Raw genomic sequence first — 57,671 nt, 5'->3', positions numbered from 1 at the left:
TGCTCATTTAGATTGTTTACTACTATTTAGAATGGGTGATTTTTATGAAATGTTCTATGAAGATGCAATTCTAGCAAGCAATGTACTTGGCATTGCTTTAACAAAGCGGGGCAAAAACGGCGAAGAAGAAATTGCGATGTGCGGGGTACCTTATCATGCCCTTGAGAATTATTTAACTAAGTTAATTGAAGCAAATTATAAGGTTGCTATTTGTGATCAACTAGAAACACCTGAAGAAGCAAAGAATAGAGGCGGTTATAAAGCGGTCGTTACTAGGGATGTTACACGTATTATAACTCCGGGAACTATAATTGAAGAAAATTTAATTGCTTCAGCCGAACCTAATTATTTAGCAAGTCTCGTAATACCGAAAAATAAAGAAACAGCTAGCCTTTGTTATGTTGATCTTTCTACTTCCGAAATTGTTGTAGTTAATGTACCGGAAACGGAAATTCTTAATGAGCTGGCTCGTTTAAAACCTCGTGAAATTCTGCTTAGCGAAAATCTGAGATCTTCTAATCTTGCGGATAGTATTTTCAAACAATTAAATTTGCGTATTACCTATCAAGTTGATAGTTTTTTTGCGATTAATAAATGCGAAAAAATCATTTTAGATTTTTATAAAATGAAAGATATTAAAGGAATCGGCGAGATATCTAGTAGTCAAATTTGTGCCATAGGTAGCGTTTTAGAATATTTATCGTTAACGCAAAAACAAAATATTCCTCATTTGCCAATCCCTAGAATTATCAAATTTCATAGCTATATGACTATTGATTTCTCTACTAGACGCAACCTTGAAATTGTCACAAACTCACAAGGCGGCTCGCAAGGAAGTTTATTAAGCACCCTTAATCATACGGTTACTAAACAAGGTGGACGTTTACTATATAATTTTCTTTCAAGTCCTTTAACCAACATTGCTAAAATAAATCATCGTTTAAATATTACCGAGTTCTTTTATTCCAACTTAGAAATAGTAAAAAAAATTAGAGAACTTCTAAAAAAAACCAGTGATATAGAACGCTGCTTAACACGTATTACGATGAACAGAAGTTCAGGTCGTGATTTACTTAGCATTAAATATACTTTAGAAACGGCAACGATTATTAAAGGAGTATTCTTTGACGCTTACGGTTTTAATTTACCTGATTTTATCGAAAAAATTATTAAACCTCTATCAGGTGATGCAGAATTATATAATTTAATAGACGAAACAATACGAGAAGATGCACCGAATAATTTAAATGACGGAGGTATAATAAAACATGAATATCATCCGAAAGTAGCCCAATTACATGATTTAATTAATAACGGAAAATTATATATTGAAAAGCTAAAAGATCAATATCGCAAAGAAACGGGAATAGACAGTTTAAAAATATCTCATAATAATGTTATAGGGCTTTTTATCGATATCACCGCTAAAAATGTTAATAAAATCCTTGATCCCAAATTTATTCACCGTCAAACAACGGTTAATCATGTTCGTTACACTACTGCTGAACTACAAAAGCTTGAAAGTGAGTTAGTCAATGCTAAAACCTTAGTAATAAGCTTAGAAAAAGAATTATATGCGGATATTTGTAGCCAAGTAATCGAAAAAGCTTCCTATTTACGAATACTTGCAAGCTCCTTAAGCGGGCTTGACGTATTTTGTAATTTTGCTTACATCGCTGATGAATATGATTATGTTAAGCCTGAGTTTACCGATGATTTAAGCTTTGATATCGTTAAAGGACGGCATCCTGTAGTAGAGAAAGCACTACAGCGAGAAAGCAAAAGCTTTGTATATAATGATTGTCATTTATCAGAGCTTGAGCGTATTTGGTTAATTACCGGTCCTAATATGGCAGGTAAAAGTACTTTTTTACGTCAAAACGCCATTATTGCAATCATTGCTCAAATAGGTTCGTTTGTGCCGGCAAAAAGTGCTAAAATAGGGGTAGTCGACAAAATATTTAGCCGAATAGGTGCTGCCGATGACTTAATTAAGGGACAATCGACCTTTATGGCAGAGATGCTTGAAACCTCGGCAATTCTTGCTCAATCTACAAAAAACTCACTAATCATACTTGATGAGGTAGGTAGAGGCACATCCACTTATGACGGGGTATCTATAGCATGGTCGGTGCTTGAATATATTCATGATAAGCTGAAATGTCGCTGTTTATTTGCAACGCACTATCATGAGCTAACCGTTATGAGTAATTTCCTGCCGGCTTTACAAAATTATACTATTGCTATTGAGGAGTCAGGTAAAGATATTCTATTTTTACATAATATTATATCAGGTGCTGCCGATAGGTCCTACGGTCTTCATGTTGCGTCTCTTGCCGGTCTTCCTGCGAGTGTTATAAACAGAGCTGAGCAGATTCTGCTTAAATTTGAAAAAACTTCTACAGGTAAAGGAAAAAATATTTTATCAACGGAATCAAATAATTTGAGTTTGTTTTATCTTGAACCTAATAAAACTACTATAAGCAGCAAATTAGATAAAAAATTCCGCACTATCGATCCTGATAAACTATCCCCTAAAGAAGCACTTGAGTTAATTTATGAGTTAAAGAAGTTGGTTTGATGCGAGTTTGGCAGTGCCTGCGTGGATCAGTTTTTTCATCATTGCGAGGAAAAACTGCAAGTTTTGATAAAGCAATCTCAGGAGTTTGTGATTATTTCATGAGATTGCCACGCAGCCTACTGCTGCTTGCAATGACGATCTAGTATCTATGCAACCTTGCCTCCCGTTCCAACCAATATTTACTACAGGCGAAAAAATTAGGATTAGCAAAACTTTCTTTACCGTAAGTAATTTCTTGTCCATGCGTATCTAAAATATTACCACCACCGGCTTTAATTAAAGCATGACCTGCCGCTATGTCCCATTCCATAGTTTGACCGAATTTTGGATATATATCAGCTGCTCCTTCAGCAATTAAGCATAGTTTCATTGAACTGCCTATTGCATTTATTTGACCGAATGAATACTTACTTAAAAATTCTTTAGTAGCTTTATTTGAATTATAAAAACCTATTACCGCATTAAGCTCTTCATGTTTCAGTTCATGATTAACAAATATTTCTTTAGAATTCTGTTCGATTTTTAACCGACCGTTTACATCAGTATAATATAGCTTTGCTGTTTCAGGGTGATATATCAAGCCGATGGTTGGCAAACCGTTTTCAATAAGCCCTATATTGACCGTATATGTACTTTTACCGTTTACATAGCTCCATGTCCCATCAATAGGATCGATTAACCAAAAAGTATCACTGCTGAATATAGGTAGCGGCTGCTCTTCACATACTATAGCTATTTGAGAGGTTAAGGTTTGTAGAGTTTGATAAATTATTTTACTAATTTCTTTATCGGCATTAGTGACTACTGACCCATCTGATTTAATATCAATCAACATTCCTGCCTTTTTTATATCTAGTGCAATCTTGCCGGTATTAATAATTAAATCTTTTAAAGCATTAATTAAATTGTCATTCATAATTATTTATTTAACATCTTTGCAGCTGTATCATCTTCTAACCACTGACCGGTATTTAAAAACGTAGATTGCTGCAACTCAGCGATTTGATGATCAGGTGACCCCGGTAACATTTGCCACCCCAAATATTCAATTCCATAATATCCTATATCAACCATACTTAAATAAGAGTCCATATTTTCTAAATCTTTTTTATTATTTGCAAAAATTACTATTTTTTTAGGTTGTTTCGGTATAATTTTTAAGAACTCTATAAGAGCTTTTACTCTATTTATATTACCGGTAAATATTATACCTAAATAAAAAATAGGGGCTTCAGCATCGCTTGGATTAAATCTAAATACATCTTTATCATTAACTTTATTAGTAAAATTAATATTGAGTCCGTAAAGTAAGGTATATAACCATCCTTCATAATTTTCAATTAAATTACATGGGGCCGTTATTTCCTGAAGACCTAAAACCGTTGCACCTTGCTGTTTCATCTTATTAATTAAATCTACCCATTTAGATTCAACAAGCATCATCTGACGCTGCACTATCAATTTTGCAATAGTTTTATTAACTGATGCGTTATCCGCTGCAAGACTATATAAATATTTAGTAAAATTTATATAAGAATTATCCTGATATCGAAATAATTTGGATTTCGGTGTTATGATAGTATTATCTATATTTATAAGTACCAGCGTATCTGCATCTATCTTCGGTAATAAGTTTTTCATTGTTACTGAATCTACAGAGTAAGTAGGAATAATTTGACCGTAGCCCGCATACGAAATAACTAAGCAAAGTAAACTCAATAAAACTTTATTTATTCGTGTCATAAGGATTTTTACCTTTTGCATTATTATTCTTTAAAGGTGGATTATTTCTTTTTAGCTTATTTATTTGAGATATTAAATCATTAATCACTTTAGTATAATATGCAACATCTTTATTTTTCGGAGTATTTTTATTATTATAATGATAACCAATAAATAATATATTAGAACTATAACTATTAAGTTGCAATTCCATTGAGTTTAACAATTCTATGCTACTACTAATCATTATAAAGCATTTCGGTATAAAATTCATTTGAATAAGGAAATTGAGCATCATTTCCGCTTCCGATATATTATTACTCGTCAATATACCCTTATAAAATACCGGATAAGTATTAGCAAAACTGTCTAAATTATTAAAAATAATATAATTATTGTTTGGAAAACTATTTGAAAAATCAATATCGAAATTTTTCTTTAAATAATCGGCAAACCATATCTCAAATTTAGGAATATTATTAAAATTACCGGTAAACCCATCATTTACTGCTATTATGGGGATTTTACTATTACTCATTTCATTTACAAAATTCGGAAAATCAGATTCTTGTAATTCTTTCTTATAACTATCATTAGTTAAAATCAATTGCTTTATATAAATAGTTTTTGAATTTTTATTAATATTACGTAAAAGAGGAGCTAGTGTAGTAAGATAAATGTCTTTATCAAGCTGTGCAACGATAGGCACTAAAGACTTAAACAAAAATTCATCTAGAACCGTTACTACTAATAAATCCTGAGGTACATAATTTTTATTATAATTTTCTTTAAAATCTTGTTTTATTTTATTTAAACTATCCACTTCTATAATTTCTGCACGAGCTATAGAAGCAATAAATAATATTAGAATAAATATATATTTTTTAAACATTTATGATTTCCATTTTTTTAAAGGCAGCATATCACCCTGTGATTTTCTATGTCATTCCTACGAAAGCGGGAATCCAGAAAAAATAACCTTAATAATTGGTACATGTTTGACAAAATAAACATATAAAAGCTTGTTTTTTTATATGTTTTCCTAGATTCCCGCTTTCGCAGGAATGACATATATTAGTGTTATCACATCATACTGCTAATATCAATCCATATTAAAGTATAATATGGTAAATATGTTTGGAAGTTTTTTTAGTGCACTTGGCTGTACTGTTGGAAATGCATTTGGCGGCGGCATATTTTCAAGCGTGGGAAGATTTGTCGGCAAAATGCTTGGTGAGTATTTCGATTAACTAAATCACGAACTGATAGAATATGACAATATTAAAAATTTCAAAGAAAGTTTTAAATATGTAACAGCTAATTACGGCGAACCTATACCGCTAATTTTCGGTACTGCAAGAATTAACGGACAAATAATTTCAAATCAAAATAAGCAACTAAATTGTTATGTTCTATAACCAGTTCCGTAACAAGAGCCGGTAGTAAGTAAATCTCTTTAGGGTACGAGTCTAGAGCTGATAAAATATAACTATTACCGAATAATAATTTGCTTGCAATTAGCTCACTAACAAAATCCGCTCCGGCTTTTTTGGGATTCGGTTTTTTTAGTAAATAATGCACCGGATAGTCTAAATATTACTTCTCCGGTTTTACTTTTAAGCACTTTCCACGGAACATGTCCCGCCGATTGTGCAATTAAATTAATACATCTATATACTATAACATTTTCTCGATAAGCTTCTATGTCGACTCTGATTAAATTACCATGTGCAATGTCGTTTAGTTTAATAAAATTTTGTGATTTGGTAGTACTATTCTTCCAAAACTTTTTCCGATAATTTTTTATCATATATCCTAATATATTTATTGTTTTCAGGATTATATAATGATTTGGGAGATAGACTAAGAGAGCTTAATAAGATGTTAATGTTCGTTAATGTAATTAAAATTATTTCTTTACAAATAGAAAGATATACTATTTAAAACATATTACCATGAAATATAGCAACTTGATAGGATATAAAACATTTCTTTACCATCTGAATATTATTCACAATGACCCACAACAGCTTTGAATAAGCTAATAAAAAATTTTATAAAAACTAAAAAATATGACGAAATAAAATCAATTTTAGCATCTAAGAACAGCTATAATTTGTTAGGGTTACATCATGCCATTACGTCATTTGATCTAGAAGCATATACACTTATTATTTCTTATGCTAACCCTAGCCACTTTACTTCTGCTGAATACGATAGATATATACATAACATCGATGATACATCTATGCTTGATGTAGCAGCATTTATAAATTTTGATACTATACAATATAGAGATACAAAAAGCAGCATGTTGCAAGAGTTGATTAAGTTTAAGAAGAGAACGATTGAGGAGCACAATAACAATGCAATTAGTGAATTTAAAATAGAAGGATTTGAATTAAAAAATTAGCTAGTTATTTAAGTTTTCAAGAGTTTAAAAGCTTTATTGAAGATAATAAAATTGAGATAAATATTGAAGAACTTAATATTGCAAAATTTAAAATAGAAAAATTATCACCGATTGCATATAGCGAAAACTCTGATATTACTATTTTAATGACAAGGACTTACAATGTAAGCGATTTAAATGACAATATAATTCTTCATAACTATACAAAGCTTTTGCAATAGGGGCCTACAAATAAGTTATTAGCCTATATAGCAGCGGTTAATATTAAAGTGCAAGATAGCCTAAAAATAACATTTGATAATAAATCATTTTCTCATTACGATTGAGACAATAACCTAATATGTATAGGCGCAGAAAAATTAAATTTAGAATCAATAATAGCACATAAATTTGGACATTATGCAATAGAGAAAATTTTATACAATGCAAGTATCCCACTAAACAATAGTTTTCAAATTTTGAAAACAAATTTCGTAAAAAATGTACCATATCAAAATGATGATAAAATATTTTTGCCTAAAAATTTTGAAAGCTTAAAGCGCTTAATTAATAGTTCATATGAATATAGTAGAGCGGCAAAACCAATACTTGATTTAACGGCAAATTTAATATTAACACCAGAGGAAAAAAATGAAATTAGTAGTAAATATAACGATAGTAAAGAATTGATTAAATATTTAAAAAACGAGACTATATTACCTATATTTTACTTTAATCATTATAGACCGGAACAGATACAAGAGAATTAGAGGAAGTTATAAAAACTAATTCTCATGCCCATATTATGTGACCAATTTAATTATTAATTTACTAAAATTACCTTATGTAAACGAACAGGATTATTATGAATTATTTGCAACTGATCAAAAAGTTCAATTGCAATGTATATTAACCAAGATTCTACCGCAAATAATAAAAGATAAAGATCTTACTAGCGAGCAAGTTTACTACTTAGAAAGGATTGGAAATCTTATACACAGAGAATCAGATGATAGCGCTGCAGAGTTCATAGTTAGGTATCTAGAAATTAATATAGATAATTTATTGCATCCCATCGAAGATTCACTTATTATTAATGCAATGCAACCACTAGTAGATTTTTGGGAGAAACACATAGTTCCTAAAATGGAATCTACTATTATAGGATGTACAAAGGAATATAATTGTGACACATTTGATGGAGCATAATTAATTTAGCTATTGTTGTGTGGCACTTTTTATGTCATACCTACGCAAGCAGGAATCCAGTACTTTAAAGCTTTTTAAAGATTTTACTTTAAAAGTGAAACAATCTAATAAAAAAATCTTTGCAATCAAGATTTTTTTAGCCTGTATCCCTGCTTTCGCAGGTATGACATCACTGGCTTTTTGAAAACTATCCGGCACTATAACAAAAAAACCCTAATCACTAAAATTATACCTAATATTTTTTCTAGCAGAACTTATATCTTTTAAACGTTCACAAACCTTTTCAAAGACTTGTTTAGGCAAGATATTTGAAGCATTAATTTGTAAAAATTTATCGTCTTTTAATTTAATCGAAAAAGAAGGCTCTTGAAATTCTGGCCCATCAATTTCTCTAGCAATTTTTATATAATAACCGATTATATGACTGTTATAATAATCACTTTTACTAATCATTTTCTTAGCTATTTTATTAATCTGCATGTCAGTTTTAGCAGTATAAGTAACTGTAAGGGCAATACCTAGCATAAGACGCTGTCTATGACTAAAAGGAATGTCTGAAGATAATATAAATTCCGAAACAAAATTTGCTCTAAGCGTTTTATCAATATTTTTATTATATTGTGCTAGCATTATAGCGAGTTCAATAACAATAAGAGTCGTGGCATCGGCATTAATTAAAAGATATTGTACTGCTTCAATATATTTTTCAATTTTACATATATTTCTATCAAATTTTACTAATCTCTTCACCCTCTCATAAATAATATCTTTTTCTGTTTCATGAGACGGCAACGAGTCAAATCTTACTCCTTCTTTTAAACCGTAATTTGAGATAATAATTTTTTCCGGTGAAAATACCTTAATCATTGCTTTTATTACTAAAACTGCATTATAATTTATGACTTTCTGCTCATAATAACTCAGCTTTAATTTATCGATTTGCGATAATTTCTCTAAATATAACTCAAACTCTACACGATTTATTTCAAAATTATGTAAATTTTTAAGGGGATAATTTATAGACTCCATGTATATACGGCTCATTAGACGTAATGCACCGCCAATTAAATATAAATTAGGATAATGTGCAGCTCCAAATTCTTCCTCTAGCATTTTAGTAATCAGCCCGACATCACCAAAATTGCTACTAACAATAATTTTTGTACCAAGCGGCAATGATTTTAATTTACCGACTTTTTTATTTCCAATCTGTGCAAGCTCAAGACTTCCACCTCCAAGATCAGCTACAATACCGAAAGCATCACTAATACCGGAAATTAATCCGGCAGCAGTTAAATAAGCTTCACGTTCACCTGAGATAATTTCAATATCAATATTGAATCTCTTTTTAATTATAGCTTTGAATTCATCTGCTTTAGGATGCCCCCTAAGTATAGCTGTTGCAACACATCTAATATTAGTAACAGACAGTTTGGTAAAAATATGAATAAGATATTGTAGAGATAAATATGTTTGATGTTTTACGTCTAAATTATCTAAATTAAGTAAATTTGTAAGATAATTTCTAAATTTATAATTAAAAATTTCCGGCGCTCCAAGCTCATCACTTTCATAAACTACAGCTCTTAAAGCATTTGAACCGATATCAATAATAGCTGAACGCATTTTACTCATTATTTTCCGGAACAGTTATTGTTTCGGTCTCTTCCGAAGCCCCATTATTATTTGCCCTAGGGTCAAAAGGTACTTGAGTAGGTACAAAAGTCGGCGGTAATAATCTACTAGTAAAAAACTTATCTTCATAATACTTAATTTTACGCGATTTTATAGGCGGAAAGGATTCTATTAAAACAATTTGCTCATCTCTCGGTAACTGTATTACTTCTTGAGGTAAAAGTAAAGCTCTTTGAACCTGAGAAACGTTTTGGGTTCTAGTAGCAATATTAAGATCAAAAAATAAAGGTTTACTAAATGATCTTTGTTCTACCGTCTTATTACCGACAAGCTGCGATATTAAATTTGCCGTTTCATAGTTATTAGCGGCAAAAGTAATACGATATGTTGCATTAGATAAGAAAGAATTCATCCCTGCATCTTCGTATGTTCCTTTTAACTGCTGTGTATCTTGGATAATTAAAAATAAACGAACTCTATAACCTCTAAAATAAGCTATACCGGCTTTAAAAGTATCCATCTTCCCGAGCGTCGGGAACTCGTCAAGTAAGAACATTACTCCATACGGCTCTTCCTTTAAATCCGGCATTTTGCGGCTTAAAAATTCTGTCGCCTGCTGATAAAACACCTGCATTAATTTTTGTAAACGCTGTATATTATCGGGTGTTAACCCTACATATACGGTTGTTTTGACTTTTTTAAATTCTTGTATATTGAAATCAGAAGATGCTGTAGCTGAATCAATCAGTGGATTTGCCCATAATTCAAGCGATGAGTTCATTGTAGATATTACGCCGGAACGCTCTTTATCGGCTTTTTGCAAAAATGCAGCAATATTCATATATGCAACAGGATGTATTACACCACCAAGCGTATCGAGTACGACCGCTAGATTATAAACTACGTCGTCACTCCTCATAGTACGCACTACTTCACCGAAAGATTTAGTTTTAGTAGGATCGGCTATTAAATATAGAGTTACACCTAAAAATAAGCTTCGTGCCTCATTATTCCAAAAATCCTTTTCCGGCATTATAAGATTTGAAATTTTTTGAACGTCATCAACCATTTGCCCAGGCTTAGTACTAACCCAATCAATCGGATTATAACAATGAGTAACACCATCAGGATTAGAAGGCTCCCATACAAAAACTTTCTGCCCTTGCTTCTCACGCCAACCACTTGTCAACCCGTGATTTTCAAGCTTTATGTCATGCACTACTACCGAATCACTCCAAAATAACAAATTAGGTATCACAAACCCTACACCTTTACCTGAACCGGTAGGAGCAAATAATAAAGCATGCTGGAACCCGTCTGCAACAAAATATCCACCGGCATCAACACCGATCAGCATACCTTTCTTAGATCTAAGACCTGCAGCCTCTATATCTGACGGATTAGCCCAGCTTGCATCTCCATATACTTTTTCATCTTGTTTGAAAAATTGTAATGATTTTATTCTTTCAAAATTTTTAATGTAAAATATTATAACAATAATAACCGGACTGAGAAGAGAGGCAAGTAGCTTCAATTTTAAATAATTATAGTCGGTAATTTTTAACTGCCCCCAAACGTTAATAAGCCAATAAGCCCACTTATAAGCAATATTTATAGCATTTATATTTACACCTAAAGCTCCAACCTCATTAGTAAAAATTGCAACAAATGCACCGCTTATCCAAATGGTACAAAAAATAACAACCGGATGAATTATAGCATGACCGAATATATTTCTAGTAACTTTAAGTATCTTATGCCATTCCATGAATTGATATTCCTAGTTTATGCTTATATATTAGTTTTTGCGTGGAGTAATTTTTACGTCATTGCGCGCAACTAAAAAGAGCGTGGCAATCTCAGGATTGTGGCCTGAGATTGTGCTTAGTCAATTACTTCGTAATTTCCTCACAATGACGTTTTTAAACCATCCCCTCAGCATTCTTGTTCTTCTTATAATATACTTCCGAAACATATCTTTTCCCGCTGCTACCGCGTTTTAACTGCACAACGATATCTACAACGGTTAAAATATACTTCTTTACTTCTTCAGGCGGCATACCAAGATCTGCTTGCATAACCATAAGCTTTAACTGCTCAATAGCCATAGCGGGACTATCAGCATGCAGTGTTGATATTGAACCGGGATGACCTGTATTAATAGCACGCAAAAAACTAAAAGCTTCCTTACCTCGAAGCTCACCTACTATAATCCTATCTGGTCTTAAACGCAAACAGGCCTCTATTAAATCTTGAGTAGTAACATTTGCACGCCCCTGTCCTCCTTTGGAAGCCAGTAAATGCACTCTGTTAGGATGGCGTGATAGCACAACCTCACGAGCATCTTCTACAGTAATTAATCTTTCTATTGCAGGTATTTCAGTGAGTGCCGCATTAGTAAAAGTAGTTTTACCGGTTGAAGTACCGCCGCTAATTATGATATTTTTCTTTGAAACAACTGCATGTCTAATAAATTCTTTAATCTTTTTTTCAGCTAAGAAATTATTTAAAATTACTGCATCTTCATCTACTAAACTCTCTGTTGCAGTATCATCAAATGCCCCCATTTTAGCATATTCATCTAAAGTTAGATTCATACCGCTAGGCTTTCTTATAGCATAAATGATTTGTCCTATCTCACAAGCAGGAGGAAATACTATTTGAATACGGTAGCCATTCGGCAAAGTTGCCGAAAGAAGCGGTTTTTCTTCTGAAATCATCTGTTCGGTAGATTGAGCGACTAAACTCCCTAATGCAAGTAGATGTTCGCTATCCAGTTCCGGTATTTGCTTAGAATATATATCACCTTTTTTTTCAACCCATACTTCTCCGGGCTTATTAACCATAATTTCGTTAATACCGTCTTCAGCAAATAAATTTTTAAAAGGAAGTAAAAACGTCTCTAAGGCTGCAAATTCTTCACTCATTTCATTACCTTCGATTTTAATAAAACGGCTTTTGGGAATTTATAATCCTTATTAACGTATATTCTAACCGGCGTACCTTGATTAACCGTTGTCGTCGGCTTAAACTGCTGCTGAGTTATCATATTTTTTACAACATTCGTTACATCCGTAAAAGCTTGAGTAGAAGCTTGTTGTGCTTGAGTCGGAGTTGATGCTATAGAGGTAGTAGTAAGCAAACTTGAAGCTGCCGTATTAACTGCCTGTACTAAGGTTTGAAGTCTCTGCTCAGCAGTATTCGCTGAAGAAGCAGTTTGTGCGGTTGTACATGCTTGAGTCATAGTAGTATAAGCAGTCGAAGTTTTATCGGTAATAGCAGCAAGTATATTAGTACAAATTGTAACTATCCTAGTATTTGCATCCATAGCGGTATTAGACGCAATAGTTTGAGCAGTATTTAACAATTGTTTTGCCGTAGCACTATTGGTAGCCGCTGCCTGAGAAGCTATAGGAGGCGGCACTAACTTATCAAGCACTTTAGCAAGCCCTATATTAAAGCCGGATTGTAATACGGCATTTGCAAATTGTTCTTTATATTTATTATCAACTCTTCCTTGTAATCCCGGTCTACCTAAATTATCAACTGCAGGTGAGTCGAATTCTATAGTATAACCGCTCGTTAAATCGATTCTATCCCATATTATAGAAACTCTACCATAACTATCGGACGAAGTTGAGGTTGCATATTTACCGAATATTTTTGACCCTTTCGGTATCAATATCACTTTATCTTTCTCAGAAAATACGTCTCTACTAATAATGGCTCTTATTTCACCGCCGAGATCACTATTTATTGCCGTCTCAAGAACTGCATCAATTAATTTACCGCGTCCGAGAACCAAAGACATATCACCGCGATCTTTAAAGGTCGTTTCTGCCGTAATCTGTTCCGGTGTTTTTTTAGGCTCTACACCACCAATTAACACTATAGCTGATTTTCTTTTTGCTTCACGACGTTGCCCCTCTGCATTGCTCTCAACTAACGTTCCTGAAGTCGAAGGCAATGAAACCGGCGGCAATGGAAGCGTTTTGTCTTTATTCTCTTCTACAGGAGTAGTAGGAGGTAAGACCGGTGGAACTTTTACTACCGAAGGAGGAGGCGGTGGAGGAGCGGTGGGCGTCTCAAGCTTAGGCGGATCAGGTAACTTTGGAATCTCCGGAATATTATCATCAACCTCCGTAACAGGTTTTACAATATTACTCGGTATCTGAGTCTCCGGTATTTCTTCTTTTGCAGTACCGAAAAAAAGAGTATAAAAAATATATATAAAAATACCACAAATTACTACTACTATCACAATACTCTTATTAAAGCTAACCGAAACTTTTGATAATTCTCTTTGTACTTCAGGAGAATCTACTCCTGATAAAGAACCGGTATTATGATTGTTATTTTGCTCTTCAGCCATATCTAAATTATATCAGTTAAAGTGTTTTTATTGTCATTGTTACGTGGATCAATTTTTCCGTCATTGCGAGGAAACCTCAGAACAATTGTACGTCCGCAATCTCAGGAGTTTGTATCATTTCATAAGATTGCCACGCAGCCTACGGCTGCTCGTAATGACATATCTACACAGAAATGACATCGATTAAAATCTTGCTATATAATTACTATTTTTCTTAGGGTAGTAAAATTTAATTACATATACTAAATCCCTTTCGTTACCCATCATAAGTTCCGTAGAAGCGATATCAAATTCATATATTCTTTTATTAGTTATAATAGTCATATTTGTACGAATATCTTTTTCAAGAGGCTTAATAAATAATCTATTTGCCAAAGGAGTTATTTTCCAAGCATAAGCATCCCCAAGAATTATATTTTGGACTTCTTCGTTTTTAGCAAATTCTATATGCGATTGAAAGCCAAAATGCAAAACTAATAAATAAACTTCATTTGGATTATATATATAAGTTTTTATCCTATTATCTTTAGTTATAGATAAATCATCTACATAATTATTACTACTATTACATGGATCATCTACAAGTGAACATTCTCGTTGTACTGTAAAACCGCTTAATAATATAAAAACTAAAAAATAAAATCTAACTATTGTCATCGTCTACCCTATATCCGTTCACTTGAAACCCTACCGGATTTATATCAAGTTCTGAATCTGTTAATTGCATAGGCACATAAGCATAACTTACTACCGCTATTTTATTATAAACTAATTGGTTTCCTGATGTTTCATTTACGGAAAATCTAACTATATATTTATCTGCTGCGATTTTTGACCATGATTTTATTACTAAAAATGTAGTATTCTCTTCTTTATATTTTAAAGTAGGATCAAAATCTTTATTTCTTATATAGCCAAGATAATTGTAATAAACACTGCTTGTTGAAAATAATCTTATTGTCGTACGAGCTATCGTCGCAAAATCAACTGGATTATATGTTTCCCGTGCCGTTATGTATTTCTTTATAAAATACCTTGTAAGAGACTCATCCGCCGTTAACACTGGTGATGAAATAGGTTCTACCACTGAGGCACGTCCGGTATTACTATTAAGCTGAATAACAAAAGGCTCAAACTGTTTAGATTTCACTACAAAGGCTATTACTAAAGTTGCTATAACCATAAAAATGGTTAGTAGTATTATTAATATGATAAGTAAGTTACGTTGAACAAGTAACTTATCAGATCGCTCTTCATACCAATTCTGAGTAATTTTTAAAGGATTAGCCGATGTAATACTTTCTTGCGTTTGTGTATCTCCTGCACCGCTTTGCGAGTTATTACTTGATTTAAAGAAGCCAAATATATTATTCATATCAAAGGTATTTTTATTATTACATTGTTATTGTGTAAAACTATTACTTTTATACTATATTTACTGAATTAACAGGTCTTCTTATACAAGGATTTACGCTTACACTCGAACCATCATCTATATCAGCAGAAACGCACGGGCTTTTAATTTCATAAGGAGCTGAAGGGGTACATGACAACAATTGAGCAAGCATAATTAATACTAATAAAAGCTTTAATGATTTTAACATTCTAATTATACATTATTAAATTATCTTGTTACTATTTTAAAATTACCTTACTATACAATAGTTCACAAGCATTTTTTAAAAAAATCTATTTATAAATATAAAAAAATATTAAAAAGATTGTAAACTATTATACTCTGAAGTAAATAACGAGTAGTTATACAAAGTTCAGCTTAGGAGAAGAGCGTATACTTCATACGTGGCTACCTGCGGACTTATAAAGACATTGTCGCCAATTTTTCAAGTGGGATGAGTATAACATAATAACTACCATCAATAATTGTTATTGTATAATTTTAATTTATAATTTATTTATTTTAAAGTTAAACAATATTTTGGTATTGTAGCAACAATATAAACTTATTTTATAGCTTAAAATAACATTAAATTAAATCATAATCATATTATAATAATTATGATAGAGTGTTAAAACAGAATAAAATTAGATATTAATCTAGTAATTATGGACCCATTAACCAACGCAATACAAGAATATATAAAATCCGGCGAATATTTTATTGATGCAAGAAAATGGTATAATTTTAAGTATATCTTACCGTTAAGTCATAGAAGTCTTCTGCTTTTAATATGCACGATTTTTACCTTATTATTAACCTTAATTTGTATAAGTATCAACATATTGCTACCTATAAACAAAAAAGTAAATTATTTAATAAAAGATGATGCCGAAAAACAAGCTGCCGTTACTAATACTAAACATTCAACATTAGTAAAGCCTTATATCTCTATTGCAAATATTATGCTTCAGAATTATGTAAACCAACGAGAAGAATACAATTACGATATATTAAAAGAACAATTTACCTTTATCAAAAATGCTTCTACGAGTATTGTTTATATGCAATTTGCTAATTTTATGAATATTGATAACCCATTATCACCGGTCATAAGATATCAAAAACTATATAGACGCTCAATTAATATATTATCAATTAACAATATAAACGATAACGAGGCAGTTGTTACTTTTGAATCATTGGCAAAAAATAGTACGGATGCAATTTTAGAAAATATGGTATGGGAAGCAAGAATCGGATTTATAATGGATTCTATCAGTACAAATACATCACCTAATATGCCGTTCAATTTTACCGTTACTAGTTACAAGCTAAAGTTACTAAGAAATAAAAATCAGAAATAATATGAAGCAACTAATAATATTTTGTACTTTTATAATACTTACATTAGATGTATTTGCTCTTACTATATCACGACCTCTAGGTCGAGACCCACGTCTAAGAGTTATGACTTATAACCCTGACGATGTTTTCAAATTCACAGGATATTACGGCTATCAAGCAAGTATAGAACTAGCAAGAGACGAGGAAATAGTAAGTATTTCTATGGGAGATACTACTTCATGGCAAATAGTACCTGCCGGTCATAGGATTTTTATTAAACCGATGGAACCGGATGCTACTACTAATATGACTTTAATTACTAATAAACGGACGTACTTCTTTGAACTATATGCCGCCGAAACTCTTGATATGCGTGATCCTGAAATGGTCTTTAACGTAAAGTTTCTTTATCCGGATGACGAAAATGACAATATGAGCGGTCATATGCAAACTTTTTCTGCTGCCCTAGCAAGTCCCGACCTGACTCATCCTGAAAAATATAACTTTAATTACTATATTAGCGGCAGCGAAGAAATAGCTCCTATTAAAATTTTTGATGACGGCGAGTTTACTTATCTGCAATTTAGAGATAAAAACGCTGAAATTTCCGGTATTTTTGCTGTAGATGATTCACTTCGAGAATCTTTAGTAAATTATCGCCTTGCTCAAGATAATCCTAATATGGTGATCCTTGAACAGGTTTTTCCTAAGCTCGCTATACGTAAGGGCAAAAAAGTCACATGCGTATTTAATCAGTCTTTCAAAGCGTATTAATGTCTACCAACGTCATGGCGGCAATGACGATGAAACTGATTCACGTCACAATACTTTTCTTACAATAACAATATAATTATGCATAATTTAATATATTTCTTTGCCTTGATCTTACTAACTAGCGGCTTATTTATAATGCTTACAAGTCGTAATTATATTCATAAAATTATCGGGCTTGGAATCTTTCAAAGTTCGGTGTTAGTATTTTATTTAAGTATCGGAAAAATTAAAACAGGCGGTGTACCTATTTTCCAAGAGGGCATCACTACTTACACTAGCCCTTTGCCTCATGTATTAATGCTAACTGCTATAGTAGTTGGGTTTGCTACTCTTAGCGTAGCTTTAAGTTTAATATATCAAATTTATAAACATTTTGGTACAATATCAGAAAATGAAATTAGTTTTGATAAATGATTCTAGCTAACCATGTCCCTATCATACAAATATTATTCCCTTTATTTGGGGCTTTACTCTCAATAATATCTTTTCGCTTTATTACCTTTGCACGAATAATTACTACGATTTGTATTTTATCTAGCCTTTTGGTCAGTGTTTATGGATATAGCATTATACAAAATACGGAGCTATCTTACACCATGGGAGGATGGACTTCAAAAATAGGAATAGAATATCGGCTAAATGCACTAAACCAAGCTATTATTATTTATCTTAACTTGGTTTTATTATTCTTTTTAGTTTTTTGTCATAAGATTACTAATCAAACTATCTTAAAATATATAAACAATAATAGAAAATCTTTATTTTACGGTATATTATTATTCGCTCATACGGGCTATTTAGGGATGATGGCTACTCACGATTTTTTTAATCTATATATATTTATAGAGATTTCGGCACTTAGTAGCTATGTCCTGATAGCCTCAGGTAATAATCCAAAATCTTTAATCGGAGCTTTTGATTATTTGATAATAGGTAGTATCGGTGCAACTCTTATTCTTATATCTATAGGATTTCTGCTAAGCATTACGGGTAGTTTGAATATGGCAGAAATTGCAGCGTATTTACAAGAACATACTAATTCCCGTATAATCACTATAGCTATCGGTTTTTTCTTAATAGGTGCTATTTTAAAAACAGCTTTTTTCCCTATGCATTTTTGGATGATGAGAGCTTATAATAACACGGCTTCAGTTATTTTAGTATATTTAGCAGGGATTTCTACTATAATAGGAATATATATAATATATAAATTTACTTATATTATTATAGGCTATGAGACAATTAAAACGGCTATTACAAATTTTATAAAACCTATCGCTTTAGCTACTCTTATTATAGCCCCATATTTTGCTTACCAAACAAAAGATTTCAAGAATATTATAATTTATTCATGTTGTACTCAAATAGGTTACGTATTTTTATTATACGTAACCGAAAACGGTATAATAGTTTTACCAAGTTTATTACTTGCGGATAGTATAAATAAAATAGCTCTTTTCTTGATAGATGCTTATAATGGAAGCTATAAAAGAGAGCCTAACAAAGTTTTAATAATAATTGCTATTATGTGCAGCTGTGGCTTACCTATCAGTCCATTATTTTTTATCAAAGTAAATATTCTTGAATTATTATTAACACACAATCTACTATTAGATTTTATTATAATTTTACTTAGCTCCGTAGGATCGTTATTTTACCATTATAAAATGGTACTATTGTCATTCCCGCGAAAGCGGGAATCCAGTAATTAAAAAATATAAACACAGCAAGTTTTTAAAACTAAAAGCACGATTTATCTCGCTTTTTCTGGATTCCCCCACTTTTAGCTAGGCATGACATAGAAAGCCATATAGGTAATGCTCTAACCATACTATCAAAAAAAGTATAACAGCTTATCATGATTACACAATTTACTACTCCAAATCTTTTGATTCTATCAACTTTGCTAGTTGGTGCATTAAACTTAACTAGCCCGTATGCCACTCAAAAAGATAACTTTATACGTAATTTTTTACTTATTACTATTGCTATTTTTTTCTTCGGTAATATTTTAATTATAGACTGGTTGTTTTTAAAAGGTATTAGAGCAGGATTTGAATTTAATATATTCGGTAATTACTCTATAGGATTCCATCTTGAACCTTTAGGGCTTATTTTCTTAAGTTTAATAGGCTTTTTATGGATTTGTGCTTTACTTTACACTCCTAAATATCTTGCTATTAATAATATAGACTATTCTTCTAGATTCTTATTTTTCTTTAACTTCACTATTCTAATCGGTGTTTTAATTGCTTTATCTAGCAACTTATTCACGATGTTTATTTGCTATGAGCTTTTAACTATTTCTACAGCTTTTTTAATAGGACATACCAAAAATAATATAGTACTTAGCGGGTTATATAAATATCTAAAAATTCTGATGATTTCTGCCACAATATTATTTTTACCGGCAGTGATAATTATTTATACTAAAACCGGTAACGGAGATTTTGCAAGTGGAAGTTTAGTAGAAAATTATTTTTCCAAAAACCAGTCAATTATTTTATTGTTAATGTTTATTTGCGGTATTGCTAAAACTGCCATTTTTCCGGTGCATTCATGGCTTCCTGCTGCAATGGTTGCACATTACCCCATTAGTAGTTTGCTGCATGCCGTAATAGTGGTTAAAACCGGATTATTTTGTATTTACAAAATCCTATTATATATATTCGGTTTATCGTATTTACAAATGATATTTGCCGAGTTTAACTGGTTAATTTTTATACCGATAGTAAGCATATTTTATAGCTCAATCAAAGCCCTAGACACGGATAATATCAAAAAAATACTCGCCTACTCCACTATGAACCAATTAAGCCTTGCATTGCTTAGTGCTTTCATGTTAACACCTAAGGCACTTGGAGCTGCAATACTCCATTTAGTTTCACATTCTTTTACAAAAATCTGCTTATTTTATAGTATGGGAAGTATTTACAGTTTAAAGAAAACCAATCAAGTACAGAATTTACATGGTACATCCAAAGAATTTCCTTTAATTTCTTTTATTATATCTATCTCTTCATTATCATTAATCGGTATACCTATCTTTAGCGGATTTATTAGCAAATTCTCAATATTACTTGCCGCAAGCGAACAGAATCAAATCATTGTTATGATTGTCGTAATAGCTAGTAGTATATTCTCAAGCCTTTACCTGCTCAAAATATTAAGCTCTATTTATAAACCTTCTTTAGTAGAATCTAGCGTAACAAAACCACTCCCCTACTCTATGCAAATTAGTATAATAATGTGCTGCTGTGCCGTAACTCTTTTCTATTTTATTCAAATCTTAATCAGAGAATTTTTAGCTTATATTACATAAACATATTTACATAATCTACACATAATCATATAATATGTATACCGTAGATACTTCAAAAGTTGGAAGTCAAATAAGCAGTGCACCTACACAGCGTACAATAGTGAGCACAGGCGAATCCCGAAATTTGACGTACCAAATCTTGAAGTATCTACGGTATAAATATGGTAATTATCTTTGAGGATAAATATGGCACAAATTATTAGAGCAACAGAATTTGTACGATCTTTTTCAGATATTATGAATAGAGTTTACTATAAAGGCGAAAGCTTTGACGTTCAAAAAGGTAATCATATCGTAGCAAGGATTACGCCTGCAGAAATCAAGCCTTCTGTAGCAGTAAGAGACTTAGAGGAAGCTTTTAAAAATGGTCCACATCTTGATCCTGAAGATGCTGATCAATTCATGAAAAATCGCGAAGAAATAAGACACAATACTAAACAAGATATTAAAAAATTGGTTGAAAGATGGGATTAATTATTGATACTGCTATAATCATAGCTTTAGAAAGAGAAAAGGTCAGTACTAAGCAATGGTCACATTACGGTCAGACTTATATTAGCCCTATTGTGTTAACTGAACTATTACATAGGAGTAGATAGAGTCAAGAATGAGAATAAACGTATAAAATGTTTAGCTTTTATAGAATACGTAAAAAGTCTGTTTACTATATTACCTTTCGATATTGAAGAAGTATATACATATGCATGTATTACTCATGATTTATACACACAACGTATAACTATAGGAACTCATGATATGCTTATTGCGGCAACGGCTATTACAAAAAGTTTTCTGATATTAACTCTAAATGTAAAAGACTTTAAAAGAATCCAGGGACTAGAGGTTTTAACAGTTTCTTCTAAGGATTAAAATGTTTATTCAAAATACCAAGTGTACATTTCCGCTTACTAATTTTGAGCTTATGTTTGATTTTCACCCACAAAATCAGCTAATAGCTCTAGCATTTCTAATTGTTACTGCTATCTTAAATCTTTATACAATTTCCCAAAATAGAAAATTAGAATGCTTAATCGGTAGTTTATACTGTTTATCCTCTATTATATGCGTATTTGCAGCTGATTTTATTTCCATGATAATCTCGCTTGAATTCATGACGATTTTTGCCTGCATAATTATTTTTTGTGACCAATTAAAGATAAAACCGGCACGTCAATATTTCCTCACTCATTTATTCAGCAGCGGGCTAATCTTAATCGGTATGACTCTTCTAATCCAAACAACAAGTAATACGACTTTTACTTCTTTAACAGAATCAGTAAATAATTTTGAGTTACCAGCAATATTCATACTTGCAGGTTGTTTAATTAATGCCTCGGCTATTTTTGTAAACGGCTGGGTGGTTCATTGCTATCCTATAGCTTCAAGTAGCGGTATTGTATATTTAATTAGTTTTACTACTAAAGTTATTTTAATTATCATTTTAAAATTATTTAGCGGTCTTGAGATATTAAAGTTTTTTGGGATATCAATGATCATTTACGGATTAGTATTAGCTCTCATTGAAAAAAAACTTAAACGATTAATATGTTATCTTACCGTATCACAGCTTGGTTTTATATTAACGGCTATTAGCATAAACTCTCCAAATATAGCTTATCTTATTACAAGCTTTATATTCATACATATATTATATAACGGATTATTTGCTTTATATTTCGCTTATATAGAAGATGAGTATGATATTAAAAATTACCAAGATCTTCAGAATACTCAAATTAATTTTATTTTATTAAGCGGATTTGTTATTAGTATATTGATCTATACATCTATACTGCCTATTCGTTCTTCTTATATTAAAGATGAAATAGCTAATATTTTAAACGAGAATAGTGTAATGCTATTTTCCAAGATAACGACTTGTACCGTATTATTTGGGTTGTTGATGGAGAGTTCTACGTCATTCCTGCGAAAGCAGGAATCCAGTAAAAACCTTAAAAATAAAAGCTTTATAATATTTCTGGATTCCTGCTCTCGCAGGAATGACATAAGAACTATAACCTACCTCTCTTTCTGCATCATAACTTTATGCATATGTTTATTCTACCCTATTCAAATATCACATACTGCTAACTTTAAGCTAGTAATCCTTGCAATCTCACTGTTATTGGCTTTAATATTTAGAAAAATACCACGCATTTCGACAGAAAACATAAACCTTGACCTATACCAATATATTGAAAAATTTATATATTTCAGTATCGATAAATATAAAGGAACGGCAGACAATAACGAAGATGCGGCAGAATATCTTAATTTTAAGGTTATTTGGGATAATATTTTAAGTAAAATATCTGCTTGGCATAATCAGCAAACTGCTATATTGATTGTAGTATTCCTATTAATTAGTTTGATTTTAACACTACAATAATTCGATGTTGTATAGATACCAAAATCGTCATTGCGAGAAGAAACTGTAAGTTTCAACGAAGCAATCTAGTAAACAATTCTGATTACAGAATTTTTTTATTATTTTACTAAATTGCCGCGTCGCCTACGGCTCCTCGCAATGACGACTTTAGGCATAACAACACAAAAAAATAAAAAACATGAAACCACCAATAACAGACAAACAAAATTACAGCTTTGAAGTTCACGAAGCAACAATAAACGATGATTATCACTGGCTGCGTGATCCTAAGTGGCCAAATGTAGAAGACTCTAAAATTTTAGATTATTTAAAAGCTGAGAATCAATATACCGAAAATTTCTTTGCCGATCTGCAAAATGATAAGGAAAAGATTTTTAAAGAATTAAAAGGACGGGTTAAATTAGACGATGAATCGGTTTATGTTAAGAACAAAGATTATTACTATTACCATAGAGTAGAGGAGAATAAAAATTATCCGATATATTGCAGAAAGCATAATAATATGGAATCAGCAGAAGAAGTAATATTAGATGTCAACCTTCTTGCTCCAAATAGCAGTTTTACTGATGTTGCTACAGTTGCAATGTCACCTGATCACAATTTAATGGCTTATAGTGTTAATTTTACAGGTAATGAACAATACAATATCAAAATATACAACCTTAAAGAACAAAAATACTTACCTGATGAATTAGGCAATGTACAGCTAAATCTCGATCACTTCAGACAAGATGAATTTCAGGACAAGCCTGCGAAACGTACAAATGTACGTGAGCATAGGCGAATGCCGCAAAATTCGCTTGTATCAAGCGATCGAGATTTAGCTGTAGCTCCTACTATAATTTGGCATGAACACTTAAACGGCTTTTTCTATATTACTATTAATGAGAATCAACGCTGGGATAAGGTAATGTTTCACCGTCTAGGTGAAGAGGTCACTCAGGATAAATTAATATTCGAGGTCAAAAACCCTCTTCATTTTATCAGCTGCAAGAAATCAGCAAGTCATGAATATATTTTTATAAATTCAGGCGATCATAATGAAAATGAAATTTACGTAATTTCTATGCAGGATGATAGTTTTACGCCTAAATTAGTACGAACTGCAGAAAACAAAATATTCTATGAAATAGAATATAATGGCGATTATTTTTATATTAAAACTAATTATAAAGCTAAAAATTTCCATGTTATAAAACTGCCGGTAAATAATTTTGAAAATACTAGCTGGGATGATTGGGATGATATTTATATTAAGGAAGAACAAGACAAATATTTAAAAAGCTTTAATGTTACAAATAATTATTTAATCTTAAACTATCGTGACCAAGGTTTACCGCTAATTAAAATAAAGCGATTTAAAGATTTACAAGAAAATACAATTTATTTTCCCGACGAAAGTTTCCAAGCAAGTAGTTTTTCTACAAACTTTGAGGAAGACGATATCAGAATAGATTACTCTTCTCTAGCAAGACCCAATACCACTTATAGTTACGATTTTAATAGCGATAAATTAACGATATTAAAGAGCTACGAAATACCTTCAGGCTTTAACCCGGAGGAGTATAAAGTAGAGAGAATATTTGCAGATAATGAAGATGTAAAAGTACCTATAACCTTGTTTTATAAAAAATCTTTATTTAAAAAAGACGGTTCAAATCCTTTATATCTAATGGGTTACGGTGCTTATGGCATCGCTATGCCCGTCAATTTTAGAAATACAGCAGTGACACTTGCCGATCGCGGTTTTATTTACGCAGTTGCTCATATTAGAGGTGGCGATGATCTAGGTCATGATTGGTATGAAGCTGCTAAGTTTTTAACCAAAAAAAGAACATTTGAAGACTTCATAGCCTGTAGTAGAGCTTTAATTAACAAGCAATATACAAGTAACAACAATATAGTAATAATGGGCGGTAGTGCCGGCGGTATGTTAATCGGTTACATACTCAACGAAAAACCGGAAATCTATAGAGCAGCAATCGCGCATGTACCGTTTGTTGATGTTTTGAGTACCATGCTTGACGAAAGCTTACCGTTAACTCTCTTGGAATATAATGAGTGGGGTAATCCAAAAGAGAAAGAATATTTTGAATATATTAAATCATATTCCCCTTATGATAACGTAAAAGCACAAAACTACCCTGCTCTATTCGTTACTTGCGGTATATCCGACCCACGTGTAGGTTACTGGGAACCTGCTAAATGGGTAGCAAAATTACGAGCACTAAAAATGGACAATAATCCCTTATTATTAAAAACAAATATGGATACGGGACATAAAGGTTCTGCCGGTCGTTTTGATTATCTGAAAGAGATAGCTGACGAATTAGTATTTATTTTTAAGGTGTTTGATGTTGAGGTTTAGTTAGCAGATTTGTGGCTGGAATCCTGTTATGTCATTCCTGCGCAAGCAGGAAGCCAGGAACAAGCGCAATAAATTGAGCTTTTAAAAAGCTTTAAAGTACTGGATTCCTGCTTGCGCAGGAATGACATACAACACCTCTACTGAATACAAAAACAATGCATAAAAATTATCTAGAACAATTACAAAAATTACCGATTACTTTAATTTTACTAATTAGCTTAATTTGCTGTATTGGTTTCATTGTGCTTTATTCTGCAGCAAATAGTAATTTGCAGCCCTGGGCTTATAAACAAATTATAAATTTTTGTATATTCTTGCCTTTAGCTATTATTATTGCATTAATTGATTTACGCATAATATTTAGGTTATCGTATATCTTTTATTTGTGCGTACTCGCTTTACTAGTAGCCGTGGAGCTTTTCGGCTCAACTGCCATGGGCGGTAAAAGATGGATTGATATCGGTATAGTTAAGCTTCAACCTTCCGAACCGATAAAAATCGCCGTTGTACTAATGCTTGCTAGATATTTCCATTCACTAACAATTGATGATCTTACAAAATTTCATAAAGTTATTATACCCATTATAGGAGTTTTAATACCGGCTTTTCTAATAATTAGAGAACCAGATTTAGGTACGGGAATGATTGTTTTAATTGTTTCGGCAATTATATTTTTTGCGGCAGGTCTTAGAATAAAATATTTTATAATACTAGGTCTTGCTGCTTTTATTAGCCTACCTATTGCTTGGAATATGATGTATGATTATCAAAAAAAACGGGTAATGGTTTTTTTAGATCCCGAACATGATCCGCTCGGTGCTAGTTATAATATTATTCAGTCTAAAATCGCTATAGGTTCAGGTAGCCTATTTGGACGCGGTTTAAATCAAGGTAGCCAAAGCCATTTGGATTTTCTTCCCGAACATCAAACTGACTTTATCTTTGCTACCTTCGCTGAAGAGTTCGGCTTTATAGGAGGAATGTTTTTACTAATATTATATTTTGCACTTATAACTATTTCTTTATTAATTGCCGCAAATTGCCGAGAAATTTTTAGTAAATTAATGGTAATAGGTATTACTTCAATCTTATTTATTCACGTATTTATTAATATAGCTATGGTTATGGGCTTGCTTCCCGTAGTAGGCGTACCGCTACCGTTTATTTCTTACGGCGGAACAATGATCGCATCCATGTTAATCGGCTTTGGGCTTGTGATGAATGCTCAGGTACACAGACATACTGCTTTAAACTAGTGCAATTATATTGACAAAATGGATAACATAAATAATAAGTTGCACTTCACTTTCTGATTTTCGTATAAAGCGAAATTTCCTATTGACTTTTATATAACACAGTATAAATTTCTTTACAATTTAATTTTTTATAAAGAATTTATGCTCGGCTATGAGAAAGCACAAACAAGTTTAAATAGAGAACCAAAACAAGCATGAGGTATTTTGTCTATTGGCACTTTTCTTGAATATTTTGATTTATATTTATATGTACATATGGCAGCAGTGCTTCTTAACGAACTTTTCCTCAAGCTGATCCTCAAACTGCTCTAATCTATGAAGCAGCTGCATTATGTTCAACATATGTATTTAGACCGATAGGAGCATTAATCTTTGGTTGGCTTGGTGATAATATAGGAAGAAAATCAACTATAATAATAACTACTTTGCTTATGACTATAGCTTGTTTTATTATGGCAAATCTTCAGCTTATGATGAAAAATTGTAGCTACATGGGTTATGATAGCATGCCATATGGCACAAGGCATATCCTCAATGGGGTAAGTAATAGGAGCAGATGTATATTTAACTAAATTTATTAAACCACCTGTACAATATCCAACTGTAGCAACTTTAGATAGTTTTTGTATATTAGGTGGTTTTGGAGCATTATGCTTAGCTTCTTTAGTTACTTCATTTGGTTTTAGTTGGCGTATAGCTTTTTTAATCGGTGCTGGAATCACTATAGTAGGAGTCATCGGGAGAACTTCGCTTAGAGAGACACCGGAGTTTGTGGATGCTAAACGATATTTAAGAAAAACTTTAGAACAAGCTAATATTGATCCTAAGAAGATAAAAGTAATATTAAAACTATTATAGTGTTTTTTTTATTAGATTGTACAGGTCCTGTAGCATTTTATGTATCATATATTTATTGTGCTAATATATTAAAAATACTGTGAATTATAGCCCTGCAGAAATTATTCATCAAAATTTATTTGTAGCACAGTTTAATTAATTGTTGTTTTATTTCATGTGCCTCTATATACACAACAATTTTTACAACACTCATTAAACTTTCCTCATTTTTTCAGGTGATTTAGCACCTAAAGTTTGTAAATTATACATTCTGTCAAAGAACTTTATTAATATTGTATCATATCTTTTTTGTCTAACTAGCAAATTCAGACCTTTCTCACTACTTATTTTTCCGTAAGGTTTTATTCTAGTTAAACCCTCTACGTGCTTTGCTACTTCCGGTCCAATAGTTATTACTTCTTCAGTCACTGCTATATCTTCAATAGTATCATGCAGTAAAACAGCTTGCAGCATAATAGCATTATAAAGCTTAGGAGCTTCTTCGGCTACAAACTCTGCGAGCATAATCGCTATTTCAATCGGGTGAGAATAATAAGGATCGCCTAATTGACGTATTTGTAAATCGTGATACTTGCGAGCGTAGTAGATACCTTTTTTAACTTCTTCTATATCAACAGGATTTTTTACTTTAGCATTTAAATATTCGATGTTGTCTAATAGTTTTTGAGCGTAAACGCAAGTAATTTAGTTATAAACTCCTCTACACTTACTATTTTGCTTGCTGAATTATTGGTTGTAAATATTTCATAGTTTCTATCTTCAAATATTATCTTGCCTTCTATTCCTGGTGCTTTACTAACCGATACCGTAAAAGTAAAATTATATTTCTTTATACCATTTAAAATAAACTTACGCTCAACTCATTTATCACACCGCTTTTTAATATGCCTTTACATATTTCTTTTAAAAAGATTTGCGTTTCGCTTATATTCGGTAATTCGTTAAAACTCGCAATAAACCATTTTATTACTTCAGGATTTTTACTTTTTTCATATTCTTGAGTGATGTAATCGGTTATTGTGTGTAGAGTAGTTTTGGCGTCTATTTCTAAATATAAATCCTTATCAAAATTTTGAGTTCTATGTAGATCAATTATTTTTATTAACCTATGAACTTGTTTATAACTAGCTTTATCAAATGATCTTACATTTATTATATTAATTAAACTTACAGCAACTGCATACTTAGCATATCTGTCAACATAAGGGTCACTGAGTATATCTTTGAACACTTTAAATGCTTCTTCTACCGGTTTTACCTTTCCTAATTCAACTAAACTTAAAGCAGACTCGGATTTGTCAGAATTACTAAATAAATTTTTCAGTATTTTAGATGCGTCATGTGATATATTGGGGTTTATTTGTATTATCCAACCTAGGATTTTGGCGATTGTGAATTCAATATAATTACTAGGGTTATTAAGTAGTGTATTCAATATTTTTAATGTCTCTTGGGCTAAACTAGGATTTATACGTACTGTTTCAGTTAAACTCCAAATAACTACAATAATGTTAAACTTGGTACAATATATATTAACTATAAGCTTACAACAGCCGTAGCCTTAATATAAATATTAGAATCATTTAGTAGATCTTGCAATGTATTTAAAGCTTATTGTTTCATACATTACACTTAGCATTTCAGTTAAGCTTCTCGAGTAGCTTGATATAAAATTTCATTATTAGGGTTACCAAATAGTTATTCTGATTTTAAACATTGCACAGTATCAAATTTGACATAATTAGGCATTACGGATTAGTGTTTTCAATATGTTCAATGCTTCTTTTACTAAACTAGGCTTTGCCTTTACTATTTCAACTAAAACTGAAACTGCCTCGAACTTGAAATTTTCTATAGGATCATTAAATAATTCTTGCAGTGCATTAAATGCCTTGGGTGCTATATTAGGTGTTGTATTTACTATCTTAACTAAGCTTTTAGTAACTAAGTATTTGTTGTATAATTTTTTTTACCTGATTTAATATTTTTATATCTAAATTAGGCATAATATTAATTATTTCAATCAATATTATATTTACATATTCATTTAATACCTTTTTATTTAATAACGGTATTATTTTTTTTTAACTTTCCTGTAATACTGTCTTATCTATCGTCTCATCTAATATTTGGGCTAATTTTTGTAATTGTTCATCTTTAATTTCTAATAGGCTTGTTAACTTCTTATAAATTTTTGTTTTACTGCCCCATTCATTTCTTATTTGCTAATCCTGTGATGATTCCTATAACTTTTTTAAATTCTTGAGGGTCAGTTTTTTTATTTTGTAATTTTTCATTTACTGTTTTAACAATCGCTTCCGATAAATAACCACTGTCTATTATATGTTGTTCCCAACCTGTAATATCTTTTAGCACAACTTCATCTATTAAATTTTGTATTTGTTTTAAATTCGGTATTCTACTAAAATTTCCTGTTAATGTTGCTTTGAGCTAATAAATGCATTAAGAGTATAATCTTTCTTTCAATCCCTAACTCTAATATCCTATCCACATTACATGTTACAGCTTTCCAAAATATTTCTATTAACTCTTGATTATTTTCATTACTTACCATCCCTGCTAGAAACTTCAGAGTCATTAGATATTTCGGATCGTTTCGATGCGCACCTATAAAATTTGCTGCTTTATATTTTGTGTTGTTATCTGCTAACTGATTTTTTAAATAACATGCAGCTAGATATTCTTGAAATGTTAAATGAATAAATTGAAAATTTTGCCCTTCTATTCTTAATATCCCTTGTTCTATAACTTCGTCTATATCTAATATATCTTTCTTGCTTTCTACTACTTTGTTCTCTACTCACTTCCCTGTTGCAACAAACGACTCATAAGCTATTTGCTCTAAAAAACTCATTTTGTTTTTTAAGTGATTATTAGCTTCAGTTTTATTTTTATATTTAAGTCTTTTATATAGTGAAATAATAATTTGTTTTTTTTGAAATTTATCCCTTATTTCTTGATCGCTCCAAATCAAACATATTAATGCAGTATTGATAGGAACTGCACATATTTCTTTTATTTGGCCATGAGTATCCAAAAAGATTTTTAATGGTGTTCCAAGCTCTTTTTATCATACTCAAAATTTTTATGTACATATTGCTCTATTCCCTCACTATCCCAGCCTTGTATTGTCTACTTTCTGCTCAAATCTGTTGCTCATTTCTTCTATAACCGCATTAGGCCTAGAACTCATTACGATATTTTTATACTGAAATACCGAATCCATAATATCTCGGTCATCACGATTACTCTGTGATAAAAACGCTACCTCATCATAACCATCCAGTAGTAATAATATCCTATCTTTATCTTGTATGCTTTTTATATCTTCAAGTTTTATATCGTTAGAATCTAAACAATAATGGACAAAACAACTTAGTATATCGTCATCTATATTAGTACCATAACGTACTGTCCAGTTTAACAATTCCTTTAACCTGATTCTAAATACATAATCAAATTTGTTGTTCCATAGTTTTTCTTTTCCCCTTATAAGATAGATAATGCATTAACGTGGTTTTACCTATTCCTGCACTATCGAGTAACAATACTTTACCTATATCAACTTGCATTCTGTTTATTTTCTCAACTATATTTTTTATTTCTGAGGTACTTTTATTAGTTAGATTTCTGCGAAGTATCGCAAACTTATTTTCTTCATTTAGTGATTTAGCTATATTATCAATTTTTTCTTCTTGAACTTGATAATTTTTATCAAACAACTCCCTTATCTTTTTTCCGTATCTATGGCTTTAAAAATATTCTCTATTTCTGCCGGTGATGAGACAGAAGTAGATTTCGGTACGTGGGCTAGTCCTTTTGTCGGCAATAGTCCTCAAAAGACACAAAATAATCTAAGCGGTTATAAATATAACTCAACCAGCAGTACTGTCGGTTTTGATAGTTGAATAGGCGATGATTTCTTACTTGGCGTTGCTAGTGCATGGCAAACGAACTCTTACGACTAATATGGCACTGAGATTAGGTAAATATTTTCACACTTCAGCCCAGTTATGGATTAATTTACAAGCAAGATATGATTTAAAATTAGCCTAGCGTAATGAATGGCCTCATATTAAAATCGTATTCGTACTATGGAAGCAACAAGAAAAGCTAGTTGATCATTTCCTAGCAACGGCAAAAGATTCAGGATGTCTTATGGCAATATCGATATCCTGCATAAATCTTATTCTTATGCTGTCGCTTGTACCAAGTGCATAAGGGTTAACTAACACATCTAATACTCCCCATTGCCCGACATAAAATATTAAATAATACTTTTTATCACGGAGTAATACATTATAAAAAAGGCAACAAATACTACCCTCATATTTACAAGCCTATTGTTACTAAAGAATTATAGAACAAATAGAAAAAGTTTTTGCATCAATGTATATTGAACCTGATTTATTGAGCAAAATAATTAAAAGTGTTAAAGAATCGGCAAAATATGAAAAAGATTATTATAACACAAGAATAACAGAATGAAATAAAGAGCTTATCAGTGTAAAAAATAGCCTTGATAAGCTTAGAAGTAAACTTTTAGAAGGTATATTTACAAATGAAGAATACGAAGAAGATAAATATAAATTAACAACACGTCGTGATAAAGTAATGTTAGAGATAGCAGAGCATAATAAAGGTGATGATTGTTTTACGGACAAAATGATAGATGTACTAAATTTAGTTGCCAATGCACATCAATATTTTGTTTTGTCGAATGCTGAGGGAAAAAGACACCTAATAAAAACTGTGTTTTCAATTAAATTAACAGGCAAAAAGCTTGACTTTATGCTGCATTCGCCGTTTGATTCATTCGTAAAGTTGTCAAAAATTGAGGAATGGCTCCCCGGGCCGGACTCGAACCAGCGACCGAACGGTTAACAGCCGTTTGCTCTACCACTAAGCTACCGAGGAACATTAGAAGCATCTGGAAGATTCAGATACTTCCTTATAACAAATCTTTATTATAACGTCTAGCATTTTCTTTATATAAAATAAAAAAGTTTTATTCATCACCTATTTTTAAAGCTGCAATAAACGCAGATTGCGGAATTTCGATATTACCGTACTGTCTCATTCTCTTTTTACCTGCTTTTTGTTTCTCAAGTAATTTACGTTTACGACTTATATCACCGCCGTAACATTTAGATAAAACATCTTTACGTAGGGCTTTAATAGTCTCACGAGCTATAATACGACTACCTATACTTGCTTGAATTGCTATATCAATCTGCTGTCTCGGTATTAAATCCTTTAACCTTACGCATAATGCCCTCCCCCTTTGCTCGGCACGTGAGCGGTGTACGATTGTGGATAGTGCATCAACCACCTCTGCGTTAACCAAAATCCCAAGCTTAACAAGTTCGGAAGGTTCATAAACATCCATTTGCCATTCAAAACTTGCATAACCTTTAGAACAGCTTTTTAAACGATCGTAGAAATCGTAAACTATCTCATTTAGCGGTAATTTATAAATTATTTTAGCCCTATTTGCTATATAGCTATGATCAAGCTGCATCCCTCTCTTTTCCGTACAAAGCGATAGTACCGCACCTAAAAACTCATCAGGTACCATTATAGTTGCCTTAATCCAAGGCTCTTCCATTGATTCGATTTTTTGTAAATTAGGCAAATCTGCTGGGTTATGTATCTCTAAGTTCTCACCGTCCTGCATATGAATTTTATACACCACGCTTGGAGCGGTAGTGATTAAATCTAAATCGAATTCCCTACTTAAACGTTCTTGGATTATCTCTAAATGTAACAGCCCTAAAAAGCCGCATCTAAAACCTACTCCGAGTGCCGAAGAGCTTTCCATTTCATACTCAAAACTAGCATCATTAAGGCGTAATTTAGCCAGTGAATCCTTTAAATGCTCAAATTCCGAGCTATCCGTTGGATAAAGACCACAAAACACTACGGGTAAGTTTGGTTTAAAACCCGGTAGAGCTTGCTCACAAGGCTTTTTTTCATCAGTGATCGTATCCCCAACTTTACAATCCGCTACTTGCTTTATAGCCGCAGTAAAGAAGCCGATTTCGCCTGCATGCAGAACATCCGAAATATGTTTTTTCGGAGTAAAATAGCCAACATTCTCAACGGTATAAACTGAGTTAGTAGCCATCATTTTAATACGCATATTCTTACGTAAGTAGCCATCAATAACACGTACTAAAATAACCACGCCAAGATATTGGTCATACCAACTATCAACAAGCAAAGCTTTCAAAATATCAGAACTACTTTCTTTTGGCGGAGGTAATTTATTTACTATAGCCTCTAAAACTAAATCAATCCCTATACCGCTTTTAGCAGAGATTAGCACAGCATCACTTGTATCGATTCCGATTATATCCTCTATTTGCTGCTTAACCTGTTCAGGTTCTGACGCCGGTAGGTCAAGCTTGTTAAGCACCAGTACAATCTCATGATCATTCTCGATTGCTTGGTAAACATTGGCAAGCGTTTGTGCTGCTACGCCTTGCGTACTATCAACTACCAATAACGAGCCTTCACAAGCAGCAAGTGACCTACTAACTTCATAAGCAAAATCGACATGCCCGGGAGTGTCCATTAGATTCAAATAGTAGGTGTTACCGTCTTTAGCTTTATATACAAGCCGCACGGTTTGTGCCTTAATAGTTATACCTCTCTCTTTTTCAATATCCATCGAATCTAGCACTTGCTGGCTCATTTCCCTAGCCTGCAAGCCGCCACAATGTTCAATTAACCTATCGGCTAACGTAGATTTACCGTGATCAATATGGGCGATTATTGAGAAGTTCCTTATATATTTTTGATGATTCATAATTATTGTGATATAATTTGCATTTGTTTATTGTCTGTTATCCCGCGATCAAGTCGCAGAATGACACTAAACCACGATAATATATAAACAAAATCAAAATTTATAACAGGAAAAAATAATGCGAACTGAAATAGAAAATTATGTAAAAAAAATTGAGCAGTCTTTAGAACTACTTTGGAGGTCACTTGACGTTGAAGCATCAACTGAAAGACTGAACGCGTTAGAAGAGTTAACAGCCGATCCTAGTTTATGGAATGATCAGGCTAATGCTCAAAAATTACTGCGAGAAAAAAGTAATCTAGAAGAAAAACTAAACGCTTTTAATAAACTCAAATCCAATTTAAAAGATGCTTTAGAACTTGAAGAAATGGCTGAAGCCGAAAACGATTTAGAAACACTTTCACAAATTGAACAGGACTTAAAAAATTTAAGCATCATTGCTGCCAAATTTGAAACGGAATGTTTGTTTTCAGGTGAAGCAGACGGTAATAATTGCTTTTTAGAGATTAATGCTGGAGCCGGGGGAACTGAAAGCCATGACTGGGCATCTATTATGATGCGTATGTATTTGCGTTTTGCCGAAAGACTCGGCTTTAAAACCGAAATAATCAATATGATTAACGGCGAAGAGGCAGGCATTAAATCATGCACGATTAGGATAATAGGAAAGCGTGCCTACGGCTGGTTTAAGACCGAAACTGGCGTTCACAGATTAGTGCGTATTTCTCCGTTTAATGCAGCCGGTAAAAGAATGACTAGCTTTGCAAGTAGCTGGGTATATCCCGAAATTGATGATAATATAGCAATTACTATTGAGGATAAAGATTTAAGAATCGATACTTTTAGAGCATCGGGAGCCGGCGGGCAGCACGTTAATACTACCGATTCAGCTGTACGTATCACTCATATACCGACCGGTACGGTAACACAATGCCAAAGCGATAGATCACAGCATAAAAATAAAGCTCAAGCTATGAAAATGCTTCAAGCCAAACTCTATGAGCTTGAAATGCAAAAACGTACCGATAGCGTTAACGAGCAGAATGCCACTAAAACCGATAATAGCTGGGGACATCAAATTAGATCATATGTTTTGCAACCTTATCACATGGTAAAAGATTTACGTACTGATTATGAAACTTCCGATACTAAAGGAGTGCTTGACGGTGACCTTGAAGAATTTGTTTCCGCAAACCTTGCTATGAATGTGGGTGGTAAGAAGTAGTGAAAATCAATGAGCAATACTTTAAGTAATGAATCATATACTAATTTAATTAAAAATTTAAAACAAGACATTAGCAAAGCTCGTATTAGAACCCATTTAGCAGCAAATAAAGAATTGATAGTTCTTTATTAGCATATAGGAAAATTAATTTTAGAACGTCAGAATAAAGAAAAATGAGGATCAAAAGTGATTCAAAATATTTCTGATGATTTGCGTAAAGAATTTCCTAAAATGAAAGGATTATCATATTAAAACCTTTCTTATATATGCGTCAGTTTTTTGCAGAATATAATAATAACCAAATTCTCCAACAGGCGGTTGGAGAAATCCCATGGAGTCATAATATGATTATTTTTTCAAAACTAAAAAATATAAATCAAAGAATTTGGTATGCACAACAAACCATCGAAAATGGTTGGTCAAGAAATGTATTATCTTTGCAAATTAAAAGTAATTTACATGAAAGGTCAGCGAAAAAGGTATAAATAACTTTTCCAATACTTTACCTGAGCTACAGTCCGATTTAGCCAGGTCGATTATAAAAGAACCGTATAACTTAGAATTTTTAGATATTCAAGGTAAAATAATAGAACGAGATTTAGAAAATAAATTGATAGATAATATTAAAAACTTTTTATTAGAGTTAGGACAAGGTTTTGCATTTGTTGGCAATCAGTATCATATAGAACTTGAGGGAGAAGATTATTATTTGGATTTAGTTTTTTATCACATAAAACTCAAATGCTATGTATGTTGTTATTGAATTAAAAACCGGCAAGTTTAAGCCGGAATATGCCGGTAAACTAAATTTTTATCTTAATTTAATGGAACGCACAATTAAAGAGATAATTCGGACAATCCTACAATTGGATTAATTTTGTGCGAAGAAAAACAAGGTATTACTGTAGAATACGCTATAGAAGGCATCCAAAAACCAATAGGAGTATCACAATTTAAGCTTACAGCAACATTACCTAAAAAGCTTGAAAAATTCCTGCCTACCCCTCAAGATCTAGCAAAGCTAAAAAGCAAATAAATTACTAAAAGTTATTTTTCTTGATACCATGGTCAAGCCTTGGTATGACCTCTTCATATTTCAACCTTATGATTTTTATCGCAACATGAAAAACTAGAAAAACTTTACTACTGCTATTTCTATATTTATTATAGCTATAGCCTCGGTTCTAGGATTTCAGAGTTATCAAAAATTTACTCAAAATAAACATTTTGAGTAGGTAATAACCGTAAATAATTTAGAGTTTGATCCTGCTAATGAAAAAATCCGCAAGACATTCTTATATCACAATACCTATCAATTCCGATACTCAAAATATAGAGGCTGCAGATAAAGAGGACGGATATAATAGGATGAGGCTTGGCATAGATAGAGATTTCAAGAGAAGTAGCAAATAAAAAACTTGATAAGCAAATATCTAGCCTAACATATGAAGAATTGCAAAAATATGGACCGATGATTTTGTTTAACGGCGGAGCGTATGATAATAAATTACTACAAGAAGCGCTTGATAAAAATATTATTACCGATTATCCAAAAGAAAATTTTTATATTTTTACGCTGCCGGAATACCAAACCAATACCGGCGCGGACAATTTAACACTCTATATAAAGAGCATGAAAACGGTAATATTGACTTAAGTAATACCGAAATTGCTATTGTTACTCATGCTTATCATTTTCCGCGTGTTAATCGATATTTTGATAACAAACCGAATTTTGACTTCTTCTTTATTCATAACACTAAACCTATAATTTTCTTAGTCGATCGAAAATTTGAAACCATAGGAGTAGATAATGAACTAAAGCATGAGCTAATAAAACTACCTAACTATATATAGAGAAAGGTTTTGTTTCAGCAAAATTAGCAATGCTTGATTAATTAATGACTATCTCTCTTGCTTCTTGTTCTTTAATCTCAATACGAGGTAGAATAATAGTAAGTATTCCATTCTTAAGGCTTGAAGAGATATTTGCCTGATCTACATCTTCATATAATGATATTACATAATTAAAATTTTTATTCATATAATTATCTGAATAATCAGCTTTATTTTTTTCTTCTATATTCCCTGTAATAAATAATTTATTACCGTTTACTTTAACCTTAATTTGACTTTTATCAAAGCCAGGTACTTCCATAACAATAATATACTGCTTATCTTTAGTAATAAAATTGCTTTTTATGCTATTAGATTCATAAAGCGGCAATCTATTTTTAAATAAATTATCAATATTTGTAATTTGATTATCTATTAAATCTGCTACCTGACGCAGTGGCGTTGCATTACCGGCATCATAATTCTTATTAGCTATTGCAATATTACTAGATAAAATCATAGCTGCTATAGACGGAATATATAATCTTACGCTCTTTAACATAAAACCACCATTAATTTTGTTAGTTATATACTTAAATATATAAAATTATCTATTTAAAATTCAAGTCTTATATTTCCATAATTTGCTGAAAGTACGCTGCCCAAAATAAAAACTAATAATCTCCGCAAAAATAGTTTGATCTTCTATGCTCCATAATATATCTAGATATTCAACTAGCAGAGCAGAACTTTTTAATGATTTATATTGAACATATTTAACTCCTCCATACATTGCAAAAAAGCTATAGGCAAGCACGGGTCTTACCGAGCCATTTAAAGCATCAACCCAACTAACACCTGATTTATAAGTGGAGTAAAGAGAATATTACTCCGCCATTTCTTGTGATATGGTAAGCTCTGTAAAAGTTTTAGACTGATTAAGTTTTTGTTATTAGCAATTTGACGGTCTAAAATATTTATCTCGTGTTTTTTGTCGTTAATATCTTTATATATTTTCAAAATTTCAGGAATTATTGAACTCATAAATCCTGTTATCGCCACAAGTAAAGTAATCATAAATACCTATCTATATAAATTTTAGGATAAGTATAGCAAAGATAAGTCATTATACTAAGAAAGAGGCAAAAAGGGGCAGCATGGACTGATTATTTATGTCATTTCTGCGAAAGCAGGAATCTAGTTTTTTAATCTAATTATATACTAAATTTTTATATAGTTTGCTGTGTTTTTATCATTTTTTACTGGATTCCTGCTTTCGCAGAAATGACATTGAACATGTTTAATGATCCATGCAACAACGCCAATAATAGGAAAACTGCTCCACTCAACAATTACTTTAAATTAGACCAAATGCGGTTTTTTGCAATATAGAAAAAGATAGTAAATACCGCTAAAAACATCATAACTTTAAGACCCATAGATTTACGATGTTCCATTTCCGGCTCAGCTGCCCATTGTAGAAACACCACAATGTCTTGCGACATCTGCTCTACACTTGCGTTAGTACCATCCATATAGGTTACCTGCCCGTCTGTAAGCGGCGGCGGCATTGCTATTTGCTCGCCAGGGAAATAGGGATTATAATGAGTCCCCTGCATCAACTTAAAATCTGCCGGCGGTTCGGTATAGCCGGTAAGTAGCGAATATATATAATTAGCTCCGTCATGACGTGCTTTTATTATCAACGATAAATCAGGAGGATGGGCACCGTTATTAGCTGCTCTTGCTGCTTGCTCATTAGGGTAAGGAGGTACAAAACGATCAGAAGGAAGAGCGGGGCGGTCAAACATCTCACCATCATCATTAGGTCCGTCTTGTATCGTATAGCCTTTGGCAATCTCTTTTATCTCGTCATCCGAAAAGCCGATATCTTTAAGATTACGGTAATATAAATTGTTTAAACCGTGGCAGACACTACAAACTTCTTTATAGACCTGAAAACCTCTTTGTGCTGCTTCACGATTAACTGTACCAAATACGCCGTCAAACGACCATTTCATCTTTTTTGGATGTAATACTTCTTCGTTGGCTAAACTTAAGCACGAAGTTAGTAGTATGATGATAGAGATAAGTAGTTTAGTTTTCATAAATTTTTTTGAGTCGTCATTGCAAGGAAAAATTGAAAATGTTGACGAAGCAATCTCAGGAGTTTATATATTATTTTATAAGATTGTTGTGTTGAGATTTTGTCTTTCCTTCCAATTTATTCTATTAATTTAATTTTTTTGTTTCTTAAACCGGCTTTAATTTGTTTTTCTCTATTTATTGCTGAATTCATAGTTGATGAATCTCATAAAATAGCAATTTTTACTAAACTCCTTAATTGTATCATTTTTGTGTTGATATATTCTTTTTATTAAATTAAAAGTAACACCAGTATAGAGTATACCATTTTTCTTATTAGTTACTATAATATACTATTGGTTACTTCATAAATTTGTATAATACAAAAAACGTCATTGCGAGCAGCCATAGGCTGCACGGCAATCTCATGAAATAATAACAAACTCCTGAGATTGCTTCGTCAATTGCTATGCAATTTCCTCGCAATGACATCTCTTCGCAATGACTTAACTCTTACAACTCCTCCGGCAAGGGCAGCGGTTTTTCATATTTACCTATCAGCGGCAGAGCTACTAAGACATGAAAAAAGTAATAACAAGCAGCAAAACGGCTAATGGTAATATACGGCTCTTCTGCCGGCTGCCCACCTAAATAACCAAGCAATAAACAATCTGCCATAAATATCCAAAAAGCCATTCGGTATATCGGTCTATAATTGCTACTTCTAACTTTTGAAGTATCAAGCCAAGGTAGTAAAAATAACACAAATATACTTCCGAACATTAATAGCACCCCACCGAGCTTAGACGGTATGGCTCTAAGTATTGCATAAAACGGCAGAAAATACCATTCAGGGACAATGTGGGCAGGCGTAACTAACGGATTTGCTGGAATGTAATTATCAGGATGTCCTAAATAATTAGGTTCGTAAAAAATAAAATAGGCAAATATTATGAAATAAACCCCGAAACCGACAAAATCCTTTACGGTATAATAAGGGTGGAACGGAATAGTATCTTTAGGGCTTTTAACATCTATACCTTTTGGGTTATTTGAACCATGCTGATGCAAGGCCACTAAATGCAGCATCACTAAAGCAACAATAATAAACGGCAATAAATAATGCAGTGAGAAGAACCTATTTAATGTCGGGTTATCAACAGAAAAACCACCCCATAACCACGTAACTATGAATTCCCCTATTAACGGAATAGCGGAAAATAAATTAGTAATAACCGTTGCTCCCCAGTAGCTCATCTGCCCCCAAGGAAGCACGTAACCCATGAAAGCAGTAGCCATCATGGTTAGAAAAATGATGATACCGATATGCCAAAGCAGTTCTCTAGGTGCTTTATAAGAGCCGTAATACAAACCTCTTGCTATGTGTAAGTATACGGCGGCAAAAAACATCGATGCACCTACCGCATGAGTATAACGCAGTAACCAACCGTAATTCACGTTACGCATGATTCGCTCAACACTATCGAAAGCATGATCAACATGCGGAGTATAGTGCATAGCAAGTATGACGCCGGTGATTATCTGAATCACTAACGCAATACCGGCAATAGAGCCTAAATTCCACAAATAGCTAAGATTTTTCGGAGTTTGATAATGACTAAAATGCTTTAGGAATGCAAAAATAGGAAGACGATAATCTATCCATTCTATAATAGCATTAGGCTTTTTAGGGGTAATATCTTCATTCATAAATAATTACCCTATTCTAATTTTTTTGTCGCTAATAAAAGTGTAAGGCGGCACAGCTAAATTTAAAGGAGCAGGACCTCTTCTAACTCTACCTGAAGAATCATATTGTGAACCATGGCACGGACAGAACCATCCATCATATTCACCTTGATTAGCAAGCGGTACACAACCTAAATGCGTGCAGATCCCGATCGTCACCAGCCAATTATCATGTCCTGCTTTCACACGTGCTTCATCTGCTTCAGGATCAATCAGCTCTGACATTTTAACGGCTCTTGCTTCAGCTATTTTGTCAGGCGTACGGTTAGTAATAAAAACCGGTTTACCTTGCCATTTAACCGTAACTGTTTGACCTACTGCAATATTTGATAAATCAACCTCAATTGATGATAAAGCTAGCACGTCCGCAGAAGGGTTCAAAGAATCAACGAGAGGCCAAAGAGTACATGCTGCCCCAATTGCTGCAACACTACTAGCCGTTAGAACCATAAAATCACGACGTGTTGTTTGTTTGTTTTTATTATCTTCAGTATCCGACATATAATATTAAAGTGACATAAATTAACGATTATTATTACTACCGCTTGGGGTATTATTAAGATTATTTGGATTTTCTAGTGCTTCATAAGGATTTATTATAGGACGTTCAGCGTCTGCAGCACTATCTGCTTGTTTTGGCGTAAGTTTATTGATTTCATCTTCTAACACTTTTGCTCCTGTCCCTTCTTCATGCTTATATTCGCCAGGATCACTTAAGCAATTCCAAAAACTAACTAAACGATTCCAATTAGGACCGAGTTTTGTAGTACAATTTTGAGCAACTGCTTTAGTTGTATCCAATATCTCGACTGTAGTTTCAGTAAAATAATCTATAAACCCAATTTTTTTTAAGCCCAATACTGTATAATATAAAGTAATTAAGGAAGCAACTGCTATAATTAAATACCATTTAGTGATAATAGACCACAGAAAAAATCCCATAGGATTTGCTGCCATTAACCTTCGTAAAGCCTGCCACATATATTTTGCTCAAAAAATTTATTAATAATATTTATCTTATTTTATATCACTACATTAGTAAAAATAAAGCAAAATCACGTAATATTATAAATATTTTTAATTAAACAGGAACTCAAGAAGAATGAAATCGGTAAAAATACTAAATTAATTCCTATCATAATAAAAATTAATTGTAAGTTATTATCTTGTAATATTAAACCTGTCATTATAATATTCGGAATTAATAACGGCATGATAAACGTACCGACAAAGTTAGCATTCTTCGTAAAATAACATTGCACGCTACCGGATAACACTACTAAACTACTTGATAACACTAATATTATCCATACACTAATAAAGAAAAATATTATCTCAAGCAAAGTTTTATCAAACAAGACATAAATAATGGGTAAAACAAAAACCAGCCCTATCGTACTACTGATAAATATAGCAAAAAATTTAGCCAATATAATTTTTTCATGACTAACAATTGATAATAATAACTCTAAGCTTCCGTCTTCCAAATCAGATTTAAATATAACCGAAGAAAAACCGATTAATGAAATTAATAAACAAATGACCGAAAAAATTAAACCGAATTTGTTAATATCCCTTTCACTATTAATTAAAACAGTACTAATTATGCAAAATAAAAAAAATATAACTAGATATTTAATTATATTATTAATGCGATTCTGCACTATCAATTCACGCTTAATTAGTACAAATAGACTATTCATAATTATTAAATACGTTGTAAATTAAGTACATAATAGCTGCAACAGTTAAACCTATACCAATTTCAACAATAACTATCGCAATATGCTGAGCAAGTAGCTTATCATTGATAAAATTTGTTAGTGCATAATAATTTAAATAATTATCGTTAAAAAAGAGTGATATTGTTCCTACAATTGCATATATTGCTACACCTAAAACCGCAATACAAACTAGCACGTTAGGAGGAAAATATCGGCTTAATTTTCGATTACCGTAAACTAAATCATAAGCAATAAGGCTAGATGCAAATATAACACCTGCTTGAAACCCACCACCCGGCGAAGACTCACCGTTAAGCTGAATATATATACTATATAAAATTATATAAGGTATTATAAAACTAGTAATATATTTTATTATTGGATTTGTCATCCCGTGGCTTGACCACGGGATCTTGTATCGCCTGCTGTGTCCTGAGATACCGAGATCAAGTCGCGGTATGGCATCATCAGACTTTCTTGAAAATATCAACAGCACGGCAATTCCTGCAATTAAAATTACGCTAGTTTCACCTAAAGTATCATATCCACGATAACTTGCAAGAATAGCCGCAACAAAAGAAGGTATACCTATATCTCTAGAGGTATTTTCGATATAATATTTACTTGAATGCATATGAATAGGAACATTATCATCACCGTAATTCGGTAATTCTAGCCCCATATAAGCAAGCGTTACTACAAACAATAAACATATTAAACTTGCTGGAATAATATTAGTTCTCTCAATATTCTTTAAATCCGAAGGTAATTTACGCAACAAATTCAAATATACGCATGTTGATAAGCAAGCTCCAAGTGCTGCCTCGGTCATTGCGACATCAGGAGCATCCATAATAAGATAGGATACACCAATTAATAAGCTAAATACAGAAGCAGCAATCACTGCATTTAGTAAATCTTTAGCAAAAATTATTTTTATCGAGATTAAGATCAATAAAAAAGCAATTAAGTTAAGTAGGTAATTGCCGAGATCAAAATTTAAAGCTGTCTTTACTGTCATATGGTTATTAAAATTTAACGTCATTGCGAGGAGAAACGTAATTTCGACGTGGCAATCTTATCAAGCATCCTGAGATTGCTTCGTCAATTACTTCGTAATTTTCCTCGCAATGACGGTACTATCAGCTCTAATTTTCATAAATAAAGATGCTTTACCAAGTGCATGAGTTGCTACCGGATTTAGTATAAAAATCAATAAAGCCGCTAAAATTAATTTAACAGAGTTCACAATATCTGCTTCAATGCACGCAAAACCTATTAAGCAAATAGGCACGCCGAAACTCTCAATAACACTTGCTGCATGTAATTTAGTATAAAAATCAGGAAATCTAAAAAAACCGATTATTCCTGAAAATATAGCAAATAATCCAATAATTACTAATAAAATTCCTATATAGTATAGTGTCATTGTGTTTTTCCTTTTTTCATCATTGCGAGGAAATTATGAAATAATTGACGAAGCAATCTCATGCACAAGTCCTGAGATTGCCTCACGAACTAAAGTTCACTCGCAATGACGTTTTTACTCACCTTGAGCCAAGCTATAACCTGCAACCCCGTCAAATTCAAACAGATTCTCTACTTTGATAAAATCGATATTTGCTGTGCTTAAAGCTTCAAGCAATCTTGTTATATCTAAATGCTTTATTTCTGTGCCGTCTTTATTCATAAAACGACAACACCAATGATCGGAAACAGTTTCAAACCTTGTATCACGAGGCCACAGCTTTAATCCTTTTGACGAGATTGTTTTTAACTCAAAATTACCAAGATCAAGTTTATTAATTTTATCTGCTATATCATGAGCGGAAGATACATTCATATTCACAAATATATCCGTACCAACCAATTTCTTAACTTCTTTAGTATCAATTTTATAATCTATATTACTTTCTTGCTTCTCAGCAATTAAGGGATAATCTGCTTTAGGTAGCTTTGTCGGTAACTGTCCTAATCTTTTCGTTACTTCTGCGGCAAATTCTTTTGTACCGACTTTTTTACTAGAACTCTGCTCGTTATATATATCGGCTGTATGAACGCCATCCTCTATAGTTTTTTTCCAAGCATTTTCGATTAATGTAGCGATATCACCCTGCCCTATATGTACTAGCATCATTATTGCAGCATTTAAAAGCCCTGAAGGATTTGCGATATCTTTACCGGCAATATCGGGAGCACTTCCATGTACCGCTTCAAACATCGCATAATGCTGCCCAATATTTGCAGAACCTGCAAGACCTACCGAGCCTGAAATTTCAGCAGCTACGTCAGATATGATATCACCGTATAAATTAGAAGTTACGATAACGTCAAATATTTCCGGTTTGGTAGCAAGCCTTGCCGTCCCAATATCGATAATATAATGCGCGTTATTAATTTGCGGGTATTCTTTTGCAATCTCATTAAATACTTTATGCAAAATCCCATCGGAAAATTTCATAATATTATCTTTGCTTAAACACATGACTTTTTTACGGTTATTTTTTACTGCATATTCAAAAGCATATCTAATAATCTTCTCACATCCTGTATGACTTATCAACTTCATTGACTCATACATATTATGCGTTTGACGGTATTCTATACCTGCGTATAAATCTTCCTCATTCTCACGTATAATAGTTAGGTTCAAATTTGGATGTAATGTTCTAGTAAAAGGATGAAACGAAACGACAGGACGAATATTAGCAAAAAGCTGTAATGTTTTACGAATCGTGACATTTAAACTTTTATATCCTCCACCTTGCGGAGTAGTAATCGGGGCTTTAAGTATAATACCGGTGCGTTGTATTGATTCCCAGCTTTCCTCGCTTATGCCTGAAGTATAATGCTTCTTGTAAAGCTTTTCACCTACTTCAATGGTTTCTAAACAAATACGAGCCTCGGCTTTACGTAATATATAAAGCACTGCCTCCATTATTTCAGGACCTATACCGTCCCCGTATGCAATTGTAATCGGTGTAAATTCTGCCATATTCAATTAAATACTCTCTTGTTTATATCATTCCCGCGTAGGCGGGAATCCAGTAAAATCTATAAAAACTAGTTTTTATAGATTTATTTTATCAAATATGTAACTTCTGTATCAATATTGAAGTTATTTTTCTGGATTACCACCTACGCGGGAATGACACACAAAAATCCATAAAACACTATCAATAGTTTATCGTTACTTCTTTTAATCTCTCATTCAACATAAAAGTCACTTCGGAAGTTATATTCAAATTATTTTTGGCATATAAGACTTGAGCACTTGGAATTACCAAATTAAGGTTATATTTCTCGGCAAGTTCACTAATTATTGTAATAGTTGTTTCATGGACTCTACTCATAGCCTCAGCGTGGGCTTGTTCAAGCTTTGTTTTCTTAATCTGAATTTCTTTTCTAACGTGGCTAACTTTTGCATTAAATTCGTTTACTTTATGCTCAAATTCAGTTTCACTTAAATGAGAACGCTCATTTAGCAGCTTCTCTTCCAGCGGTTTAAATTCTGCTTCTTTTGCAGCAATATTCTCTTGAATTTTATGATTAAGCTTTTCGATTTTATTACGCAAATCTTTTATAGCGATCGAACCTTCCAATATAGATTGTACATCAGCAACAGCTACTCTAACTTTAAAATTATCTTCTTTAATTGGCACATTTTGTGCCTCCGTAATCGTTGAGAAATTTATTATGAATATGCATAAACATAATATTCGGTATATCATCTTTTGATCCTTTTAGGTTAAACGGTATCGGCTAGAATTGTCATCCCGTGGCTTGACCACGGGATCTTGTATCACAGGCAGTATCCTGAAATTCCGCGATCAAGTCGCGGGATGACATTCAAGATGACTGGATTCCCGCCTACGTGGGAATGACACTGGAGCAACACCCTTATTAATCTAAGAATAAATAATATCAAGCAATTTGTCTATAATTAAAAACTTAACCTTTACCTAACATTGGCACATTCCCACCTCCCCATGGTATATATGCGCCATCCGAATAATAATCACTAGAAATAGGTTCAAACGAAATAGCTTTTATTGCTTCAGGACTTAAATAGGTACTCTCTCCATCACTAAGCAAAGGTTCAGTAGCCGGTTCTTCTAGCTCAACATAAATTTCATGCTGTTCATTTCATTAAATTCATATAAAAAAAGCTTCATGAATATGCTCTGTTCCTTTGTTCTTAACCAAAACTACTGTAATACCATAATCTTTTGCAGCATTGACAGTTATTTCGGTATTATTAATTATTTCTCTTATATATTCTTTTTTTAGTACAATTGTGTATTTCTTCAAAATTATTAGAAGGTAAAGCTGATTTTATATAAATTTTTGCTGCATCTTCCTTTCCTAGTAACCTTGCTAATGCATATTTTACAGCATGAGGATAATCATTAAATGATGCTATAGCTATTTTATGACCGGATAATATAATATTCTTAAAAAGGTGTGCCATTATCTAGGAATTTCTCCATCAGCTCTATAGAAAATTTTTGCTCAAGCCTAACTTTTTCTTGCTCTCGTTCTTCATAGGAGCTAAAAAAGCGATGTTGTATATTACGTGCTATTAAACCTCCTAACCTCTCTCCGATATAATTATGCAAATGTCCAACTAAAGTATTGTCACAATCAAATATAAATAAAACTGTATTATCGTTCATTAATTTCTCTTATTTTAAAGTTTAAAAATTCTTAGTAATTTTTATTCTACAGTTAAATCAATTTCTTTTTCAAGAACTTATATTCCAATTTTTGGTATTTTAGTGTATAATACGAAAAACTATTGTAAACTTGTGAGAATTTTTAAAGATGACATCTATTCGTAATATAGCAATTATTGCCCACGTTGATCATGGAAAAACTACGCTTGTTGATAACATGCTTAAACAAAGCGGAACATTTAGAGCTAACCAAGCAGTTGCTGAGCGTGCTATGGACTCTAACGATCTTGAGCGTGAGCGTGGAATCACGATACTTGCCAAATGCACTGCTCTTATGTGGAACGATATCCGTATCAATATAGTTGATACGCCAGGACACGCCGATTTTGGCGGTGAAGTAGAACGCATCCTTAGCATGGTTGACGGTGTAGTGCTACTTGTCGATGCATCGGAAGGACCAATGCCGCAAACAAAATTCGTGCTTTCTAAAGCGTTAAATCTCGGCTTAAAACCTATTGTCGTTATTAATAAAATCGATAGAGATGACCAAAGAATTAAAGAAGTTATCGATGAAGTATTTGAGCTATTTGTGGCACTTGAAGCAAATAACGATCAGCTTGACTTCCCTATAGTTTATGCATCAGGTAGAGCAGGTAGAGCATCTTTAACCTTTGATGATAAAATTAATCCTTTAGACAATTTAGCAGATGATTTAGCACCGCTTTTCGATCTTATAGTACAGCATGTACCAAAACCCTTAGCCGATGACAAAGCACCGTTTTCTATGCTTGTTACTACTAGAGAATATAACTCTTTCTTCGGTAGGGTTTTAACAGGTCGTGTACAAAGCGGCACTGTCAAAATTAACCAAAACGTAAAAGTATTAAATCGTGAGAATAAAGTACTTGAAACCGGACGTATCACTAAAATATTAGCCTTTAGAGGCTTAGAGCGAATCGCTATAAATGATGCTACAGCCGGCGATATTATTGCCGTAGCAGGCGTTGAAAACGCCAACGTTGCCGATACTATCTGCTCTCCTGAGGTAACCGAGGCCGTACCGTCTCTACCTATCGATCCGCCGACTTTATCCATGACTTTTAGCGTTAATGACTCACCGCTTGCAGGAAGCGAAGGGACAAAAGTTACGTCGAGCTTAATTGGAGCTAGGTTAATGCGTGAGCTTGAAAGTAACGTTGCCTTAAAAGTTACTGAAGCTGCCGAGAAAAATGCTTTCCAAGTTGCAGGGCGTGGTGAGTTACAACTTGGTATCTTAATTGAAACTATGCGTCGTGAAGGATTTGAGCTATCTATTAGCAGACCCGAAGTATTATTCCAAACTGATGAGAAAGGTAATAAGCAAGAACCGATGGAAGAAATCCAAGTTGACGTTGATGATGATTATGTTGGAGTAGTCGTAAAATCTTTAGCACTGAGAAAAGCCGAAATGACTGATATGAGGCCGTCAGGCGGCGGTAAAAGCCGTGTTACGTTTATCGGACCGTCTAGAGGGTTAATCGGCTATCACAGCCAGTTCTTAACCGAAACACGAGGCACAGGGATTATGAATCGTATTTTCCATGGATATGCTGATTATAAAGGAAATATCGAGGGAAGACGTAACGGTGTGCTTATCTCTAACGGTGACGGGGCAGCAGTCGCATATGCTCTATGGAATCTAGAAGAAAGGGGAAAAATGTTTATAAACCCTAGTGACAAAGTATATAGAGGCATGATTATCGGCGAACATAATCGTGATAATGATTTAGAGGTAAACCCACTAAAAGCGAAACAACTGAGCAACGTTAGAGCAACAGGTAAAGACGAAGCCATAAGGCTAACTCCGCCAATGCTTTTAACGTTAGAACAGGCAATCAGCTATATACAAGATGACGAGCGAGTTGAAGTCACACCGAAATCTATTCGTTTACGTAAAGCTCTACTTGACCCTAACGACCGTAAAAGAGCTGCAAAGTAGATATGCCTAAAAAAGTTGACATCATCATTGCAAGGAAAAACTGTAAGTTTTGACAAAGCAATCTCTGGAATCTTGCTTTATGAGATTGCCACGCTCCTTTCAGTTGCTCGCAATGACGAAAAAACTAAGCTAATACATTAAATACTATAATAACAAACCTTTTTAACGGCTTCTATTACATCGCTCTCACTCGGCAGAGCTAGTATTTCTAAATTAACAGCATAAGGAAGGGGAAGATCTTTGCCGCTTACAATCTCTATCGGAGCATCTAAATAATCAAATGCTTCTTTCATAACAATAGAAGCTATACTTGCACCAACACCTGCAAACAACCACCCTTCTTCCACTACAACTAAACGATTAGTTTTTTTCACTGATTCTATTATTGTCTCAGTATCAAGCGGTTTAATAGTGCGAAGATCAATAACCTCACAATCAATATTATCATTCTGCACAACATTTGCAGCATCTAAGGCAAGTTTTACTTGAATCGAGAAAGTTACTATAGTGACACTACTACCCTCTCTTAAAATTTTTGCCTGACCAAAGGGTATAGGCTCGATTGTTTTCGGCACGTCAAAACTATGACCGTATAAAATTTCATTTTCTAAAAAAACAACGGGATTATCGTCCCTAATAGCTGTAAGCATAAGTCCTTTATGATCTTCTGCACTATAAGGAGCTACTACTTTTAATCCCGGAATGTGGGAATAGCAAGCTGTATAATTTTGGCTATGTTGTGCAGCTACTCTACTTGCTGCTCCGTTTGGTCCTCTAAATACTATCGGACATTTGACCTGCCCGCCTGACATGTAATGCGTTTTTGCAGCTGAATTAACTATGTGATCGAATGCTTGCATAGCAAAGTTAAAGGTCATAAACTCTACGATCGGGCGAAGTCCTGCAAAAGCTGCTCCGACTGCAAGCCCTGCAAAACCATATTCCGTTATCGGTGTATCAATTACCCTCTTAGGACCAAATTGCTCTAGTAATCCTTGAGTTACCTTATAAGCTCCTTGATATTCTGCAACTTCCTCGCCTATGACAAAAACCTTGTCGTCTCTTATCATCTCTTCTTGCATGGCATCACGCAATGCTTCACGTACCGTTATTTGCATTTTTCTTTTTTATTATTTGATTAAATTAAACGTTATTGCAAGGAGGCTTGCCTATGTGAACGTCATTACGAGCAGCCGTAGGCTGCGTGACAATCTCATGAAATAATAACAAATTCCTGAGATTGCTTCGTCAAAACTTACAGTTTTTCCTCGCAATGACACCTTAACAGTACACCTGTGTATACAACTCCCCTTCATCAGGTAGCGGTGAATTTTCTGAGAATTCTACTGCTTCTTTCACAATTTCTTTTACCGACTGTTCTATTGCTTTTAAATCCGCTTCGGTTACATATTTATTGTCGAGTATCGTTTTTCTTATTATTACCAACGGATCACGCTCTTTATATTGCTCAACTTCTTCTTTACTACGATATTTTGCCGGATCGGACATCGAATGCCCACGATAACGATAAGTTTTTACCTCTAATATCAGAGGAAAGCTATTTTCTCTAACATACTCGGCTGCTTGCTTAGAGCCGTCATACATTTCTTCAAAATCCATACCGTCTAGCTGAAATCCTTTAATCCCAAACGATGCCCCTTTCTTATATAAATCACGCATAAAGGTAGAACGTGCTACAGACGTCCCCATCGAATATTCGTTATTTTCAATAATATAAACTACCGGCAAACCCCATAAAGCAGCCATATTAAAAGCTTCATATACCTGACCTTGATTAACGGCACCGTCACCTAAAAAAGTAAAACAGATATTATGCGTATCGTTATATTTTTCAGCAAACGCAAGCCCTGTGCCTATCGGTACTTGAGCCCCTACTATACCGTGTCCACCGTAAAATTTGTTTGGTACATTAAATAAATGCATCGAGCCACCCTTACCTTTCGAGCAACCTGTAGCACGCCCCATAAGCTCGGCAAGAACATACTTAGGCTCAGTGCCTGCTAAAATAATATGAGCATGGTCACGATAGCTAGTAATAGTGCTATCACCTTTGTGTTTAACCATATCTACCGCAGAAATTACTGCTTCTTGCCCTATATATAAATGACAAAAACCACCGATTTCTCCCATTCCGTATAACTGACCGCATTTTTCTTCAAAACGACGCAGTAGGAGCATATCTTTAAAGCTTTTTATATATTCTTCCTTTGTCGGCTTATATTTTCCTAACTTAATATCCACTAATTACTCCTTAAGACTATTGTCATCCCGTGGCTTGACCACGGGATGACATCTGTAAATTAAAAGTCACAAAATATGGTACATGATCCGAAGGTGAAGACCAATCACGTGCTTCTGATAGTAAATGCATAGAAAATAATGCACCTTTTAAATTATCGCTAACCCAAATATGATCAAGTCTTCTACCTCTGTTAGATTTTTTCCAATCTATATTTCTATAACTCCACCAAGTATAAAATTTTTCGTCAAGCGATACGAAATGTCTGCTACTATCAATAAAACCTAACGCATTTTGTAGCTCTACCAATAACGAGCGTTCAATATCGGTATGGCTGATAACATTTCGCAACTGCTTACTGGACCATACATCATGTTCATGCGGAGCAATGTTCAAGTCCCCAACAATAATCATTTTATCGTTTTTAGTACGGTTAGTCGTTAACCATTCCTGCATTAACCTTACATATTCGAGCTTATGCTTAAATTTTGTATTTACCTCGATATCAGGTATATCACCACCGGCAGGAACATAAAAATTATGTATTTCTATATCATTAACTATAGCTGCTATATGCCTTTTATCACTATTATATAACTCCAATGAAAAAACATTATTCAAAGGAAATTTTGAAATAATAGCAACACCGTTATATGATTTCTGCCCTGAATATATTACATGTTCATAGCCTATATTTTTAATAACTTCAAGAGGAAATAATGAGTCAGCTACCTTTGTTTCTTGAAGTAAAATAATATCCGGCTTATGTTCATATGCTAATTTTCTTAATAAATCGATCCGTAGACGCAATGAATTAATATTCCAAGTCACTATCTTCATTAGACTTGTTGTATAACCTCCTTCTAAAGGTAATTTGTATGTCAATCCGGTACTCGCATCCTCACGTACTAAGTGTATGCTGCGGTGCTGCGTTCCGTGTTTCTTTCAAATTCCTCTTTATAAGATAGGTTACACAACAAGTCTATTTAATTTTTTATAGCTGCCCCTATTATTGCATCTCTAAAATAAATTATTCCAAGTTGATTTAAAGGATTTTTCATGTCAATTTTATCTTTTTCTTCTTCAGGAATTTTTATCATAGTATTACTGAGTATAGCAAAATAAAGATTATCAGGCACAACATATCCTGCTTCACTTTGTATTCCAAGGGCCTTTCCCGTATAATGAATCATTAAACGCTTAGAATCAAGATCAGTAAGAAAAATACCGTAGCCCATATAAGACTTACGCCCTTCTATATCTTGTGCTAAAAAATATTTAGTAGTCATAAGTTTATACGACTTCTTAGAAAGAATTTTCTCCTCATTTAATGCCCTATACCATCTAATAAGATCAACCGGTGTTGATATTATACCACCGTCAGCACAAGGAACTGCTAAAAAATCAGCAGTTACAGGAGTAAATATAGGTTTATTACTATTATTAGGCGTTACAAAATATCTTACCGGATAATTAGAACTAATAACGTTTTTTTGGATTCTAGCGGCTTCACTATATGAAGCAAAACTAGTAGATTTCATATTAAGCGGTTTAAAAAATTCATCATAAAAAAAGTTAGCTAAATCTTTTTTAGTCACCTTTTCTATAATCATACCGAGTATAACAAAATTAGTATTACTATATTTAAATTTTTTCCCTATAGGTATTTCTAAAGGCTTAGAAGAAACAAATTGTAATATTTTCTTGTGAATCTCTTTCTTAGGCATATTTAAATCAAGTTTAACAAAACTAAAATATTCAGCAATACCGCTACTATGCGTTAATAAATTATGGATAGATATTTTATATGCCCAATCCGGCACTTTTCCACCCCACATTTCCGGATCAAGATATTTATAAATTTTATCGTTAATATTTAATAATGCCTGTTCTTGTAATTTTAAGATTCCCGCTGCTGTAAAAGGCTTTGTAGCAGAAGCAATAGGCATCATTTCATTTGCTTTTAATTGCTCACCATTTAAAGCAAAAATTCCTTTAGCACCGGTTAATAAAGGTTTATAATCATCGGCAAACATAAAAACGGCATTTAAAAATCTATTACTGATATATTCTTTTTCTGCTTCATTGATTCTTTGCTGTATATCTGCAAAACAATCAATACAATTAGTAATAAAAAAAAGCAACAATAAAAAATATCTACGCATCATAACTGCAACACTCCACAAACTTATCAATAGACGTCTTACATAACGCAGCTAATAAAAAGAAATTTGAAGGAGACACGGAACGCAGAACCACAGCGTACACTTGACATGAGGATTCGAGTACCGGATCGACGTACAAATTACCTTTAGAAGCAAGTTATGTAAGACGTCTAGTAAAATAAAACGGTAATTTTGCTTCTAACTTACTCTCTTGACCAAAAATTTTTTCAGATAAACATATATTATTAGCATGCAAGAACATATATTTACTATATGGCATTATTTCTTTATTACCATATTTATCATCTCCCAGTATCGGACAACCTAATAATTTAGCATGCAACCTTAATTGATGCATTCTACCTGTAACCGGCGTAAATTCAATTAAAAATAAGTTATTATCAAGTGATTTAAGTACTTTATAATAAGTAATGGCAAGTTTACCATTTTCACTATCAATATCAGTAATTTTAAGTGTACTTCCTTTACTCTTTTCTATATTACTTCTAACTTCACCTACATTTTTAATTGGCTTCCCATAGGTTACGGCAAAATATGTTTTTACAACCAATTTTTCTTTAAAAGCATCATGAAGTTTTACACTACTTAAATAATTTTTGGCTATTAAGAGCAAACCACTTGTTTTTTTATCTAATCTATGTACTAGCTTAAAATCAGCACCTTTATAATTCAAATATTTTAATGCAGAGTCAATAGATAAATTTATTTTAGTACCGCCTTGAGTAGCAAGACCTGCAGGTTTATTTATAGCTATTAAATTATCATCTGCATATATCAAATAATCGGTAGTAATTTTCTTCGCTAGCTTAATTTCAGCGTCGGTAAAAACTAATTTTTCAGGTTGCTTAACAGGTAAATTAAACTTATCGTTAATAAAAATTTTATCGCCGCCCTTTACTCTTAAACTCGCTTCTGCTTTCTGAGCATTAACGGTAATTTGTTTTTGACGTAATGCTTTCTCTATTACTCCTTGAGTCAATAAGGGATATAGACGTTTTAAATATTTATCTAATCTAGAAGAAATAGGAGTATTGACATCGATGATCATATTTTTAATAAATTAGGAACTTTTTATTAAAAAATAGCACCAAATTATTATAGATAAAAGGATTATAGCAAAAAGCTGATGTATAGAGGCAATTATTATAGGTACAGAGTATAAAAGAGTAATTATTCCGGTAGATACCTGCATAAATAATACAATCATTAGAAAATACGCTATCTTATTTAATTTCGGATGCTCTATTTTTAACAAGCAAATTATCAAAACTACAACAACCAAAAATACGCTATAGCCAACTAAACGATGTATGAATTGTATAAAAACCGGATCATACCAATTTTTAAGATCAAAGAAATTATCTTTTATCTCCATCGGGATAAATCTATCATCCATTAGCGGAAAACTATTATATATCAGCCCTGCATCAAGCCCTGCAACTAAAGCACCTAAAAAAATTTGCACATATACTACAGTAATAGCAATACCGGAAAATATTAATGGTAATTTAAAATCTGTTTGTGACAGGATTAACAAAATATCACAACGATTTTTTATTAGTTGATAAAAAAGTATGTGATAAATAATTACGGCGATAATTAAATGAAAAGCAAGTCGAAAATGACTAACATACGGGCTATTCAACAAGCCGCTTTTAACCATATACCACCCTATAAAGCCTTGTATGCAAAATAACAACAAAGCAATTATATAAGGTAGCATGTCACGATTTTTTATAACATCTTTAAAATAAAAATATATTAAAGGTACAATATATATTAAAGCTGTAATTCTACCGAGTAATCGATGTATAAACTCTAACAGATAAATAAACTTAAACTGTGATAAAGTAATTCCGTAATTAACGGAGTTATATTCAGGAAAAGCTTTATATTTAGCAAATTCCGATTGCCAGCTTTCAAAACTAAAAGGCGGCAAAATACCGGTTACCGGACGCCACTCAACTATAGATAAACCAGAACCGGTAAGCCTTGTTATCCCCCCTATAACAATCGTCGCTATGACCATTATACAACTTATACACAACCATTTTGTAATTAAACTTTTCTGCACTTTTATTTTAAGTTTATGTTTTGTATCGCGTCATTACAGCATTGCTATGTCATCCCCGCGTAGGCCTTGTGGCGTGGATAGGTTTATCATTTATCATCCCGCGACTTGATCGCGGGATCCAGCCAAAAATACTAATATTATTAGTATTTTTTATTATTTTTATGGACCCCGTGGGCTTGACCACGGGGTGACATTAAGGATTACTGGATTCCTGCTTTCGCAGGAATGACATATTAGCCCTCAAATCAAGACTCTGCATTCGTTTCCGTATCTTCGACGGTATTAGAAGGACATTTCTTATTTGATGTTTTATTACGATATCTACGTTTTGTCTTTTTTGGAGCAGCTTGTGCTTCTTCTAAGCCGGCATTACTTTCTACAACTTGCACCTCTTCCACAACGCTTACGGTTTGCTCCACCGATTCTTCTGCCTCTAAACTCTTATCTTTTACTTCATTAGCAACATTATTACTATTATTAGCTGTTTTCCATTTATGTTTATTTTTGCGTAACTGTTCTTTTTTCAGATCTTCTGCAGTATAATCGGCATTATGATTCTGAATTACCGGCTTAACAGAATTAAAATTATTGTTATTTTTCTTAAACAGCTTCACTTTTTCAATCGAATAACTATCTGATGTAGCATTAGGGTCGGAATAAAAATTAAGCTTTATATTATATTTTTCTTCAATAAATTTTATCTCAGCACGTTTATTATTAAGTAGATAAAGAACTGAAACGATATTGGTAAAAACATTTATTACATCAATTCTTTCTTCAAAAATTTCATTCTCTATAGTACGTAAAATTAACATAGCATTAGCGTCACTTGCTCTAATGACTCCTTTACCGTTACAATGAGAACAAATTGCCGCATTAGTTTCTAAGAAAGAAGAACGTAATCTCTGCCTTGAGAATTCAAGTAGTCCAAACTGACTAATATTACCGGTTTGTATACGAGCACGATCACGACTTAAAAACTCTTTAAAGGATCGTTCAATAATTTTACGATTCTTAGCTTCGCTCATGTCTATAAAATCAACAACTATCAAACCTGATAGATCTCTAAGCTTTACTTGCTTTGCTAATTCTTTGGCTGCTTCTAAATTAGTTTTTAGTGCCGTTTCTTCAATATTTTGTTCAGAAGTTGATTTACCGGAATTTACATCAATTGCAATAAGAGCTTCCGTGGGATTAATAACGATATATCCTCCTGAAGGTAACGTCACTACAGGCTGATATAATTTAACTAATTGCTCTTCTACTTGAAACTTAGTAAATATAGGAGTTTTACTTTTATGCTCTTTCAGCTTTACAAGCTCTGAAGGTAATAAATCCTGCATAAATTTTGAAGCATCTGCATAACCCTCTTGTCCTTGAATTACCACCTCTTTAACATTGTGATCGCACATATCACGTATGGTT

The 57,671-nt window shown here is 32.8% G+C and carries 65 protein-coding genes, 1 tRNA gene and 7 pseudogenes (2 of these 73 cut by a window edge); 28 read left to right on the top strand and 45 right to left on the bottom strand.

Annotation, left to right across the window (positions count from 1 at the left end):
- Window positions 1–2,581, top strand: partial view of a DNA mismatch repair protein MutS gene (gene mutS / locus RAF_RS02090; protein WP_041472006.1) — the 3' portion only. Its footprint begins 80 nt before the window's first position; only the last 2,581 of its 2,661 coding nucleotides appear in the window; its start codon lies off the left edge, out of view; it ends in the stop codon at window positions 2,579–2,581.
- Window positions 2,582–2,720: 139 nt separating this feature from the next.
- Here the strand turns inward: mutS and RAF_RS02085 are convergent, their stop codons facing one another.
- The 3 genes from RAF_RS02085 to RAF_RS02075 are packed head-to-tail and all read right to left on the bottom strand — an operon-like array spanning window position 2,721 to window position 5,195.
- Window positions 2,721–3,497 (bottom strand): 3'(2'),5'-bisphosphate nucleotidase CysQ, encoded by a 777-nt coding sequence (locus tag RAF_RS02085; RefSeq protein WP_012719556.1) that lies wholly within the window; start codon window positions 3,495–3,497, stop codon window positions 2,721–2,723.
- 2 nt (window positions 3,498–3,499) lie between these two features.
- A complete protein-coding gene (locus RAF_RS02080) occupies window positions 3,500–4,345 on the bottom strand; it encodes a DUF2608 domain-containing protein (protein ID WP_010977053.1) in 846 nt (281 codons plus the stop codon).
- On the bottom strand, window positions 4,308–5,195 hold the full coding sequence (locus RAF_RS02075; RefSeq protein WP_012719555.1) for a DUF2608 domain-containing protein: 888 nt from the start codon (window positions 5,193–5,195) through the stop codon (window positions 4,308–4,310). The genes RAF_RS02080 and RAF_RS02075 overlap by 38 nt, the downstream gene beginning before the upstream one ends.
- Window positions 5,196–5,427: 232 nt before the next feature.
- Between RAF_RS02075 and RAF_RS02070 the strand changes: the two genes are divergently transcribed.
- On the top strand, window positions 5,428–5,553 hold the full coding sequence (locus tag RAF_RS02070; protein ID WP_012719554.1) for a hypothetical protein: 126 nt from the start codon (window positions 5,428–5,430) through the stop codon (window positions 5,551–5,553).
- A gap of 275 nt (window positions 5,554–5,828) precedes the next feature.
- Here RAF_RS02070 and RAF_RS02065 read toward each other — a convergent pair whose 3' ends face one another.
- Entirely contained in the window at window positions 5,829–6,113 is a 285-nt protein-coding gene (locus RAF_RS02065) for a hypothetical protein (RefSeq protein WP_012719553.1), read from the bottom strand.
- Window positions 6,114–6,335: 222 nt separating this feature from the next.
- Here RAF_RS02065 and RAF_RS02060 point away from each other — a divergent pair, with 222 nt between their 5' ends.
- The 3 genes from RAF_RS02060 to RAF_RS02050 all read left to right on the top strand — a co-directional run bounded on the left by RAF_RS02060 (window position 6,336) and on the right by RAF_RS02050 (window position 7,904).
- Window positions 6,336–6,716, top strand: a complete 381-nt coding sequence (locus RAF_RS02060; protein ID WP_012719552.1) for a hypothetical protein — start codon at window positions 6,336–6,338, stop codon at window positions 6,714–6,716.
- Between the two features lie 458 nt (window positions 6,717–7,174).
- Window positions 7,175–7,465: a hypothetical protein gene (locus RAF_RS02055; protein WP_012719551.1), complete on the top strand. Its 291-nt coding sequence runs from the start codon at window positions 7,175–7,177 to the stop codon at window positions 7,463–7,465.
- Window positions 7,466–7,502: 37 nt separating this feature from the next.
- The gene (locus tag RAF_RS02050; RefSeq protein ID WP_012719550.1) at window positions 7,503–7,904 is read left to right on the top strand and encodes a hypothetical protein; all 402 of its coding nucleotides are present in this window, start codon (window positions 7,503–7,505) and stop codon (window positions 7,902–7,904) included.
- 213 nt (window positions 7,905–8,117) lie between these two features.
- Here the strand turns inward: RAF_RS02050 and RAF_RS02040 are convergent, their stop codons facing one another.
- The 7 genes from RAF_RS02040 to RAF_RS02010 form a co-directional block, all read right to left on the bottom strand.
- Window positions 8,118–9,530: a Ppx/GppA phosphatase family protein gene (locus tag RAF_RS02040; RefSeq protein ID WP_012719549.1), complete on the bottom strand. Its 1,413-nt coding sequence runs from the start codon at window positions 9,528–9,530 to the stop codon at window positions 8,118–8,120.
- Between the two features lies 1 nt (window position 9,531).
- A complete protein-coding gene (locus RAF_RS02035; protein WP_012719548.1) occupies window positions 9,532–11,307 on the bottom strand; it encodes a type IV secretory system conjugative DNA transfer family protein in 1,776 nt (591 codons plus the stop codon).
- Window positions 11,308–11,461: 154 nt separating this feature from the next.
- Entirely contained in the window at window positions 11,462–12,466 is a 1,005-nt protein-coding gene (gene virB11 / locus RAF_RS02030; RefSeq protein WP_012719547.1) for a P-type DNA transfer ATPase VirB11, read from the bottom strand.
- Window positions 12,463–13,911, bottom strand: coding sequence for a TrbI/VirB10 family protein (locus RAF_RS02025; protein ID WP_012719546.1), 1,449 nt, complete (start codon window positions 13,909–13,911; stop codon window positions 12,463–12,465). Before RAF_RS02025 ends, virB11 begins: the two co-directional genes overlap by 4 nt.
- Window positions 13,912–14,094: 183 nt before the next feature.
- Window positions 14,095–14,568, bottom strand: a complete 474-nt coding sequence (locus RAF_RS02020; protein WP_012719545.1) for a TrbG/VirB9 family P-type conjugative transfer protein — start codon at window positions 14,566–14,568, stop codon at window positions 14,095–14,097.
- Complete coding sequence (locus RAF_RS02015) at window positions 14,555–15,286, bottom strand: virB8 family protein (RefSeq protein ID WP_012719544.1); 732 nt, start codon at window positions 15,284–15,286, stop codon at window positions 14,555–14,557. Before RAF_RS02015 ends, RAF_RS02020 begins: the two co-directional genes overlap by 14 nt.
- Window positions 15,287–15,335: 49 nt before the next feature.
- Window positions 15,336–15,515 (bottom strand): DUF2706 domain-containing protein, encoded by a 180-nt coding sequence (locus RAF_RS02010; protein ID WP_010977041.1) that lies wholly within the window; start codon window positions 15,513–15,515, stop codon window positions 15,336–15,338.
- Between the two features lie 460 nt (window positions 15,516–15,975).
- Between RAF_RS02010 and RAF_RS02005 the strand changes: the two genes are divergently transcribed.
- The 12 genes and pseudogenes from RAF_RS02005 to RAF_RS10520 all read left to right on the top strand — a co-directional run.
- Window positions 15,976–16,674, top strand: a complete 699-nt coding sequence (locus RAF_RS02005) for a virB8 family protein (RefSeq protein WP_012719543.1) — start codon at window positions 15,976–15,978, stop codon at window positions 16,672–16,674.
- Between the two features lies 1 nt (window position 16,675).
- Window positions 16,676–17,428, top strand: coding sequence for a P-type conjugative transfer protein VirB9 (gene virB9, locus RAF_RS02000; RefSeq protein WP_010977039.1), 753 nt, complete (start codon window positions 16,676–16,678; stop codon window positions 17,426–17,428).
- A gap of 78 nt (window positions 17,429–17,506) precedes the next feature.
- Complete coding sequence (locus RAF_RS01995; protein ID WP_012719542.1) at window positions 17,507–17,842, top strand: Na+/H+ antiporter subunit C; 336 nt, start codon at window positions 17,507–17,509, stop codon at window positions 17,840–17,842.
- Window positions 17,839–19,140, top strand: coding sequence for a proton-conducting transporter membrane subunit (locus RAF_RS01990; RefSeq protein ID WP_010977037.1), 1,302 nt, complete (start codon window positions 17,839–17,841; stop codon window positions 19,138–19,140). The genes RAF_RS01995 and RAF_RS01990 overlap by 4 nt, the downstream gene beginning before the upstream one ends.
- Before the next feature lie 146 nt (window positions 19,141–19,286).
- Window positions 19,287–20,750: a proton-conducting transporter membrane subunit gene (locus RAF_RS01985; protein WP_012719541.1), complete on the top strand. Its 1,464-nt coding sequence runs from the start codon at window positions 19,287–19,289 to the stop codon at window positions 20,748–20,750.
- 37 nt (window positions 20,751–20,787) lie between these two features.
- Window positions 20,788–20,906, top strand: a pseudogene (locus RAF_RS08550) (palindromic element RPE5 domain-containing protein); the annotation flags it as partial.
- A 30-nt stretch (window positions 20,907–20,936) separates the two neighbouring features.
- A complete protein-coding gene (gene vapB, locus RAF_RS01980; RefSeq protein WP_012150592.1) occupies window positions 20,937–21,224 on the top strand; it encodes a type II toxin-antitoxin system antitoxin VapB in 288 nt (95 codons plus the stop codon).
- Window positions 21,215–21,620 (top strand): annotated as a pseudogene (gene vapC / locus RAF_RS09710) (ribonuclease VapC). Before vapB ends, vapC begins: the two are co-directional and overlap by 10 nt.
- 1 nt (window position 21,621) lies before the next feature.
- The gene (locus RAF_RS01965; protein ID WP_012719540.1) at window positions 21,622–23,139 is read left to right on the top strand and encodes a proton-conducting transporter membrane subunit; all 1,518 of its coding nucleotides are present in this window, start codon (window positions 21,622–21,624) and stop codon (window positions 23,137–23,139) included.
- 178 nt (window positions 23,140–23,317) lie between these two features.
- A complete protein-coding gene (locus RAF_RS01960) occupies window positions 23,318–25,507 on the top strand; it encodes a prolyl oligopeptidase family serine peptidase (protein WP_012719539.1) in 2,190 nt (729 codons plus the stop codon).
- A gap of 155 nt (window positions 25,508–25,662) precedes the next feature.
- On the top strand, window positions 25,663–26,763 hold the full coding sequence (rodA, locus tag RAF_RS01955) for a rod shape-determining protein RodA (protein ID WP_012719538.1): 1,101 nt from the start codon (window positions 25,663–25,665) through the stop codon (window positions 26,761–26,763).
- Window positions 26,764–27,074: 311 nt separating this feature from the next.
- Window positions 27,075–27,161 (top strand): annotated as a pseudogene (locus tag RAF_RS10520) (MFS transporter); the annotation flags it as partial.
- 6 nt (window positions 27,162–27,167) lie between these two features.
- On the opposite strand, the gene RAF_RS09700 reads toward RAF_RS10520, so the two are convergent.
- From RAF_RS09700 to RAF_RS09230, 8 genes are all read right to left on the bottom strand, one after another.
- On the bottom strand, window positions 27,168–27,500 hold the full coding sequence (locus RAF_RS09700; protein WP_012719537.1) for a hypothetical protein: 333 nt from the start codon (window positions 27,498–27,500) through the stop codon (window positions 27,168–27,170).
- A gap of 313 nt (window positions 27,501–27,813) precedes the next feature.
- Complete coding sequence (locus tag RAF_RS01945) at window positions 27,814–28,305, bottom strand: HD domain-containing protein (protein WP_041471829.1); 492 nt, start codon at window positions 28,303–28,305, stop codon at window positions 27,814–27,816.
- Between the two features lie 154 nt (window positions 28,306–28,459).
- Entirely contained in the window at window positions 28,460–29,056 is a 597-nt protein-coding gene (locus RAF_RS01940) for a hypothetical protein (protein WP_012719535.1), read from the bottom strand.
- A gap of 776 nt (window positions 29,057–29,832) precedes the next feature.
- A complete protein-coding gene (locus tag RAF_RS09245) occupies window positions 29,833–29,997 on the bottom strand; it encodes a hypothetical protein (RefSeq protein WP_200858179.1) in 165 nt (54 codons plus the stop codon).
- 46 nt (window positions 29,998–30,043) lie between these two features.
- A complete protein-coding gene (locus RAF_RS09240; RefSeq protein ID WP_200858178.1) occupies window positions 30,044–30,220 on the bottom strand; it encodes a hypothetical protein in 177 nt (58 codons plus the stop codon).
- Between the two features lie 222 nt (window positions 30,221–30,442).
- The gene (locus RAF_RS09695) at window positions 30,443–30,679 is read right to left on the bottom strand and encodes a hypothetical protein (RefSeq protein ID WP_041471827.1); all 237 of its coding nucleotides are present in this window, start codon (window positions 30,677–30,679) and stop codon (window positions 30,443–30,445) included.
- 75 nt (window positions 30,680–30,754) lie between these two features.
- Window positions 30,755–31,069 (bottom strand): hypothetical protein, encoded by a 315-nt coding sequence (locus tag RAF_RS09235; protein ID WP_049752704.1) that lies wholly within the window; start codon window positions 31,067–31,069, stop codon window positions 30,755–30,757.
- A 28-nt stretch (window positions 31,070–31,097) separates the two neighbouring features.
- Window positions 31,098–31,364: a hypothetical protein gene (locus RAF_RS09230; protein ID WP_049752703.1), complete on the bottom strand. Its 267-nt coding sequence runs from the start codon at window positions 31,362–31,364 to the stop codon at window positions 31,098–31,100.
- Window positions 31,365–31,388: 24 nt separating this feature from the next.
- Between RAF_RS09230 and RAF_RS01915 the strand changes: the two genes are divergently transcribed.
- Both RAF_RS01915 and RAF_RS10700 read left to right on the top strand, forming a co-directional pair.
- Window positions 31,389–31,550 carry an autotransporter outer membrane beta-barrel domain-containing protein gene (locus RAF_RS01915; protein WP_041472002.1) on the top strand — a complete coding sequence of 54 codons (162 nt, stop codon included), beginning with the start codon at window positions 31,389–31,391 and terminating at the stop codon, window positions 31,548–31,550.
- A gap of 7 nt (window positions 31,551–31,557) precedes the next feature.
- A complete protein-coding gene (locus RAF_RS10700; RefSeq protein ID WP_012719534.1) occupies window positions 31,558–31,698 on the top strand; it encodes a HigA family addiction module antitoxin in 141 nt (46 codons plus the stop codon).
- A 786-nt stretch (window positions 31,699–32,484) separates the two neighbouring features.
- On the opposite strand, the gene RAF_RS01910 is transcribed toward RAF_RS10700, so the two are convergent.
- A tRNA-Asn gene (locus RAF_RS01910) sits at window positions 32,485–32,559 on the bottom strand.
- Between the two features lie 91 nt (window positions 32,560–32,650).
- Window positions 32,651–34,453 (bottom strand): translation elongation factor 4, encoded by a 1,803-nt coding sequence (gene lepA, locus RAF_RS01905; RefSeq protein WP_012719533.1) that lies wholly within the window; start codon window positions 34,451–34,453, stop codon window positions 32,651–32,653.
- A 118-nt stretch (window positions 34,454–34,571) separates the two neighbouring features.
- On the opposite strand from lepA, the gene prfB reads away from it, so the two are divergent.
- The 7 genes and pseudogenes from prfB (at window position 34,572) to RAF_RS01885 (ending at window position 37,335) form a co-directional block, all read left to right on the top strand.
- Entirely contained in the window at window positions 34,572–35,678 is a 1,107-nt protein-coding gene (gene prfB / locus RAF_RS01900) for a peptide chain release factor 2 (protein ID WP_012719532.1), read from the top strand.
- Window positions 35,679–35,687: 9 nt separating this feature from the next.
- A complete protein-coding gene (locus tag RAF_RS10290; RefSeq protein ID WP_268738932.1) occupies window positions 35,688–35,810 on the top strand; it encodes a hypothetical protein in 123 nt (40 codons plus the stop codon).
- 134 nt (window positions 35,811–35,944) lie between these two features.
- Window positions 35,945–36,163 (top strand): DUF1016 N-terminal domain-containing protein, encoded by a 219-nt coding sequence (locus RAF_RS09690; protein WP_234943921.1) that lies wholly within the window; start codon window positions 35,945–35,947, stop codon window positions 36,161–36,163.
- Window positions 36,160–36,372, top strand: a pseudogene (locus tag RAF_RS10695) (PDDEXK nuclease domain-containing protein); the annotation flags it as partial. The gene RAF_RS09690 and the pseudogene RAF_RS10695, both read left to right, overlap by 4 nt.
- A 15-nt stretch (window positions 36,373–36,387) precedes the next feature.
- Window positions 36,388–36,714 (top strand): annotated as a pseudogene (locus tag RAF_RS10515) (PDDEXK nuclease domain-containing protein).
- 236 nt (window positions 36,715–36,950) lie between these two features.
- Window positions 36,951–37,091 carry a hypothetical protein gene (locus RAF_RS09225; protein WP_200858177.1) on the top strand — a complete coding sequence of 47 codons (141 nt, stop codon included), beginning with the start codon at window positions 36,951–36,953 and terminating at the stop codon, window positions 37,089–37,091.
- A gap of 58 nt (window positions 37,092–37,149) precedes the next feature.
- Entirely contained in the window at window positions 37,150–37,335 is a 186-nt protein-coding gene (locus tag RAF_RS01885) for a hypothetical protein (RefSeq protein WP_012150576.1), read from the top strand.
- 237 nt (window positions 37,336–37,572) lie between these two features.
- Here the strand turns inward: RAF_RS01885 and RAF_RS01880 are convergent, their stop codons facing one another.
- From RAF_RS01880 to RAF_RS01815, 16 genes are all read right to left on the bottom strand, one after another.
- Window positions 37,573–38,076 (bottom strand): Hsp20/alpha crystallin family protein, encoded by a 504-nt coding sequence (locus tag RAF_RS01880; RefSeq protein WP_012719531.1) that lies wholly within the window; start codon window positions 38,074–38,076, stop codon window positions 37,573–37,575.
- A 60-nt stretch (window positions 38,077–38,136) separates the two neighbouring features.
- Window positions 38,137–38,307, bottom strand: a complete 171-nt coding sequence (locus RAF_RS09220; protein ID WP_016769997.1) for a hypothetical protein — start codon at window positions 38,305–38,307, stop codon at window positions 38,137–38,139.
- Window positions 38,308–38,348: 41 nt separating this feature from the next.
- The gene (locus RAF_RS01870) at window positions 38,349–38,591 is read right to left on the bottom strand and encodes a hypothetical protein (protein WP_234943918.1); all 243 of its coding nucleotides are present in this window, start codon (window positions 38,589–38,591) and stop codon (window positions 38,349–38,351) included.
- Between the two features lie 275 nt (window positions 38,592–38,866).
- The gene (locus RAF_RS01865; RefSeq protein WP_012719530.1) at window positions 38,867–39,622 is read right to left on the bottom strand and encodes a cytochrome c1; all 756 of its coding nucleotides are present in this window, start codon (window positions 39,620–39,622) and stop codon (window positions 38,867–38,869) included.
- Window positions 39,623–39,793: 171 nt separating this feature from the next.
- Window positions 39,794–39,892, bottom strand: coding sequence for a hypothetical protein (locus tag RAF_RS09675; protein WP_231287771.1), 99 nt, complete (start codon window positions 39,890–39,892; stop codon window positions 39,794–39,796).
- Between the two features lie 220 nt (window positions 39,893–40,112).
- Window positions 40,113–41,309: a cytochrome b gene (locus tag RAF_RS01860; RefSeq protein WP_012719529.1), complete on the bottom strand. Its 1,197-nt coding sequence runs from the start codon at window positions 41,307–41,309 to the stop codon at window positions 40,113–40,115.
- Window positions 41,310–41,315: 6 nt separating this feature from the next.
- Complete coding sequence (petA, locus tag RAF_RS01855; RefSeq protein ID WP_004996261.1) at window positions 41,316–41,849, bottom strand: ubiquinol-cytochrome c reductase iron-sulfur subunit; 534 nt, start codon at window positions 41,847–41,849, stop codon at window positions 41,316–41,318.
- Between the two features lie 21 nt (window positions 41,850–41,870).
- Window positions 41,871–42,329 carry a DUF2670 domain-containing protein gene (locus RAF_RS01850; protein ID WP_012719528.1) on the bottom strand — a complete coding sequence of 153 codons (459 nt, stop codon included), beginning with the start codon at window positions 42,327–42,329 and terminating at the stop codon, window positions 41,871–41,873.
- 74 nt (window positions 42,330–42,403) lie between these two features.
- Complete coding sequence (locus RAF_RS01845; RefSeq protein ID WP_012719527.1) at window positions 42,404–43,051, bottom strand: heme exporter protein CcmB; 648 nt, start codon at window positions 43,049–43,051, stop codon at window positions 42,404–42,406.
- A complete protein-coding gene (locus RAF_RS01840; protein ID WP_012719526.1) occupies window positions 43,044–44,117 on the bottom strand; it encodes a DUF4040 domain-containing protein in 1,074 nt (357 codons plus the stop codon). The genes RAF_RS01845 and RAF_RS01840 overlap by 8 nt, the downstream gene beginning before the upstream one ends.
- A 63-nt stretch (window positions 44,118–44,180) precedes the next feature.
- On the bottom strand, window positions 44,181–44,501 hold the full coding sequence (locus RAF_RS01835) for a Na+/H+ antiporter subunit G (RefSeq protein ID WP_004996272.1): 321 nt from the start codon (window positions 44,499–44,501) through the stop codon (window positions 44,181–44,183).
- Between the two features lie 114 nt (window positions 44,502–44,615).
- Entirely contained in the window at window positions 44,616–46,067 is a 1,452-nt protein-coding gene (locus tag RAF_RS01830) for an NADP-dependent isocitrate dehydrogenase (RefSeq protein ID WP_012719525.1), read from the bottom strand.
- A gap of 181 nt (window positions 46,068–46,248) precedes the next feature.
- A complete protein-coding gene (locus tag RAF_RS01825) occupies window positions 46,249–46,803 on the bottom strand; it encodes an OmpH family outer membrane protein (RefSeq protein WP_010977007.1) in 555 nt (184 codons plus the stop codon).
- A gap of 220 nt (window positions 46,804–47,023) precedes the next feature.
- Window positions 47,024–47,167: a hypothetical protein gene (locus tag RAF_RS09215; protein ID WP_200858176.1), complete on the bottom strand. Its 144-nt coding sequence runs from the start codon at window positions 47,165–47,167 to the stop codon at window positions 47,024–47,026.
- 163 nt (window positions 47,168–47,330) lie between these two features.
- Window positions 47,331–47,543: a hypothetical protein gene (locus RAF_RS09670; RefSeq protein WP_234943917.1), complete on the bottom strand. Its 213-nt coding sequence runs from the start codon at window positions 47,541–47,543 to the stop codon at window positions 47,331–47,333.
- Window positions 47,527–47,748, bottom strand: a complete 222-nt coding sequence (locus RAF_RS01815; protein WP_041471826.1) for a hypothetical protein — start codon at window positions 47,746–47,748, stop codon at window positions 47,527–47,529. The genes RAF_RS09670 and RAF_RS01815 overlap by 17 nt, the downstream gene beginning before the upstream one ends.
- A gap of 148 nt (window positions 47,749–47,896) precedes the next feature.
- Between RAF_RS01815 and typA the strand changes: the two genes are divergently transcribed.
- Window positions 47,897–49,726, top strand: a complete 1,830-nt coding sequence (typA, locus tag RAF_RS01810; protein WP_010977004.1) for a translational GTPase TypA — start codon at window positions 47,897–47,899, stop codon at window positions 49,724–49,726.
- A 137-nt stretch (window positions 49,727–49,863) separates the two neighbouring features.
- Here typA and RAF_RS01805 read toward each other — a convergent pair whose 3' ends face one another.
- The 5 genes and pseudogenes from RAF_RS01805 to RAF_RS01790 form a co-directional block, all read right to left on the bottom strand.
- On the bottom strand, window positions 49,864–50,844 hold the full coding sequence (locus RAF_RS01805) for a pyruvate dehydrogenase complex E1 component subunit beta (RefSeq protein WP_012719524.1): 981 nt from the start codon (window positions 50,842–50,844) through the stop codon (window positions 49,864–49,866).
- A 163-nt stretch (window positions 50,845–51,007) separates the two neighbouring features.
- Window positions 51,008–51,988 carry a pyruvate dehydrogenase (acetyl-transferring) E1 component subunit alpha gene (gene pdhA / locus RAF_RS01800; RefSeq protein ID WP_012719523.1) on the bottom strand — a complete coding sequence of 327 codons (981 nt, stop codon included), beginning with the start codon at window positions 51,986–51,988 and terminating at the stop codon, window positions 51,008–51,010.
- 22 nt (window positions 51,989–52,010) lie between these two features.
- Window positions 52,011–52,826: an exodeoxyribonuclease III gene (gene xth / locus RAF_RS01795; protein ID WP_012719522.1), complete on the bottom strand. Its 816-nt coding sequence runs from the start codon at window positions 52,824–52,826 to the stop codon at window positions 52,011–52,013.
- A gap of 12 nt (window positions 52,827–52,838) precedes the next feature.
- Window positions 52,839–52,957, bottom strand: a pseudogene (locus RAF_RS10690) (palindromic element RPE1 domain-containing protein); the annotation flags it as partial.
- Window positions 52,958–52,972: 15 nt separating this feature from the next.
- Window positions 52,973–54,154: a serine hydrolase domain-containing protein gene (locus tag RAF_RS01790; protein WP_012719521.1), complete on the bottom strand. Its 1,182-nt coding sequence runs from the start codon at window positions 54,152–54,154 to the stop codon at window positions 52,973–52,975.
- Between the two features lie 44 nt (window positions 54,155–54,198).
- On the opposite strand from RAF_RS01790, the pseudogene RAF_RS07470 reads away from it, so the two are divergent.
- Window positions 54,199–54,327: pseudogene (locus RAF_RS07470) on the top strand (palindromic element RPE1 domain-containing protein); the annotation flags it as partial.
- On the opposite strand, the gene RAF_RS01785 reads toward RAF_RS07470, so the two are convergent.
- The 3 genes from RAF_RS01785 to RAF_RS01775 form a co-directional block, all read right to left on the bottom strand.
- A complete protein-coding gene (locus tag RAF_RS01785) occupies window positions 54,309–55,220 on the bottom strand; it encodes an RluA family pseudouridine synthase (protein ID WP_012719520.1) in 912 nt (303 codons plus the stop codon). The pseudogene RAF_RS07470 and the gene RAF_RS01785 sit on opposite strands and share 19 nt — an antisense overlap.
- Before the next feature lie 12 nt (window positions 55,221–55,232).
- Window positions 55,233–56,246, bottom strand: coding sequence for a COX15/CtaA family protein (locus RAF_RS01780; RefSeq protein ID WP_012719519.1), 1,014 nt, complete (start codon window positions 56,244–56,246; stop codon window positions 55,233–55,235).
- A gap of 245 nt (window positions 56,247–56,491) precedes the next feature.
- On the bottom strand, window positions 56,492–57,671 hold the 3' portion of the coding sequence (locus tag RAF_RS01775; RefSeq protein WP_012719518.1) for an Rne/Rng family ribonuclease. The gene runs 893 nt beyond the window's last position; 1,180 of the gene's 2,073 nt are visible here — the last part of the coding sequence; the start codon falls outside the window, past its right edge; it ends in the stop codon at window positions 56,492–56,494.

It is taken from the genome of Rickettsia africae ESF-5 (assembly GCF_000023005.1).
GTDB classification, from domain to species: domain Bacteria; phylum Pseudomonadota; class Alphaproteobacteria; order Rickettsiales; family Rickettsiaceae; genus Rickettsia; species Rickettsia rickettsii.
The sequence above is the reverse complement of the archived record's forward strand: the minus strand, read 5'-3'. Positions and strand labels throughout refer to the sequence as shown.

Bases quoted from the DNA above. Each gene is read 5' to 3' on its own strand.
- RAF_RS02085 (WP_012719556.1), bottom strand. From the start codon at position 3,497: ATGAATGACAATTTAATTAATGCTTTAAAAGATTTAATTATTAATACC.
- RAF_RS02080 (WP_010977053.1), bottom strand. From the start codon at position 4,345: ATGCAAAAGGTAAAAATCCTTATGACACGAATAAATAAAGTTTTATTG.
- RAF_RS02075 (WP_012719555.1), bottom strand. From the start codon at position 5,195: ATGTTTAAAAAATATATATTTATTCTAATATTATTTATTGCTTCTATA.
- RAF_RS02070 (WP_012719554.1), top strand. From the start codon at position 5,428: ATGGTAAATATGTTTGGAAGTTTTTTTAGTGCACTTGGCTGTACTGTT.
- RAF_RS02065 (WP_012719553.1), bottom strand. From the start codon at position 6,113: ATGATAAAAAATTATCGGAAAAAGTTTTGGAAGAATAGTACTACCAAA.
- RAF_RS02040 (WP_012719549.1), bottom strand. From the start codon at position 9,530: ATGCGTTCAGCTATTATTGATATCGGTTCAAATGCTTTAAGAGCTGTA.
- RAF_RS02035 (WP_012719548.1), bottom strand. From the start codon at position 11,307: ATGGAATGGCATAAGATACTTAAAGTTACTAGAAATATATTCGGTCAT.
- virB11 (WP_012719547.1), bottom strand. From the start codon at position 12,466: ATGAGTGAAGAATTTGCAGCCTTAGAGACGTTTTTACTTCCTTTTAAA.
- RAF_RS02025 (WP_012719546.1), bottom strand. From the start codon at position 13,911: ATGGCTGAAGAGCAAAATAACAATCATAATACCGGTTCTTTATCAGGA.
- RAF_RS02020 (WP_012719545.1), bottom strand. From the start codon at position 14,568: ATGACAATAGTTAGATTTTATTTTTTAGTTTTTATATTATTAAGCGGT.
- RAF_RS02015 (WP_012719544.1), bottom strand. From the start codon at position 15,286: ATGAATAATATATTTGGCTTCTTTAAATCAAGTAATAACTCGCAAAGC.
- RAF_RS02010 (WP_010977041.1), bottom strand. From the start codon at position 15,515: ATGTTAAAATCATTAAAGCTTTTATTAGTATTAATTATGCTTGCTCAA.
- RAF_RS02005 (WP_012719543.1), top strand. From the start codon at position 15,976: ATGGACCCATTAACCAACGCAATACAAGAATATATAAAATCCGGCGAA.
- virB9 (WP_010977039.1), top strand. From the start codon at position 16,676: ATGAAGCAACTAATAATATTTTGTACTTTTATAATACTTACATTAGAT.
- RAF_RS01995 (WP_012719542.1), top strand. From the start codon at position 17,507: ATGCATAATTTAATATATTTCTTTGCCTTGATCTTACTAACTAGCGGC.
- RAF_RS01990 (WP_010977037.1), top strand. From the start codon at position 17,839: ATGATTCTAGCTAACCATGTCCCTATCATACAAATATTATTCCCTTTA.
- RAF_RS01985 (WP_012719541.1), top strand. From the start codon at position 19,287: ATGATTACACAATTTACTACTCCAAATCTTTTGATTCTATCAACTTTG.
- vapB (WP_012150592.1), top strand. From the start codon at position 20,937: ATGGCACAAATTATTAGAGCAACAGAATTTGTACGATCTTTTTCAGAT.
- RAF_RS01965 (WP_012719540.1), top strand. From the start codon at position 21,622: ATGTTTATTCAAAATACCAAGTGTACATTTCCGCTTACTAATTTTGAG.
- RAF_RS01960 (WP_012719539.1), top strand. From the start codon at position 23,318: ATGAAACCACCAATAACAGACAAACAAAATTACAGCTTTGAAGTTCAC.
- rodA (WP_012719538.1), top strand. From the start codon at position 25,663: ATGCATAAAAATTATCTAGAACAATTACAAAAATTACCGATTACTTTA.
- RAF_RS09700 (WP_012719537.1), bottom strand. From the start codon at position 27,500: ATGACTCCTACTATAGTGATTCCAGCACCGATTAAAAAAGCTATACGC.
- RAF_RS09240 (WP_200858178.1), bottom strand. From the start codon at position 30,220: ATGACTCTGAAGTTTCTAGCAGGGATGGTAAGTAATGAAAATAATCAA.
- RAF_RS01915 (WP_041472002.1), top strand. From the start codon at position 31,389: ATGGCTTTAAAAATATTCTCTATTTCTGCCGGTGATGAGACAGAAGTA.
- RAF_RS10700 (WP_012719534.1), top strand. From the start codon at position 31,558: ATGATTTCTTACTTGGCGTTGCTAGTGCATGGCAAACGAACTCTTACG.
- lepA (WP_012719533.1), bottom strand. From the start codon at position 34,453: ATGAATCATCAAAAATATATAAGGAACTTCTCAATAATCGCCCATATT.
- prfB (WP_012719532.1), top strand. From the start codon at position 34,572: ATGCGAACTGAAATAGAAAATTATGTAAAAAAAATTGAGCAGTCTTTA.
- RAF_RS10290 (WP_268738932.1), top strand. From the start codon at position 35,688: ATGAGCAATACTTTAAGTAATGAATCATATACTAATTTAATTAAAAAT.
- RAF_RS09690 (WP_234943921.1), top strand. From the start codon at position 35,945: ATGCGTCAGTTTTTTGCAGAATATAATAATAACCAAATTCTCCAACAG.
- RAF_RS09225 (WP_200858177.1), top strand. From the start codon at position 36,951: ATGAAAAAATCCGCAAGACATTCTTATATCACAATACCTATCAATTCC.
- RAF_RS01885 (WP_012150576.1), top strand. From the start codon at position 37,150: ATGATTTTGTTTAACGGCGGAGCGTATGATAATAAATTACTACAAGAA.
- RAF_RS01880 (WP_012719531.1), bottom strand. From the start codon at position 38,076: ATGTTAAAGAGCGTAAGATTATATATTCCGTCTATAGCAGCTATGATT.
- RAF_RS09220 (WP_016769997.1), bottom strand. From the start codon at position 38,307: ATGTATGGAGGAGTTAAATATGTTCAATATAAATCATTAAAAAGTTCT.
- RAF_RS01870 (WP_234943918.1), bottom strand. From the start codon at position 38,591: ATGATTACTTTACTTGTGGCGATAACAGGATTTATGAGTTCAATAATT.
- RAF_RS01865 (WP_012719530.1), bottom strand. From the start codon at position 39,622: ATGAAAACTAAACTACTTATCTCTATCATCATACTACTAACTTCGTGC.
- RAF_RS01860 (WP_012719529.1), bottom strand. From the start codon at position 41,309: ATGAATGAAGATATTACCCCTAAAAAGCCTAATGCTATTATAGAATGG.
- petA (WP_004996261.1), bottom strand. From the start codon at position 41,849: ATGTCGGATACTGAAGATAATAAAAACAAACAAACAACACGTCGTGAT.
- RAF_RS01850 (WP_012719528.1), bottom strand. From the start codon at position 42,329: ATGTGGCAGGCTTTACGAAGGTTAATGGCAGCAAATCCTATGGGATTT.
- RAF_RS01845 (WP_012719527.1), bottom strand. From the start codon at position 43,051: ATGAATAGTCTATTTGTACTAATTAAGCGTGAATTGATAGTGCAGAAT.
- RAF_RS01840 (WP_012719526.1), bottom strand. From the start codon at position 44,117: ATGACGTTAAATTTTAATAACCATATGACAGTAAAGACAGCTTTAAAT.
- RAF_RS01835 (WP_004996272.1), bottom strand. From the start codon at position 44,501: ATGACACTATACTATATAGGAATTTTATTAGTAATTATTGGATTATTT.
- RAF_RS01830 (WP_012719525.1), bottom strand. From the start codon at position 46,067: ATGGCAGAATTTACACCGATTACAATTGCATACGGGGACGGTATAGGT.
- RAF_RS01825 (WP_010977007.1), bottom strand. From the start codon at position 46,803: ATGATATACCGAATATTATGTTTATGCATATTCATAATAAATTTCTCA.
- RAF_RS09670 (WP_234943917.1), bottom strand. From the start codon at position 47,543: ATGGCACACCTTTTTAAGAATATTATATTATCCGGTCATAAAATAGCT.
- RAF_RS01815 (WP_041471826.1), bottom strand. From the start codon at position 47,748: ATGAACGATAATACAGTTTTATTTATATTTGATTGTGACAATACTTTA.
- typA (WP_010977004.1), top strand. From the start codon at position 47,897: ATGACATCTATTCGTAATATAGCAATTATTGCCCACGTTGATCATGGA.
- RAF_RS01805 (WP_012719524.1), bottom strand. From the start codon at position 50,844: ATGCAAATAACGGTACGTGAAGCATTGCGTGATGCCATGCAAGAAGAG.
- xth (WP_012719522.1), bottom strand. From the start codon at position 52,826: ATGAAGATAGTGACTTGGAATATTAATTCATTGCGTCTACGGATCGAT.
- RAF_RS01790 (WP_012719521.1), bottom strand. From the start codon at position 54,154: ATGATGCGTAGATATTTTTTATTGTTGCTTTTTTTTATTACTAATTGT.
- RAF_RS01785 (WP_012719520.1), bottom strand. From the start codon at position 55,220: ATGATCATCGATGTCAATACTCCTATTTCTTCTAGATTAGATAAATAT.